The organism is Caulobacter sp. FG121 (genome assembly GCF_057809815.1).
In genome coordinates this window covers 880,237-934,877 of the sequence record NZ_JBMDKR010000001.1, presented here as the reverse complement: position 1 = coordinate 934,877, position 54,641 = coordinate 880,237, and the positions used below count along the sequence as shown (strand labels likewise).

Sequence of the window (54,641 nt, the reverse complement as noted above, 5' to 3'; positions counted from 1 at the left end):
GGCAGTCCTCGCTCTGAGCCGCGACTTCCGAGGCCGTCGGGAAGATGGTCTGAAGCGCCTTGCCGAGTTCGGACGTGGGGTTGGCTGACGAAGGCGAGGGGTTCTGGATCGCCGGCGGGCCGAATTTCGTCCAGTCGTGGCGGCCGGTCGGGGTCGGCAGGCGGACCGGCGGGGCGAAACGCAGGGGCCCGACCGGCGGCCTGGCGTAGGCGACGCCCTTGTAGGCCGTGACGCCCTTGCCGCAGTCGACGCCCTTGAAGCCGGCGGTCAGGGCGGGATTGGCGACCTGGGCCAGGGCGGGACCGGCCATCGCGGCCGCCGACAGACCCAGTCCCACCAGTCCGCGTCTGGAGATGTCGATGGATTTGGTCATGGCCGGACTCCCGTTGTCTCGAAACATCGGTATCCCACCACCCACGATCCGTCGAGATTCTTGCGGGTTTCCGTTCGGGCAGGCCTTTCGCTCACAGGGTGAACGGCGATAACGTCGCGCCAACCAGTCCAAGGGGAGAGACGTCGATGAAGGCCGCAGTGCTGCGTGAAGTGGGCAAGCCGCTTCAGATCGAAAACGTGACGATCAACAAGCCCGGCCCGCATGAGGTGCTGATCCGCACCAAGGCCGCGGGCGTCTGTCACTCTGACCTGCATTTCGTCGAGGGCTCCTATCCCCACCCGCTTCCGGCCGTTCTGGGCCACGAGAGCGCGGGCATCGTCGAGGCGGTCGGCAGCGAAGTGCGCACCGTGAAGCCGGGCGATCATGTGATCACCTGCCTGTCGGCCTTCTGCGGCCATTGCAATCACTGCGTGACCGGCCACATGGCCCGGTGCGTCAGCGGCGACGTGCGTCGCGCCAAGGACGACGAGCCGCGCCTCGGCAACGGCCTGAACCAGTTTCTGAACCTGTCGTCGTTCGCCGAGCAGATGCTGATCCACGAGCACGCCTGCGTCGCCATCCGCAAGGATATGCCGTTCGACCGCGCTGCCCTGATCGGCTGTTCGGTGACCACAGGCGTTGGCGCGGTGGTTCAGACCTCAAGCGTCCGGGCCGGCGAGACCGTTGCGGTCATCGGCTGCGGCGGCGTCGGCCTTGCAGCCGTCAACGGCGCGGCCATCGCCGGCGCCGGCCGGATCATCGCCATCGACATGCACGCCTCCAAGCTGAACCTGGCCAAGCACTTCGGCGCGACCGACGTGATCGACGCCAGCCAGGACGATCCGGTCAAGGCGGTCATGGAGCTGACCAAGGGCGGGGTCGACCACAGCTTCGAGGCCATCGGCCTGAAGAAGACCACCGAACAGGCCTTCAAGATGCTGGCCCGCGGCGGGACCTGCAACGTCATCGGCATGATCCCCGTCGGCACGATGATCGAGCTGCACGGCGCCGATTTCCTGGGTGAGAAGCGCATCCAGGGCTCGCTGATGGGCTCCAACCGCTTCCCGGTCGACATGCCGCGCCTTGTGGACTTCTACATGTCCGGCAAGCTGAAGCTGGACGAGATGATCGGTCAGCGGATCAAGCTGGAGCAGGTCAACGAGGCGTTCGACGAGCTGAAGCGCGGCGAGCTCGCCCGCTCGGTCATCGTCTTCGACTAGACCGGGGAGTAGTTGATGCGCTTGAGGGCCGTCGCCAGCCGATTGATGCTGGCGAAGGTTTCCCTGTAGGCCGCAACCATTTCCGGGGCGCGGAGGGCCTTTTCGGCGATCATCACGCCGCGACGGCCCTCCCGGAGGCAGAGGCCTTCGGCGACCAGCATGTTCACGTACCGGCGAGTGGTTTCGTAGGGCACGCCTATCGAGTGGGCGATCGACATCACGCTGACGGGGCGGGGCTGTCCCCCGCCGCCGACGGGCGTGGACTCGCCGTTGGCGACGGCGATGGCGGTAAAGATGATGCCGCGCAGCAGATCGCCGCCGTGCGCCCGGGCGACGATCTCCACGCCGCGGACAAAGAACTCTCCTGCCAGACGGGCCGCGATGGCGACGTCGTCGGCCGCCGCTGCGTCGCGCATGTCGTCCTCAGTCGTCATGGCGAGGCCTCCGCGGACAGTCTTTATACCCATATTGAGTAATAGAGTGATCGTCGAGCGCGGACGAACCTCTATCTTCCGCTTCAGGCAGGGCGAGACAAGGGGGAAATCTGCCTGACCGCGCACCCGGGTGCGCGAAGCCTCTGCCGAACCCGGCATTGGCTCCGCGCATTTCGTTCGCCATGGCGTGGACAGGCGAGGCGGGTGTCATACGCCACTACATGGATCACGCCCGGCTGAAGGCAAGCGAAGACGCGGGCCCAGCCGAGGTCATGACTTTCGGTGCAACGACAGCGCCGCTCAGATCGCCGGCGGCCGCCTGCCCCCCCGATATGGCCGCCGACGAGCGCCCCCTGGCCTTTTTCGAGGCCGGGGGGCGTTGCTTCGTCAGACCGCGAACTCGACTCCGCCTTCGCGCAGCTCGTTGACCAGCCGACGCAGATTCTCAAAATTGCGGCGAAGGGCCATCGAGATCTGGTCCCGCGCCAGGACCGATGCCGGAACGAGAATGCCGGTCTCGCCGCGCAGACAGAAGCCCTGTGCGATCAGCGCGTTCACATGCCGGCGGGTTGTTTCGTAGGGGATGTCCAGCTCGAGAGCGAGCGCGTGGACGCTGATCGGGCGACGCAGATCATCCGGAACCTGATCGGACGCCTCGGAATAGGTCTGACCCACAACGTCGCCGGGCCGGATATGGCGGACGTTGGCGTCAACGATCGCCGTGAAGATCACGCCCCGCAGAATGTCTCCGCCCACGATCCGGGACATGAGATCCACGGAGTTCAGCATGAAGCCGGTCGTCGCTCGCAGGGCCAGTCGATCGCGTCGCTTTTCCGTCCGGTTCGGCACTTTGAGTTCTCCCGCTTCGACTCGGTGACCAGAGAGTAACCGAAGCGGGGGCATCTTGGTGCAAGTGCTTGTAAATCAAACGACAAACTTACCCATTTTGCGGAATTGAGGGCGCGACGAACCGTCGCGGCGCCTATTCGGCGGCCTGGCAGTCGGCCGCTGTCTGGGCGTCGATCTGGGCGGCGCGGGCTTCAACCAGTTCAACGATGTGGTCGACCATGTGGTCGTTGTCCATCTTGTGGTCCGGTCGGCCCGCCATGTAGACCATGCCAGAACCCTTGCCGCCGCCGGTGAAGCCGAGGTCCGTCATCAGCGCCTCGCCGGGGCCGTTGACCACGCAGCCGATGATCGAGAGCGACAGCGGGGTGGAGATGTGCGCGAGGCGCGCTTCCAGGGCTTCCACCGTCTTGATGACGTTGAAGCCCTGCCGCGCGCACGACGGGCAGGCGATGATGTTGACCCCGCGGTGGCGCAGTCCCAGCGACTTGAGCAGGTCGAAACCGACCTTGATCTCCTCGACCGGATCGGCGGCCAGGCTGACGCGGATGGTGTCGCCGATGCCGGCCCACAGCAGGTTGCCCATGCCGATGGCCGACTTGACCGTGCCCGTGCGCAGGGCGCCGGCTTCGGTGATCCCCAGATGCAGCGGGCAGTCGATGGCTTCCGACAGCTGCTGATAGGCGGCAACGGTCATGAAGATGTCCGAGGCCTTCACGCTGATCTTGAACTCGTGGAAGTCGTGATCCTGCAGGATGCGGGCGTGGCTCAGCGCGCTCTCGACCATCGCGTCCGGGCAGGGCTCGCCGTACTTTTCCAGCAGGTCGCGCTCCAGCGATCCGGCGTTGACGCCGATACGCATGGAACAGCCGTGGTCGCGGGCGGCCTGGATGACGTCCCGGACACGGTCCGGGCTGCCGATGTTGCCGGGATTGATACGCAGGCAGGCGGCGCCCGCCTTCGCGGCCTCGATGCCGCGTTTGTAGTGGAAGTGAATGTCCGCGACGATCGGGACCTTCGAGGCCTTCACGATCGCCGACAGGGCCGCCGTCGATTCCACGTCAGGGCAGGAGACCCGCACGATGTCGGCGCCGGCCTCCTCCAGCTGGCGGACCTGGTCGATGGTCGCCGCCGCGTCGGCGGTCAGCGTGTTGGTCATCGACTGGACGGTGATCGGCGCGTCGCCGCCCACCGGCACCGATCCGACATGGATCTGGCGGGACTTGCGGCGCTCGATGTGGCGCCAGGGGCGGACGTGTGTGTGATCGTCGTGGCTCATGAGACGCCCAAGGTAAGCCCGCGCGCCGCGTTTCCCAAGCCCGTCACGAAATCTTCGTTACCCCGCCAGGGACGAGACCGTCGCGGTCGGGGCCGGCATGACGCCGCGCAGTTTGCCCGCGACGAAGACATCCATCGCCGCCGGGTCGCCCACCTCGACGGCTACGCCCTTGATGTTGGGCGCGCGATAGGCCTCGCCGGCCGACAGCGAGCGGGCGAAATAGACCGACCCGTCCGCGCCGCGCACGATCAGGGTCGTGGCCTTGCGGGCCTGAAGGGTGACCGTCGAGGCGTTCGCGTCGGCGCCGTGAACCGGGCCCTTGGCGACGAACGGCGTCCCGGGCGAAACAACGGGTCCTGCAGTTGCTGCGGCGGCGGCCTCGGCGTCCTTGCGGATCTTCTGGGCGGCGGCGGCGGCGTCAGCAGACCCTTCAGCGGCCGCGGCGGCTTCGAGGCCGGGCGTCTTGTAGACCTCAGGGGTCGAGGCCTCGACCGGCGCGGGCAGGGGCGCGCCGAGCGGCACTGTGCCGGACGGACCGGTCGGCAGCGCGCTGGCGACGCTTTCCGGAGCCGTCGGCGGCGGCGGGGCGTCTTCACTGATGGCGCGCTGGGCGATGTTCCACAGCACGATCGCGGCGACGATCAGGACGCCGCTGGCGATGATCATGCCCATGCGCGGATCGCGCTCGCGACGGACGCCGACGGGCGCGCGAAGGGGCTCATCCGGATCGGGCGAGGACTCCTTGAAGCGGCTCACCGCGTCTTCAGGGTCCAGATCGAGGTGTTTGGCGTAGGCCTTGATGTAGCCCAGCGTGAACGGCCGCGAGGGCAGCTCCTCGAGCCGCATGTCCTCGACGGCGGCCAGATAGGTGCGGCGGATCCGGGTGGCGTCCGACACGTCCTGCAGCGACAGGCCGCGGAATTCGCGGGCCGCCTTCAGCGCCGCGCCGATGTCGGGTCCATAGAACAGCGAAGGCTCCTCGGTCGGACCATAGTGGTCAGCCGAATCCATATCCCCTGAACGAAACAGTTGCGTAACCCCGCCAGAATCGAGCGGCATGGCTACCGACGCCCCCACATACTCGCGCCACGCGGGAGCGCGGCGCACTTTTGTTCCCCTACGGAGGGAACGGTTAATGCAGGGTTGTGAATATCAAAATAACGCTCGAAATTCAATGCGCTAATCCGTCGCTGGTCGTTAACCGTCAGACAGCGACATACAATTTCCGGGCCAGCGTCTCGATCTCGTTGCGCACCGAACCCGAGGTCCCCCGGATCAGTGTCTCCACTCCGCGGCGAGCAGCTTCCCGGTCAAGGGAAAGCACCATCTGCTTGACCGGGCCGATGCCCGCGGGGGGCATGGAGAGACGGTCGAAACCGAGGGCCACGAGTGCGAACGCCTCGAGCGGCCGACCGGCCATTTCGCCGCAGACCGAGACCGGCGTTCCCGTTTCGGCACAGGCGTCCTGGATCTGTTTGAGCGCGCGCAGCGCGGGCGGCGACAGCGGATCATAGCGATCGGCCACGCGCGGGTTCCCCCGATCCGCAGCGAACAGGTACTGCATCAGGTCGTTGGTGCCGACCGAGACGAAGTCGGTCATCGGCAGCAGGGCGTCCAGATGCCAGAGCAGGGACGGCGCCTCGATCATGGCGCCGACGTCCAGCCGCGAAGGGGCGGGGCGGCCGCGGCGCTGGGCCCAGGTCAGCTCGGCGTCGACGAAGGCGCGGGCGGCGCGGAACTCGTCCACGCTGGCCACCAGCGGGAACATGATGCGCAGCGGCCGACCATGGGCGGCCCAGATCAGCGCCCGAAGTTGCAGGCGGAGCAGGGCCGGGCGGTCGAGGCCCATGCGCACCGCGCGCCAGCCCAGGGCGGGGTTCTCTTCCCGCTCCAGTTCCATGTAGGGCAGCAGCTTGTCGCCCCCGAGGTCGAGGGTTCGGAACGTCACCGGCATGCCGCCCGCGGCGTCCAGGACCTTTTCGTAGAGCGTCCGCTGGGCGTCCAGGCGGGGCATGTCCTCGGCGACCATGAACTGGAATTCGGTGCGGAACAGACCGATGCCTTCGGCGCCGGTCTCGCCGAGGATGTCGAGGTCGACGGCCAGGCCCGCGTTCATCAGCAGGGTGACCTTGGAGCCGTCCTTGGTGAAGGCCGGCGTGTCGCGCAGACGGGCGAACTGGGCCTTGCGCTGCGCACGGACCTCGAGCCGGCTGTTGAGCGCCTTCACAACGTCCGGGCGGGGCCGGAGGAAGGCCTCGCCGGTCTCGGCGTCGACGATCACCGCGTCGCCTTGGGAAACCTTGTCGCGGAGGCCGGCCAGACGGCCGACGCAGGGGATGTCCAGCGCCCGGGCGACGATGGCGGCATGGCTGGCGGTCGAGCCTTCCTCCAGCAGCAGGCCCTTGAGCCGCGTGCGGTCGTATTCGAGCAGGTCCGCGGGGCCAAGATTACGCGCCACCAGAATGGCGTCGTCGGGCAGTTCCCGCGAGATGTGACCGTCTCCGGTCAGGTGGCGCAGCAGGCGGTCGTTGAGATCCTCCAGATCGTGCAGCCGTTCGCGCAGATAGGGATCGCGCGCCTGACCAAGCCGGGCGCGGTGTTCGCTGCGCACACGCTCGACGGCGGCCTCGGCGGTCAGACCCGAGCGCACGGCTTCCTGCAGGGACCGGTTCCATCCCCGATCATGGGCGAACATGCGGTAGGTCTCGAGCACCTCGTAGGGCGCTCCGACCAGTCCGTGGTGGCCCTCGAGCATGTCGTCGATCTGCGTCTGCAGGGCGCCGATGGCGGCGGTGAGCCGCGCTTCCTCGGCCGTGGCGTCCTCAGACAGCAGCTGCTCGGGCGCCACCGGGTGATCGTGCAGGACCACGGTGCCGTAGGCCAGGCCGTCGGAGAATTTCGCGCCCTTGAGCCGCTCGGGCTTGTGCGGCGCGATCTCGACGTCCTTGAGGGCCTCATTGCTCAGCAGCTCGCCCGCGCCGACCATCTCTGCCAGCACCATGGCGATGATCTGCAGATCCTCGACCTCTTCCTCGCCGTAACTGCGCTCGGTGCGGTTCTGGACGACCAGAACGCCGATCGGCCGGCCGCCGCGCAACAGGGGCACGCCGAGGAACGAGTGGTAGGGATCTTCGCCGGTTTCCGGGCGGTAGGCGAAGGCGGGATGGTTCGGCGCATCGCTGAGATTCAGCGGGCGACCCAGGCGGACGATTTCGCCGACCAGGCCTTCGCCGGACTTCAGCCGGGTGACGTGCACGGCATCGCTGGAGAGACCTTCCGTGGCGAACAGTTCCAGCTCGCCGCCGGCGCGGCGCAGATAGATCGAGCAGACCTCGGCGACCATCGATGCGGCGATGATCCGCACGACCATGTCGAGCTTGGCCTGAGCGGGGCTGTCGCCAGCCATGGCTTCGCGAATCTGCTTCAGCAGACTGCGTGGTCCCCGAATGGCGAAGCTCGACGCGACCATTGGCCTGATGTGTTCTCCCGTCCTGAGCGGCGCCTATAGCAGATTTCCGCTGGGGAACAGTGACGCCGCCCCCGCAATAGTCGTCAACTGACGACAATCACCGGATGACCGGCGACCGTTGGCCAAATTGCCCCAAAATCAGGCTGATCGATGGCGCGAGCCCGCGCCGACGGGGCTCTAGAGCTGGTCCAGACCGTAGGCCGCGTGCAGGGCGCGCACGGCCAGCTCGGTATAGGCCTCGTCGATCAGCACACTGATCTTGATCTCGCTGGTCGAGATCACCTGGATATTCACACCCTTTTCGGCGAGGGCCGTGAACATCGTCTTGGCCACGCCGGCATGGCTGCGCATGCCCACGCCGATGACCGAGACCTTGGCCACGTCCTCGTTGAGCTGAACGTCCTCGAAGCCGATGTCCTGCTGGCTGGACCGCAGGATATCGACCGTCCGCCCCGCGTCGCGCTTGCCGACGGTGAACTCCATGTTGGCCGCGCCCTCGCTGCGGGCGTGACTCTGGACGATCATGTCGACGTTGACGTTCGCGTCGGCCAGCCGGCCGAAGATCTTCGAGGAGACGCCGGGCGTGTCCGGCAGGCCGAACAGGCTGATCTTGGCCTCGTCGCGGCTGTAGGCCACGCCGCTCACGATGCGCTTTTCCACGATCTCCTCCTCGTCGCAGACGATGGTGCCCTTCCCTTCGGAAGTATGGCCGGACTCTTGGCCCGGCTCGACGAAGCTGGACAGCACGCGCAGCGGGACGTGCTGCGACATGGCCAGTTCGACGGACCGGGTCTGCAATACCTTGGCTCCAAGCGACGCCATTTCGAGCATCTCCTCATAGGAGATACGCGCCAGCTTGCGGGCCTTGCTCTCGATACGCGGGTCGGTCGTGTAGACGCCGTCCACGTCGGTGTAGATGTCGCAGGCGCCGCCCAGCGCCGCGGCGATGGCCACCGCGCTGGTGTCCGAGCCGCCCCGACCCAGCGTGGCGATGCGCCCGTCGCGGGTCACGCCCTGGAAGCCGGCGATCACGGCGATCTCGCCGGCGTCCATCGCGGCGGCCAGCCTTTCCGGCGGGATTTCATCGATCCGCGCGCGGCCATGGGCCTCGTCGGTCAGGATCGGGATCTGCCAGCCCAGCCAGGATCTGGCGTTCAGGCCCATGTTGCGCAGGGTCATGGCCAGCAGGCCGGCCGTCACCTGTTCGCCGCTGGCGACGACCATGTCGTACTCGTCGTCGCTGGCGGGCAGGCCCTGGGCGGCCGCGCCGGCGCCGTCGGTCCAGGCGACCAGCTCATTGGTCTTGCCGGCCATCGCTGAAACGACCACGGCGACCTGCTTGCCGGTGGCGACCTCAGCCGCGACCAGCCGTCCCACGCGACGGATCCGTTCAAGGTCGGCCACCGAGGTGCCGCCGAATTTCATCACCAGCCGTGACACGTCAGGCCGCTCGCCCCCTCGTTTGGCGGTTTTTTCTTGCCGAAGCGGCGTTTGGAACATCGCGTCCGCGCAAGAGGTCGCCTTCTAGCGAGGCTTTCGCGGCGCCGCAATGCGCCAGATCACCCCGGTACGCATCCGGTCGACGGTTGATCGCCGGCGCTCTAGATAGGGGGTATGGCCATCGCCTCCGCAGAACTCCGCACCAGCGTCGACCCCGAAGACGTCGAACGCTTTTCCCGCATCGCCGCCGAATGGTGGGATCCGCGCGGCAAGTTCGCGCCGCTGCACAAGTTCAATCCAATCCGGCTGGGGTTCATCCGTGAACAGGTGCTGGCCCGGTTCGGCCGCGATGGCTGCCTGCGGCGGCCGTTCGAGGGGCTGAGACTGCTCGACATCGGCTGCGGCGGCGGTCTGCTGAGCGAGCCGATGAGCCGGCTGGGCTTCACCGTCACCGGCGTCGATGCCTCGGAGCGAAACATTGGCACGGCGTCGACCCACGCCGCCGAACAGGGCCTCGACATCGCCTACCGCGCCTCGACCGCTGAACAGCTGCTCGCCGAGAAGGCCGGGCCGTTCGATGTGATCTTGAACATGGAAGTGATCGAACACGTCGCCGACCCTGGCGAATTCCTGCGTACGACGGCGAAGCTGCTGGCGCCGGGCGGGATCATGATCGTCGCGACCCTGAACCGCACGTTGAAGGCGCTGGCCCTGGCCAAGATCGGCGCCGAGTATGTTCTGCGCTGGGTGCCGGCGGGCACCCACGACTGGAAGCAGTTCCTGACTCCGGCAGAACTGCGCTCGTTCCTCGAAGGCCACCCGTTCGACATCGAGGGGCCGTTCGGCGTGTCCTACAATCCCTTGCTGGGCAAGTGGGTCCGGTCATCGGACGCCGAGGTCAACTACATGATGACCGTGGCCCGTCCGGCGAAATGACCATCCGCACGACCCGCCTGCGGCTCGAACCGGCGCTCTACAGCGACCTGCTGGCTGTCGGCCTCGGCGACGCGGTGCTGGCGGAGACTCTTGGCGTCGCCGTTGCGCCGGACTGGGCCGGCGCGGACGCGATGGACGCCATCGACCGCACTCGGGACCGGTTGGCGGATGACCCGGCGCTGGCCCAGTGGTGGATGCACTTCATCATCCATGAGGCCGACAACACCCTCATCGGCCTCGGCGGCTTCAAGGGCGCGCCCGAACATGGGCAGGTCGAGATCGGCTACGAGATCGCGCCGGGCTACCGCCTGCGCGGCCTGGCGACCGAGGCGGCGCGAGGGATGGTCGACCATGCGCTGGCAGACCCGCGCGTGGAACACGTGCTGGCCCATACGCTGCCCGTGGACAGCGCCTCGACGACGATCCTGCAGCGGCTGGGGCTGCGGTTCATCCAAGCTCTGGATGACCCGGACGACGGGCCGGTGTGGCGGTGGCGGCTGGATCGGGCGGGATAGTGTGCGTGGTTCGAGCCCCGGATCCAGTCCGGGGTCGCTTGAAGCTCGCTCCTCACCATGACGAAGGAAAGTGCAAGCCACCCTGCCCGTCATCCTGAGGAGCGATCCCTCAGGATCGCGTCTTGAAGGACGCACGCACTCACTGCCTCACCGATAGTCCGCCGCTGACACCATGCGCCGCTCGCTGTTCAGTTGATCGGCGATCTGGTCCGACAGGTCGTAGTCCTCGTCCAGGAACCCGCCCTTGAGCCGCCAGGCGCCCTGTTCGAAACAGCGTACGGCCGTGGCCAGCATCATCGAGACGCTGTCGAAGACGATCTCGTGCTCGTCCTCGCCGGGCAGAAACTCGACGACACAGCCGTAGTCGTCCGACTCCGCGTCGCAGATCACGGCCAGATAGCCGCCGCCACCGTCGGTCAGGATCGGGAACCAGCTGGCGGGCCACAGATCGGCCGAAGCGGCGAAACCTCTGTAGTGGTCGAGCGCCTCGGCGACCGGCATCCAGTAGTGGCCGGGGATCACATGGCCGTCGCCGAGCGTGCGGCCGACCGGCAGGTCCACGCCGTCGTGGCGGCCGTACATCGCGACCAGATCCTCCGGCGCGCGGCCGGCCAGGGCCACGGCGTCCTCAACGTCATAGGGGGCGATGCCGGGCTGAAGCATGTCGACGGCCGGGCGGTTCAGGCGGCGCAGCTGAGCGGTCAGGGCGTCGACCTGCTCGAATACCAGCATCATCTCGCTCATCGCATACGACGCCGCATTTAATTCACGTCCGACTTTTTGGGCGGGGCGGGCGGCAGCGCGGCCACCGGCACGCCGTCCTCGACCAGCGCCTTGACCTCGGTCGGCGTGGCTTCGCCATAGATGCCGCGCTCCTCCGACTTGCCCTCGTGAATGGCGCGCGCTTCACGGGCGAATGTGTCGCCGACGTAGTCGAAGTTTTCTTCGACATGCGCGCGCACCTTGCCGATGGCCTCCATCATCATCTGGCGCGCCTGGGGCAGCAGTTCGGCACCGCTCTTCTGTGCCTTTGTCCCGGCCACGGCGGGGGCCATGATCTGCTTGCGCACAGCCTTGCTTGCGCAGACGGGGCATTCGAGCAGCCCCCGCGCGGCCTGGTCGTCGAAGTCGGCGGAGGCCCCGAACCAGCCTTCGAAGTCGTGGCCGTACTCGCAGGCGAGGGCGTACTTGATCATTGCTGGACCTGGGGCCCGGTGAACGCGCGGGCGTTGGCCAGGGCGGGGATCGCGGCGCGGGCCTTGTCGGCTTCCGACAGGTCCAGATCGGCGATCAGCACGCCGGGCTCGTCGTGATCCAGCTTGCCGATCACCTCGCCCCAGGGCGCGACGATGGTTGAGCGGCCCCAGGTGCCGCGGCCGTCTTCGTGGAAGCCGCCCTGGGCCGCCGCCAGCACGAAGCTGCCGGTCTCGATGGCGCGCGCGCGCAGCAGGACTTCCCAGTGGGCCTCGCCGGTCGGGCGGGTAAAGGCGGCGGGGATGGTCATCACCGTGGCGCCGGCGGTGGCCAGCGCGCGATAAACGGCCGGAAAACGCATGTCGTAGCAGATGGTCAGGCCGAGGCGAGCGCCGTCGATGTCGGCCACGACGGCCCGGTCACCAGGCTCATAGGTGGCCGACTCGCGCGCCGTCTCGCCGGTCGGCAGGTCGACGTCAAACATGTGCAGCTTGTCGTAGGTCGCGGTGATCTCGCCCTTCGGATTGATCAGAACCTGGCGGTTGGCGGCCTTGCCGTCTTCGCGTTTGACCAGGGCCGAGCCGACGTCGATCCAGACGCCAAGTTCGGCGGCCAGGGCGCGAAGTCCGTTCACGACCGGGTCGTCGGCCAGCAGGGTCAGCTGCGGCAGCAGCCTGTCCCGGTTCCGGTCGAGGATGTTGGTCCCCTCGGGTGTCAGGATGAAGGTCGCGCCCTGCGCCGCCGCCTCGCGCACCAGAGGTACGACATGCGTCAACGCGGCCGCGTGGCTGGCCGGGGTGCGGGTCTGGATCAGGCCGACACGCAGGGTCATGCGGTGAGCAGGGCGTCCAGCTTGCCGTCCCGGTCGAGGGCCAGCATGTCGTCGCAGCCGCCGATGTGCTCATCGCCGATGAAGATCTGCGGGAAGGTCGCGCGGCCGCCGGAGCGATCCATCATCTCCTTGCGCAGGGCCGGGTCCATGCCGGCTTCGACCTCGGTGAAATCCGCGCCTTTTTCGCCGAGCACGCTGAGGGCGCGGGCGCAGTAGCCGCAGAAGGGGCGGGTGTAGATGGTGACGTGGGCCATGGTCTCTCAACGCTCACAGGGTTTGGGGTTCATATAGTGGTGTCCGCGCCGGCGCGCACCTTGGCGATGACGGCGAGGTCGACGGCGGCCGCCCCCGCCGCCTTCAGGGCTCGTGCACAGGCGTGGGCCGTGGCGCCGGTGGTCAGCACATCGTCGACCAGCAGAACGCGCCGGCCGTCGATCCGGCTGCGACGCGCGGCCGGGACGGAGAAGGCGCCCGCCATATTGCGTCGGCGTCCACTGGCCGACTTGCCGCCCTGACTTTCCGTGCGGCGGACCCGGACGAGGGCGTCGGGGGCCACCGGCAGGCCGGCCATGGCGCCCAGCGGACGCGCCACCTCGGCCATCTGGTTGTAGCGACGCGACAGCAGTCGCCAGCGATGCAGGGGCACGGGCACGACAACGTCGGCCGTATCGATCAGCGGCCGCGCCGCGCGCAGCAGCCAGCGGGCCAGCACGGGCGCGAGGTCCGAGCGGTCCGCGTGCTTGAGCTTCAGGATCAGATCGCGACTGTGTTCGTCGTACAGGCAGGCGGCCCGCGCCCGGTCGAAGGCGCGCGGCCGCGCCGTGCACGCCGCGCAGCGCACGCCCGGGCCCGGGTCAAACTCCCACGGCGCGCCGCAACCGTCGCAGACCGGATCCTCGAGAAACGCGATGAGACCCCAGCGCTCGGCGGGCAGGCCGCCGGTCATGGCCGGGGCTCCGGTCACATCCAGCGGCGGCAGGAGGAGGTCGAGCAGCGCCCGTCCCGCGCCGATGATGCGCGGTCCCGGTTTCAAAAGCGGTCGCGACAGGCCATCTTCCGCGCGCATGACCGCCAGCCCTCCCATCCTGTTCGATCGCGCCCTGCACCGGCGCCGCCTTGATCGCGCCGCGCCCGGCTACGCCACCGCCGACTTTCTCAAGCAACGGGCGGCGCAGGATGCGGTGGCGCGACTTGAGGTGATCATGCGTCGGTTTCCGCTGGCCGTCGACCTGGGCGCACGGCAGGGAGCCTTCCGGGCGGCGCTGGCCGGGAGCGACGCGGTGGCCAAGATCGACCTGCTGATCGAGACCGACCTGTCCGAAACCATGCTGAAGGACCGCGCCGGGCCGCGGCTGGTGATGGACGAGGAGCTGTCGGCCTTCGCGCCGGAGAGCCTGGACCTGGCCGTCTCGACCCTCGCGCTGCACTGGACCAACGATCTGGTCGGATCCCTGATCCAGATTCGACGGTCTCTGAGACCCGATGGCCTGTTCATCGGCGCCATGCTCGGCGGCGCGACCCTGACCGAGCTCCGGCAATGCCTGCTGGAAGCCGAGGCTGAGATCAGCGGCGGCGTCGGCCTGCGCATCTCGCCCTTCGCGGACGCCTTCGACGCCGCCGCGCTCCTGCAGCGAGCCGGGTTCGCCCTGCCGGTGGCGGACGTCGACAGCGTGACGGTGCGATACGCCAGTCCGCTGGCGTTGCTGCGTGACCTGCGGGCGATGGGCGAGACCAATGTCCTGCGCGACCGGCCGCGGCGCCCGCTGACGCGGCGCATCCTGTTGCGGGCGATGGAGCTCTACGGGCAGCGCTTCAGTGGTCCGGACGGGAAGGTGACCGCGACCTTCGAGATACTGACCCTGACCGGCTGGGCGCCGCACGAAAGCCAGCAGAAGCCGCTGAAGCCGGGCTCGGCGAAGATGCGGCTGGCCGATGCGCTGGGGACGGTGGAGATCAAGACCGGGGACAGGGCGGGGCGACCCTAGACCGCTCGTCCCGGCGAAGGCCGGGATCCAGATGACAGGACTCATTGTCGTCCGGCTGACCGAAGCGCTCTTTGATCTAGGTCCCGGCCTTCGCCGGGATGAGCGGGGGTGTTGCCTTAGTGGATCGCCGCGGCGATCGCGTCGCTGACGTACTGCATCTTGGCGCTGGTCTTGTTGCCGAAGACGGTGACGGAGGTGACGATCACCAGGAACACCAGCGAGGCGATGAGGCCGTATTCAATGGCCGTGGCGCCGGACTCGTCGCGCCAGAAGCGGTTCAGATGAGATCGCGCAGCCAGGCCACCAGCGGCGCGTCCGCGGGCGGCATCGGGTAGTCCGTCAGCTTGTCGGGTTTCACCCACGCCAGCGCCTCATGCTCCAGCGCGGTGACAAACCCGTCCCAGCGCCTGCACAGGTAGAGTGGCATGAGCAGGTGAAATGAATCGTAACCGTGTGATGCAAACACGAACGGGGCCAGGCAGGCCTCCGTCACGTTGATCCCCAGCTCTTCCTTCAGCTCACGGATCAGGCAGACCTCCGGCGTTTCACCGGCCTCGACCTTGCCGCCCGGAAATTCCCACAGCCCCGCCAGCTGCTTGCCCTGCGGCCGCTTGCAGATCAGCACCCGGCCATCGACGTCGATCAGGGCCGCGGCGGCGACCAGCAGGATGGATTTGGCGGGGGCTTCTGCGCTCATCACCACCGCCCTACCAGCCCCACAATCGCCACGCCAGCCGATCAGGGGAGAGACAGGGCGTCATCCTCTGCTATTCAGCCCCGATCCCTCTGACAGGAGCCCCGCGATGGCCACGCTGACCCTCGACCGCTGGAACCTTTCGATCGGCGACGACCAGCCGCTGGTCGTCATCGCCGGCATCAACGTCATAGAGGACCTCGAGCTGGCCCTGACCACGGCGCGGACGCTGAAGGCGATCTGCGCCGGCCTGGGCCTGCCCTATGTGTTCAAGGCGAGCTACGACAAGGCCAACCGCTCCTCTCTGAAGAGCTATCGCGGGCCGGGTCTGGAGAAGGGCCTGGCGATCCTCGCCGAGGTCAAGGCGAAGGTCGATGTGCCGATCGCCACCGACATCCATACCGTCGAGGAGTGCGAGCCGGTCGCCGCGGTGGCCGACCTGGTGCAGATCCCGGCCTTCCTCTGCCGCCAGACCGACCTGGTGGTCGCCGCCGCCCGCGCGACCAAGGCCGCCGGCGGGCTGCTGCACGTCAAGAAGGGCCAGTTCCTCGCGCCCTGGGACTGCAAGAACATCCTCGACAAGGTCAAGGAAGCGACCGGCGGGGCGGAGATGACCGTGCTCTGCGAACGGGGCAACAGCTTCGGATACAACAACCTGATCGTCGACATGCTGGGCATCGGCGAGATGAAGAAGCTGGGCGTTCCGGTGACCATCGACGCGACCCATGCCGTGCAGCTGCCCGGCGCCGACCCGCGCACCGGCGGCGCCTCGACCGGCGGCCGTCGCGACGGCGTGTCGGTGATCGCGAAATCAGCCGTGGCCGCCGGCGCGGACGGCGTGTTCCTCGAGTTCCACCCCGACCCTGACAAGGCGCTCTGCGATCCGCTCAGCTGCCTGCCGCTCGACGGCGCGGCGAGTCTGCTGGCGACCCTCAAGGCCGTGCACGCGGCGGTGCGCTAGAAGGTCGTCGCCATCTCCGGATATTTCGGCGTGCAGGCCCGGTAGAACTTCGCCAGCTCGACCATGTCGGCCTCATAGTCGCCCGTGGGCATGAAGGCGGGGCCCAGGCCGACGACCTTGCGGCGATAATCCATCATCCCGCAGACCAGCGGCACGCCGGCGCCGACCGCGATGTGATAGAAACCGGACTTCCACTGCCGCGCCTTGCCGCGCGTGCCCTCGGGCGCGATCGTCAGCATGAACTCGTCCCGCCTGGCGAACTCGGCGACCATCGTGCCGACCATGTCCTTCGCCTGCGTTCGGTCGACCGGGATGCCGCCCAGATCGGTCATCATTTTCGCGAACGGCCAGCGGAACAGCGACGCCTTGCCCATGAAGCTGAGGTTCAGGTTCAGCCCGTCGGCGGCCCCGAGGAAGTAGACGAAATCCCAGTTGCTGGTGTGGGGCGCCGCGATGATCACGAACTTGCGCGGCATCGGCGCCGTGCCTTCGACCGTCCAGCCCTGCCACCCGAAAAAGGTGACCAGCGCCCATCGCACGACCCGCGCAAGCCAACCCATCGTCTGACGTCCTCCCCAGGATCGATTCGAGCCTAGCGGAAGTGCCGCCTTGTGCGAAACGGGGAATGGCTAACTCCGGTAATCCCCGTTGATCGCCACGTACTGCTTGGTCAGGTCGCAGGTCCACATGCTCGCGGAGCCCCGTCCGACGCCGACGTCGACGCTGACCTCCAGCTCCGGCTTCTTCATGTAGGCGCTCATCTTCGCCTCGGAGTAGGTCGGTGAGACCAGACCGTCCTGGGCGGCGACCAGCTTGCCGAACATGACCTTCATCCGGTCGCGGTTGACCGGCTCGTCGGCGCGGCCGACGGCCATGACGATGCGGCCCCAGTTGGCGTCCTCGCCGGCGAAGGCGGTCTTGACCAGTGGGCTCTCGGCGATGGTGCGGGCGATCTTGCGGGCGCTGGCGGCGCTCTCGGCGCCGGTCACGTTGATCTTGACGAACTTGGTCGCGCCTTCGCCGTCGCGCACCAGCTGCAGGGCCAGGTCGAGCAGGACGGCTTCCAGCTTCTCGCGGAAGTCGGCCAGGCGGTGATCGCCGGCCCGGCTGATGCGCGGGGCGCCCGAGGCGCCAGTGGCGAACAGCAGCAGGGTGTCGTTGGTCGAGCGATCCCCGTCGACCGTCACGGCGTTGAATGTCGAGCGGGTGTACAGGCTGACCAGGGTCTGCAGCGCCTTGGGCGCGATGGCCGCGTCGGTGGCGACGAAGGCCAGCATGGTCGCCATGTCCGGCGCGATCATGCCCGAGCCCTTGGCGATGCCGTTGATCCGCACCGTCCTGCCGTCGATCTTCGCCGTCCGGGTGGAGCCCTTGGCGAAGGTGTCGGTGGTCATGATCGCCCCGGCGGCTTCGGCCCAGGCGTCGTCGGCCATGCGGTGGTCGATATCCGGCAGCTTGCTGGTGATCTTGCCGTCGTCCAGCAGCACGCCGATGACGCCCGTGGAGGCCATCACCACATCGCGCTGGCGGCAGTCGAACCGCTTGGCGATGGCCCCGGCTACCCGGCGGACCGCGTCCGCGCCCGGCTTTCCGGTGAAGCTGTTGGCGCAGCCGGCGTTGACGACCAGCGCCTGGACGCCTTCGCCGCCGGAGCTTTCCAGCTGCTTCTTGCACCAGTCGACCGGAGCCGAGCCGACGCCGTGGCGGGTAAACACGCCGGCGCAGCTGGTGCCCTTGGCGAATCGCATGACCAGCAGGTCGGGCCGTTCGTGCTTGTAGAAGCCGGCCCGGCCGATACCGATCTGGACTCCCCCGACCGGCGGCATCTTCGGAAACGGCACGGCCAGCGGTGAGATCGCCAGACCGGGCTTGCCCGGCGCGGCGGCGGGTTCCGGTTCGGCGGCCTTCTCCGGGCGTTTGGCGGTCGCGCGCTTGATCGCCGAGGTCAGCGGGTCGAGCGCGTGCTGCATGGCGTGGCCGACGACCTCGACGGGCTTGGCGGCGGCTTCGAGGGCGCGAGCCGGAGTCAGTTTCCCGGCGTCCGGTTTCGGCTTCGTGGGAGGCGTCGTCATTTCTTTGCCGGGGTCGCGGGTGTGGCGGGTTTGGCGGCTTTCGGGGCGGGCGTCGTCGCGGGCGGCGGCGCCGCGGGCGTCGTCGCTGTCCCCGCCGTCGACGGCGTCGCGGTTTCGGGCAGCGGCGTGACCGCCGGGGCAGGCGGCGCGGAGGCCGGCTCGCGCGGCGCGCCGGGCACGTCCTGCGCCTTGCCGAGCAGCACCTGGACCTTGGCCGTGGCGCGCAGCTTCTCGAGCAGGTCGCGGACCTTGTCGTAGGTCAGGAAGCGGACGATCTGCGGGCGGGCGGCCTCGAAGGTGATCGGAGCTTCCTGGCGCTTCTCCTCGACCTTGACCAGGGCCCAGCCGCCTTCGACCGCGAACGGGCCGATCAGGTCGCCGGGTTTGGCGTCTTTCAGCGCCGCGACATAGGGCTCGGGCATCACGTCGAGCGTGAAATAGCCGCCGATGTCGCCACCGCTGAACCGGGTGGCGGTGTCGGAGGAGCGCTCCATGGCCAGCGCCTCGAACGAGGCGCCGGCGGCCAGCAGCTTCTTGATCTGCTCGGCCTCGACCTGGCTGGCGACAACGATCTGGCGGGCCTTGATCTCGTCGCTCTCCTTCGAGAGCCGCAGCTGCTCCTGGTAGAGCTCGCGAATGGCTGATGGCGTCACGGCCTTCTCGACCACGCTCTCCACCAGCATGTCGCCGAGGATTCGTTCGCGGGCGGCGGCCAGGCGGCGCTGGGCGACGGGGTCGCGGTCAAGCTTGCGCTTCAGCGCTTCGGCGGCCAGCAGCTTCTGGTCGACGACCTCATCCATCACGCGGCGGAACAGGTCGGACGAGGTGTCGAGGGGCTCGCCCTCGCTGATCAGGCCCTGGGCCACGGCCTCGCGCTTGACGTCGGACGACCAGACCGTCTTGCCGTCGATGCGCGCGACCGCGACGTCTCCGGCTTGCGGGGGCTTCTCGTTGCCCTCCTGCCGCCCGCAGGCGCTCAGCGTCAGCGCTACTGACAGCGCGATGATCACGCCCCAGGCGCCGGTCTTTGCGGTCTTCATGGCGGACAGTTCTCCACGCGAGCCTCAGCCCCCGGTCCTAGCGCGGTTTCAGGCGGAGGGAAATGCAGCTCGCCCGCCTGTGGCTCACAGGCCCCATCACTCACCCGCGAGGGGCCGCCGCGTTGACACTGGGGGACCCGCTGCTTAAGTCTCCCCCGCGCTTAAACGGGCGGAAATCCGTGCGTCCGAAAGGACTTGCACGAACAGCCAACCGCCGCTGCGCACGCCAGTTTCACCGGATCTCCCTACGCATGCTCGGCTTCGCCAAAAACATCTTCGGCTCTTCCAACGACCGTAAGGTCAAGCAGTTCATGGGGCGGGTCGACAAGATCAACGCCCTTGAGCCCGAGTATGCCGCCCTGTCGGAAGACCAGCTGCGCGCCAAGACCGACGAGTTCAAGGCCCGACTGGCCGCCGGCGCCACGCTCGATGACCTGATGAGTGAAGCGTTCGCGGTGGTCCGTGAGGCTTCCAAGCGCACGCTCGGCCAGCGGCACTACGATGTGCAGATGGTCGGCGGCATGGTGCTGCACAAAGGCGGCATCGCCGAAATGCGCACCGGCGAAGGCAAGACCCTGGTCGCGACCCTGCCGACCTACCTGAACGCCCTGGAAGGCAAGGGCGTCCACGTCATCACGGTCAACGACTACCTGGCCCGGCGCGACGCCGAGTGGATGGGTCAGGTCTATCGCTACCTGGGCCTGACCGTCGGCGTGATCGTCAACGGCCTGAGCCAGATGCAGCGTCAGGAAGCCTACCGCAGCGACATCACCTACGGCACGAACAACGAGTTCGGCTTCGACTACCTGCGCGACAACCTGGTCTATGACGCGGGCGAGATGGTCCAGCGCGGCCACAACTTCGTCATCGTCGACGAAGTGGACTCGATCCTGATCGACGAAGCCCGCACGCCGCTGATCATCTCCGGCCCGACCGAAGACCGGTCCGAGTTCTATCGGGCGATGGACATCGTCGTGAAGGCGCTCATCAAGGAAGAGGGCATCTACGAGCACGACGAGAAGCAGAAGCAGGTTCTGCTGACCGAGCACGGCTCGGAACGCGTCGAGGAAATCCTGCAGGAGAGCGGCCAGCTGGCCGAGGATTCCGCTGGCCTCTACGACCCGGTCAACATCTCGGTCGTGCACCACATCAACCAGGCCCTGCGGGCCAACGTGCTCTACACCAAGGACAAGGATTACATCGTCAAGGCCGGCGAAGTGATCCTGATCGACGAATTCACCGGCCGCATGATGACCGGCCGCCGCCTGTCCGAGGGTCTGCACCAGGCCATCGAGGCCAAGGAAGGCGCCGAGATCCAGCCCGAGAACCAGACCCTGGCCTCGGTGACGATCCAGAACTATTTCCGCCTCTACAAGAAGCTGTCGGGCATGACCGGCACGGCCGCGACCGAGGCCCAGGAATTCCTCGACATCTACAAGATGGATGTCACCGAGATCCCGACCAACCGCGCGGTCAAGCGGATCGACGAGGACGACGAGGTCTACCGCACCGCCGACGAGAAGAACCGCGCCATCCTCGCCCAGATCGAGGATTGCCACCGCCGCGGCCAGCCGATCCTGGTCGGCACGGTGTCGATCGAGAAGTCCGAGCAGCTTTCGGAACTGCTGTCGAAGCACACGTTCGAAATGGACGGCAAGACGGTCAAGGGCATCCCGCACAACGTGCTGAACGCCCGCTACCACGAACAGGAAGCCTATATCGTCGCCGACGCGGGCTTCCCGGGCGCCGTGACCATCGCCACCAACATGGCCGGCCGCGGCACGGACATCCAGCTCGGCGGCAACGTCGAGATGCACATGGCCAAGTGGCGCCAGGACCAGCTCGGTCTGGGCCTGGCCGTCGACCACGAAGCCGAGGTCGAAGAGAAGCACCGTTTCGAGGCCGAAATCTCCGAAGCCAAGAACAAGGCGCTGGCCGCCGGCGGCCTCTACGTGCTGGGCACGGAACGCCACGAAAGCCGCCGTATCGACAACCAGCTCCGCGGCCGGACGGGCCGTCAGGGCGACCCCGGCAAGTCGAAGTTCTTCCTCTGCTGCGAGGACGATCTGCTGCGCATCTTCGCCGGCGACCGGCTGGACGCCATCATGCGCTCGTTCGGCGTCCAGGACGGCGAGGCGATCACCCACAAGTGGCTGAACAAGGCCATCGCCACCGCCCAGAAGCGGGTCGAGCAGCGCAACTACGAAATCCGCAAGAACCTGCTGAAGTACGACGACGTCGTGAACGACCAGCGCAAGGCCGTGTTCGAGCAGCGCCAGGAGTTCATGGAAGCGACCGACCTGTCGGAAATCGTCGCCCAGATGCGCCAGGACGTCATCGACGACATGGTCGCCCGCGATCTGCCGCCGAAGGCCTACGCCGAGCAATGGGACCTGGACGATCTGGACGAGCGCGTCCGCACCACGCTGGGCCTTGAGCTGCCGCTGCGCGAGTGGGCGGCCGAGGAAGGCATCGCCAACGAGGAAATCCGCGATCGCCTCGACGAAGCCGCCAATGCCCGTGCGAAGGAGCGCGAGGAGCTGGTCTCCGCCGGCCAGATGCGCGGGTTCGAGAAGAACTTCCTGCTGCAGATGATCGACATGCAGTGGCGCGAGCACCTGGTCCACCTGGACCACCTGCGCAACGTCATCGGCCTGCGCGGCTACGGCCAGCGCGACCCGCTGAACGAGTACAAGACCGAGGCCTTCTCGCTGTTCGAGAAGCTGCTGATTGACCTGCGCACGAACGTGACGCGCTGGCTGATGACGGTCGAATTCCAGTTCGCCGAGCCGGAACCCGAGCATGAGCCCCTGCGCTTCCAGGAGGTCCATATGGACCCGCTGACCGGCCAGAACGAACGGGCCCAGTCACTGGCCGGCGCCGGCGCGGACCTGACGGGCGACGAGCGCGCGGCGCTGCCGTTCTCGGCCCTGCCGGCCGGCTGGGAACGCACCAGCCGCAACGCGGACTGCCCCTGCGGCTCGGGCCGCAAGTTCAAGCATTGCCACGGCAAGCTGATCTGACGATCAGTCGAGGTCGACCTGCACGGTGTAGGTCAGCACCGTCCGCTCGCCCGGCGCCAGCCGGACGGTCCAGACCTCGTCGCCGCGATCGCTGTGGTGGCGGAGCGATTCCCGGACGACCCTGAATCCCGGCCCGTAGCTGCGCGCCTCGCGCACCTCGAGGGTGACCGGAACGGACTTGTCGTTGACGATGGCCGTCTCGACCTCGACGCGACGCTTTCTGCCGACGCGCCGGTCGCTCAGGTTGGTCGACCGGACGCTGATGTCCATCGCCCCGCCCAGTTCGATCTCGACCGGCAGGCCCACGGCGATGTCCTTCATCCGCTTCTCGCCGGCCAGGATCAGACCGTCGCGCGGCCCCGGTTCCATGACGGAGACTGCCCCGCCGGGTAACGGTTTGCCGAGCCCACGCGCCAGGGTGTTGGTCAGTCGCAGCACCGCCTTTGGCGCATAGACTTCGCCGTCCTGATGACCATCCTGGACGTCGAACACATAGACCCGCTCAAACGGCACAGCCGCCTGTTCGAGCATCAGCACCTGCTTGGTCTGGTGCGCGGCGACGGTGGTCGGATCGGGCAGGGTGTAGAGCTTGTAGTCGCCCAACTCGGTCTGCACGGCGATCCGCGAACCGGTGACGACGATCTCGTCCATCGCCGGCGCCGCCATCATCATCGGCGCGGGCGGCGGTGGGGGAGGCGGCGCCATGTCGGCGACGATACCGCCCCGCAGCGCTCCGCGGTTCCAGTAGCTCGGCAACGGCCAGCAGCGGGCCGCGAGATTGATCGCCTCGATCAGGGTCGGCGCGGTGTCGTTTTCACGTTGCAGCGTACCGGCGACCACTTCGGTCGGGGCGTTGGCGAAGCTGGTGGCGCTGCTGTTGGCCAGGGTGATCCAGCCGGTCAGGTCCAGCGTCTTCCCGTCCGGCCGGATGCGGGCGACGTAGTCCGCCGACCAGTTCAGCCCGACCGCCAGGTAGGTCAGCCGCACCTTGTAGCGGCCGGCCGTCGGCGACCTGACAAGCACCGACAGGGTCGGACGATCGCTGAGACCGCCCGGAATCTCATCGAACACCAGCCGTTCGGGCAGTCCGCTGCAGCGCAGCGCCTCCAGCCGGCCGCCGAAGTCGAGCATCACGCCATCCGGGCCAGAGCGGATCACGGCCGTCTCCTCGGTCGTCACCCCCGTGCCCGGATTTGTGCGCACCAGCCGAACCGTCTTGCCGATCGACTTGGCGATCAGCGATCCGGGGCTGAGCAGGTCGTAGTCCTGGTTCCGCTCCAGCATGACGCCGGGCAGGCCCTCGATGGCCGCCGTCTGGGGCACGATGCCCTCGGCCACGCCGCGGAAGCTGATCCGGCTGGTTCCTGCGGGGACGTCGACCACGCGGGTCTCGGTGATCAGGGCGAGGCCGTTCAGATCGTCGCCGCTGGTGTCGAAGTCAGCCGTGTTGACCGGGCCGTCGCGATAGATGGTCACCGCCACCGTGTTGGGGCGTTCGGACACGGTCTGGGCGTAGCCGGAACCCGCCAGTCCGAGCGCCAGCACCAGCGCCGCAGCCCATGTCCGCGCGGGGAGGAGCATGGCCCTACCAGCCGGTCTCGACGGTGAAGGTCAGGGTGGTCTCGCCACCCGCCGGCACGACCACGTCCCAGGCCAGGGTCGAGGCGTTCAGACGCTTGCTGGGCGCGCTCTCGGTGACGACCTTGCCGTCGCGCCAGAGGCCCGGCTGGACCACCTGCACCGTGGCCGGCTCGGACCGGGCGTTGCGGACGACGTAGCTCATCGCGTAGCGCGACCGCCAGGTGGAGACCTTTTCCATCTTCACCAGCGTCGGCTGGACGGTGACGTCGAAGGCCTCGCCGGTCTTGACCGACAGCTCCGAGCCACGCGGCGTGTGATCGATGTGGTTCTCGCCGATGAATTTCGGATCGCCGTTGGCGTCGCGCATATAGACGCGGATGATCCCGGCCGGCAGCTGGGCGCCCAGCCCGCCGCCGCTGGAGTTGGCGAACTGCAGCACCACATCGGCGCTTTCAGGCTCGTCCAGACTCTGGAAGCCGCCGGCGCGGTACTGGTACTTCTTGACCGCCGCCACGCCCGCGACATCGAGGAAGCCGACCTGCTTGGTCTGGTTCTGGGCGACGGTGGTCCGCTCGGCCAGCGGGTAAAGGTAGTAGTCGGCGACGCCGCCCTGGGCGCCGGCCTCGACGCCGGCCTGCCGCTGGCCGCGGGACTGGCGCGCCCATTGCTGTTGCTGCCAGAACTCCTGCTCGCTGCGGACCAGGTTGATGTTGCCGGCGACCAGCTGGACATCGGCGTTCTCGAAGGCGGCCCCGGAGGTGTTGGTCAGGGTGATCCAGCCCTGCAGGTCCAGCTTGCCGGCCTTTTCGTCGAACAGCGCGACATAGTCGGCTTTCCAGCTGAGGCCGGTGGTCAGGTAGCTGAGCCGCGTCACGCGCGGGCCGGCGCCGGCGGCGTCGACGGTCACCGACAGGGTCGGCCGTGCGCGCAGGTTCGGCGGCACCCGGTCGAAGATCACCCGGGTCGGAATGCCGTCGTCGCGCAATACCTCGATGCGGTCGCCGATCTGCAGCACCACGCCGTTGTTGACCGCCAACACCGTGGCCAGTTCGTTGGTCTGCGCGCCCGTCGCCGGATTCGTCCGCACGATGTGGATCTGCTGACCAACGGCCTTTTCCATCAGCGTGTCGGGCGACAGCAGATCGTAGTCGAAGTTCTGCTCGACAATGCCGATGCCCGCGCCTGACAGGGCGACGGTCTCGGGCCGGATCTGCGGCGAGACGTCCTTGAACTCGATGGTCTGACGGCCGGCCGTCAGGGTCTCGGTCCGCGTGTCCTCCACCAGGGCGAGGTTGGAGTTGTAGACGGTGATCGAGAGCTTGCGCTCCTGCGCCGCCGCCGTGCCCGCGATCGCCAGCGCCGCCGCGCCCGCCAACAGCCAGTACCGCATGACGTCTCTCCCGGTGGTATTCTGCCGGAGCCTGTCATGCGGGGCGCAGGCCGTCGATACGGTTTCGGGGCAAATATCACGCCGGATTGATCAGGTCCGTGACCCGCGTTCTCCGGTTGTTGTTGCAGCGCAGCATCGCCGGGCGTAGACCGCCGCTCCGCCCAACTGCGGGCGGAGAAAGCAGGTCCATCGTGGCCATTTTCATCAGCCTGATCGTGCTGGTCGGGCTTCTCGCCATCCTTTCCATTCGTATCAACCAGGAATACCAGCGGGCCGTCGTGTACCGGCTCGGACGGCTGACCGGCGCGCGCGGGCCGGGGCTGTTCTTCCTCATTCCGCTGGTCGAGCGGGCCGTCGTTGTCGACCTTCGCACCGTGACCTTCTCGCTCGACACCCAGGAGACCGTGACCAAGGACGGCGTCGCCGTGCGGGTCAACGCGGTGCTCTGGTACAAGATCGCCGACCCGACCCTGGCGGTGAACGCCGTGCTTCAGCGGGACCACGCGGTGCGTCAGGCGGCCGAAACGGCGCTGCGCGACAGCATCGGCCAGCACCTGCTGGACGATCTTCTGCGCAACCGCATGGACGTCAACGCCAAGCTGATGGAACTGGTCCGCCGGGCCGCCGTGAAGTGGGGCGTCGAGGTCGAGGCCGCCGAGATGCGCGACCTCGACATCCCCGAACAGATGCAGCGCGCCATCGCCCGCGAGGCGGAGGCCTCTCGCGAGGCCAAGGCCCGGCTGATCAAGGCCGAGGGCGAGGAGGCGGCGGCCATGAGCCTGCTCAACGCCGCCAACATCATCGCCGGCTCGCCGGCGGCGCTGGAAATCCGCCGCCTGCAGACGCTCACCGAGATCGGCGTGGAGCACAACTCGACGATCGTCGTGGCGCTGCCGGTGGAACTGCTGAGCGCGGCCAGCGCGATCGGCCGGAAGGGGTAGGCAGCGTGGATGCTCCCCCTCTGGGGGAGCTGTCAGCCCGCAGGACTGACTGAGGGGGTCACCCGCGATCCGGGCGGACCCCCTCCACCACGCTTCGCGTGGTCCCCCTCCCCTAATGGGGAGGATTTTAGCGCCCGTCGACCCAGTTGCCGTGGAAGCCCAGCGGCACGCGGCGCGAGACGTTGGCGCGGGCGATCGGGCCCTTGTCCATCGCCTGGGCGTCGAACACCACGAAGTCGCTGCGGGCCTCGCTGGCCAGGAACTGCACCGCGACAATCCAGCCGTCGCCTTCCGGCGCGTCGGGTGAGCGGGGCACGAAGACCGGCTCGGAAATGGCATCGCCCGCGCCGCTGACCCAGTCGGTCCGCTTGCGGGTGGTCAGGTCGATGTGGCTCAGGCCATTGGTGCGGATGTCGCCGGGCTTGGCTGTCTGGCTGGAGAACCAGCCGTGACGGTTGGCCTTGAAGGTGAACCGCTCGTCGTAGCGCGGGAACTCGCCGGCCAGGTCGTCGAGCTGCTCTTCCTTGATGGCGTCCGAGTCACTGTTCAGGTCGAAGGTCCAGCGCACGAGATAGGCCCCGGCCTGCTGGCCGCGGCTGCCGTCGGCCAGCGGGAACAGCGGCGCGACCGCGTACTTCATGACGTCGGCGACGATTTTCCCGTCCTCGTCCCAAGCGTTCATGACGTGGAACACGTAGCAGGCGTCGGTCTGGAACCAGCGGATGCTGTCGACCGCCGCGTCACGGGCCATGACGCCGACCAGGGCAGGCTTTTCAGGCTCCCAGGCGAACGGCGGCAGGCCCTTCATCGCCCGCTCCATGCTGCCGCTGAGCGGCAGGATCGGGAACAGGACGTGGCTGCCCGTGACCATGAAGTCATGGATCATTGAGCAGTAGGGCGCCTGGAACGTGTCGCGGCGCTTGAGCACGCCGTCAGCGCCCATGACGCCGTAGCTGACGTTCGGCGAGAAGGGCATCGGGGCGTCGGCGTAGCCGAAGAACACCAGGTCCTTCGTCACCGGGTCTTCCTTCGGGTGGGCCGTCACCTTGCCGCCGAAGGCCTGGTAGCCGCGCGGCTCCAGCGAGTCCGGATCGAGGCCGAACGGCTGGTGCCCTTCCTCGAGCGCCATCAGGCGGCCGCCATGCCAGATGATGTTGGTGTTGGCGACGCCGGAGTCGACCTTGCCGAACACCTCGGGGTCGGTGGTCATCGGGTTGCCGAAGGTGCCGAACAGCGACTTGCCGGCCTTGTTCTCGGCTTCCCACTTGGGCGTGCGGACATAGCGGTTGCGGTAATGGACCTTGCCATCCGCGACCCAGAAGCCGTGCACCATGCCGTCGCCGGCGAACCAGTGGTGGTTGGGGTCGCGCGGTTCGAACTGCGGGTTGGGGCCGATGCGATAGAGGGCGCCGCGCAGGCCGGCGGGAATCTCGCCCTCGACGGTCAGCTCGAAATCATCCTCCGATCGCAGGGGGGCGAAAGCCCCCGCCAGATACGGGTTCACGCGCACGTCACGGTCCATTTCGGCCTCCCGGCGTCTCATTGTTATTTACGTCGTAAATTTATGCGACCGATCTCCGGACTTGGCAAGCGCCGTTTCTCAGGGCCCGATGGCGGCTATCAGCGGGGAGACGGAATGGGCACGGATCTGGGCGTCATCGAGGGCTACTACGGTCGACCCTGGTCGTGGACGGAACGGGCCGAGCAGGTCTCTTTCCTCGCCCCGCACGGCTATCGCTTCTACATGTACGCGCCCAAGGCCGACGCCTTCCTGCGAAAGCGCTGGCGCGAGGAGCACCCGGCGGCGGAAACCGCAGCGCTGACCGCCTTCGCCGCCCATTGCCGGTCGCAAGGCGTGCGATTCGGGGTGGGGCTGAGCCCATACGAGCTCTATCGCGACTTCGGAGACGTCGCGAAGGCGGACCTGGCCCGCAAACTGGCCTGGCTGGACCAGATCGGCGTCGATGACCTGGGCATCCTGTTCGATGACATGCGCGGCGATCTGCCGGATCTGGCCAAGACCCAGGTCGAGATCCTGCACTGGATCGCGGCGCGCACCCGGGCCAGCCGGGTCATCGTCTGCCCCACCTACTACACCGACGATCCGGTGCTGGACCGGTTCTTCGGCGAACGGCCTGCGGGTTATCTGGAAGATTTCGGTGCGGCGCTCGATCCGGCCATCGGCGTGTTCTGGACCGGCGAGGAGGTCTGCTCGGCCGAGTACAGCCCGGGGCATCTGGCGCGGGTTGAAGGGCAACTGGGGCGCAAGCCGATCCTGTGGGACAACTACCCGGTCAACGACGGCCCGCGGATGTCCAACTTCCTGCACCTGCGCGCCATGACGGGCCGCCCGGGCGCGATCGGCGCGCACCTCTCCGGCCATGCGGTCAATCCCGCCCTGCAGCCTGTGCTGTCGCGCATCCCGCTGCTCAGCCTGTCGGACAGCTATCGGCTGGGCGAGGCCTATCAGTACGGCGCGGCCACGGCGCAGGCCGCCGCCGCCGTACTGGGCGACGCACTCGGCGCCATGGTTCAGGGCCGCCTGCTGGTGCTCCAGCAGACCGGCCTCGACAGGATGGAGCCGGATACGATCGCCTCGTTGCGCGCCCGGTTTGCCGCCTTCGACCACCCGGGCGCGCGGGAGATCGTCAGATTCCTCGACGGCGAATACCGCATCACCCGCGAGATGATGGCCGAAGAGGGGACCGGCTGATCAGGGCGTGCAGATGAAGCCCTGGTCCGGCGAAGCGGTGGCGTCGAGCACCTCGATGTAGGTCTTCGTCACCGGGTCCGGCCCGGTGCGGCGCTCGACATGCATCCAGCTTGCGGCGTGCTCGACGAACAGGGGCCAGGCCTGGCCGAAGCGCTTCTCCAGACCGCCCGGACCCCAGTCCTGGCGGCGCTTGGTGATCTGGTCGGGGGCGAAGAAGAAGGCCGGCTTCGCGCCGGGCAGGTCGGCGAAGGTGGCCGGATCGGCGTCCCAGTGTGTGCTGCCCACGACACAATCGTAGACCAGGTCCTCGCCGAACCGGTGGTGGACCGCCGCGCGGACACCGGCGTTGCCCGCGAAGTCGACATAGACGACCGGCCCCTCGACCGCGGCTCCGCCGAGGCCGGCGTACGGGATCACCTGATCGTAGCAGCCCAGGCTCTCGGTGAAGGCGACGTTGCCAGGCGAGGTCAGGCCGATGACCTGAACCGTGCCCCGCTTGTGCAGCAGGTAAGCCAGGCCGATGGCCGTCTTGCTCGACGCGCTCGACAGAACCACCGACCTCGCGCCGAACATGGCGTTGTCGTCGAGCATGTCGTCGATGACGAACGAGGTCATGAACAGCGGGAAAAGCAGGGACTGCTGGTCTTCATGCGCCTCGATCCCGTCTACGGCGCGATACGAATTGTAGGGTGGAGCCAGTTCCGACCGCCAGGGCGCGGTCTCGAAGAAGCCGCCGGCCGTCTTGCGCGGCGTCGCGGTCATGTGGGTCGACATCGGCACATAGCCGAAGAATCGCTGGCCGACGGCGAACTCCGGGTGGCGGCTCTCCTCGACCACGGCATAGCCCCAGACCGGCACCCGGCCCCAGCCTTCCGGCGCCGGGTAGAACTTCCAGTAGCCCATGCGCTCGCCGAACACGGCGTAGGTGATGTTGTTGGCCGTCAGGGCGAAGGACTCGACCTTCAGCCGGATGTCACCATCGGCCAGCGGGCCAAGCGGGGCGGCGTCCACGCGGGTCTGGTGCAGATCAGTCTTGCCGACGAGAAAGTCCCAGGCTTGCGCGGTCATGTCCCGTGTCCTTGCATGATGTTGAGCGTACACTGTAAATCTGCCTGACCGTCTGAGTCCAACCCTCCATGCCCCGACTGCTGTCAGATACTGACGTCGCCGACTTCCGCGAGCGCCTGATCGCCGCGGCGGAGCGGCTGTTCGGCGAGCGGGGGCCGGACGGGGTGACGATGCGCCAGCTGGCGGCCGAGCTGGGCGTCAGTCCCATGACCCCCTATCGCTATTTCAAGGACAAGGACGCGATTCTGGCGGCCGTGCGCGCCAGCGGCTTTGACCGATTCGCTACCGCGCTTGAGGACGCGACCGCAGGCCTGTCCGATCCGCGCCAGCAGTCGGAGGCCACGGGGCGCGCCTATGTTCGGTTCGCGCTCGGCAATCCGGACGCCTACCGGCTGATGTTCGATTTCGCGCAGCCGAACGAGTCCGAATACCCCGAGCTGGTCGAGGCCTCGGCCCGGGCGCGGACCATGATGGCGCGGCACGCAGAAGCGCTGGTGGCGTCCGGCGAGGCACGCGGCGATCCGATGATGATCGCCCATATGCTCTGGGCGGCGCTGCACGGCGGGCTGGTGCTGCAGATGGCGGGAAAGCTGTCGCCGGAGATCGACCCCTCGGCCCTGCGCCGCCAGGCCTTCGAGGCGATCCTGCGGGGATTGCGGCCGGACGCTTGACGGTCGCTGCGTAACGCGTGCGTGGTTCGAGACGCTCGGCCGGGGCCTCGCTCCTCACCATGACGAGCACCTTTGAAGCTCACCCCTGCACGTCATCCTGAGGAGCGATCCCTCAGGATCGCGTCTCGAAGGACGCACGGAGACCATCATGACCCAGCCCAAACCCTTCACCGTCGACTGGTCCGAAACCGACGTCCGCCGGGTGTTGGATCAGGTGCGGCACTATCCCTGGCCGCCGGCGCCGGCGGTTGACGACGGCTGGCTGTACGGGTGTGAGGCGGCCTTCCTCGAAGAGACCTGTGCGTACTGGGCCGACCACTACGACTGGAAGGCGGCGGTCTCCGAGCTGAACCGGTTTCCGCAGTTCACCGCGCGGGTCGAGGATTTCGACCTGCACTTCGTCCATGTGGTCGGCGAGGCGGGCGGCAAGCGGCCGCTGCTGCTGACCCACGGCTGGCCGGGCAGCCACTACGAATTCTGGGCGAGCATTGACAAGCTGGCCTTCCCGAGCCGGCACGGCGGCAAGGCCGAGGACGCGTTCGACGTCGTGGTTCCGAGCCTTCCCGGCTTCGGCTTCTCGTCCAAACCGACCCGGCCCATTGGCCAGCGGGCCACGGCGCGGATGTTCAACACCCTGATGACCCAGGTGCTCGGCTACGACCAGTATCTGGCCCAGGGCGGCGACTGGGGCGGTCTGGTGACGTCCTGGATCGGCTTTGATCACGGCGCCCATGCGAAGGCGATCCATCTCAACATGATCGGCTTCCGGCCCAAGGGCGGGCCGCAGTCGCCGGAGGAGATCGCCTGGCTGCAGCACAGCCAGATGATGATGCAGATGCTCGGCGCCTATTTCGGCCTGCAGGCGTCAAAGCCCCAGTCGCTGGCCTGGCTCGGCGCCGGCAATCCGGTCGGGCAGGCGGCCTGGATCCTCGAGCGGTTCCATGACTGGTCGGACCTGCGGACCAAGCCGCTGATCGGCGCCTACACGCGCGACCAGCTGCTGACCAACGTCATGATCTATGTGATGACCGGCAGCTTCACGACCGGCACATGGTACTACCGTGGCCTGATGGAAGAGGGCGGCATCGCGGCCATGGAGGGCCAGCGCTGCGAGACCCCGACCGCCTTCGCCAACTTCCCCGGCGAGCCGCTGTACAAGGCCCCGCCGCGCAGCTGGGCTGACCGCGCCTACAACATCACCCGCTGGACCGACATGGCCAGCGGCGGCCACTTCGCCGCGATGGAAGAGCCGGATTTGTTCGTGACGGATGTGCGGGAATGGGCGCGGGAGGTCTGATGGGGACATGTACCGAAGGTACGTGTCCCCTCGCTATTCCGCCTTCGGCTTCAGCAGCACCAGCGCCACCAGGCTCAGCGCGCAGGCGGCGCTGAGGTAGAGACCCACGGGCGCGAGGCCGCCCTTGTTGGCCAGGTCCTGGGCGATCAGCGGGGTCATGCCGCCGCCGATGATGCCGCCGACATTGAAGGCCACGCTGGCCCCCGTGTAGCGCACCCGGGCCGGGAACAGGCCGGGCAGCCAGGCGCCGAGCGGGCCGTAGACCAGGCCCATCAGGATCATCGCCAGCGACAGGAACACGCCAACCAGCAGCAGCGATCCTGATCCCAGCATGGGCGCGAGGCCGAAGCCGGCCAGCACCGCCAGCACGCAGCCGATCATCAGCACCCGGCGCGGGTTGGCGGCGTCCGACCAGTAGCCGGCCCAGATGATGCCGCCGGCCATGAACAGGATCGCCACCAGCTGCACCCCGAGGAAGGCCTCGCGGCTGTAGCCCAGCGTCTTGGTGCCGTAGCCGAGCGCGAAGGCGGTCGAGATGTAGTAGATGCAGAAGCAGGCCACGACGCCGAAGGTGCCGCCGAGCACCTCGCGCCAGTTGGTCCGCATCACTTCGCCCAGCGGTACGGACGGCGGCGGGGCCTCCTCCAGCGCGGCCTTGAAGGCGGGCGTCTCGGTCAGGCTCAGCCGCACCCACAGGCCGATGGCCACCAGCACCGCGCTGAGCAGGAACGGGATGCGCCAGCCCCAGCCGAGGAACTGGTCGGGCGACAGGATCAGCCCGAGGATCAGGAACAGACCGTTGGCGCAGAGGAAGCCGACCGGGGCGCCGAGCTGCGGGAACATGCCGAAGCGGGCCTTCCAGCCCGGCGGGGCGTTCTCCACCGCCAGAAGGGCCGCGCCGCCCCATTCGCCGCCGAGGCCGAAGCCCTGACCGAAGCGCAGGATGCAGAGCAGCAGCGGCGCGATCCACCCGGCGAGGGCATAGCCCGGCAGGAAGGCGATCGCCGTGGTCGAGCCGCCCATCAGCAGCAGCGAGGCGACCAGGGTCGACTTGCGCCCGATGCGGTCGCCGAAGTGGCCGAAGAAGACCGCCCCGACCGGCCGGGCGATGAAGGCGATGGCGAAGGTTGCGTACGAGCTCATCAGCTGCGCCGTCGGCGAACTGGTCGGGAAGAACAGCGCCGGGAACACCAAGGAGGCGGCCGTCGCGTAGATGTAGAAGTCGTAGAACTCCACCGCCGTACCGACGAGGCTGGCGGTGAGCACGCGCCGCGTGGCGGCTTTGTCGGTCATTATGGATCCCCCGGCTTGCCTCTGGTTGCGGCCGGACTCTCGCCCGGTCAAGGCCGTCCTTCCGCCGCAATGGGGCGATTGTCTCCGGCGTCAGGATCCGGGGAGGACGAAAATGCGACTGGCCCTGCTGACACTGCTGTTCATGCTGGCCGTAGGACAGCCCGCAGCGGCCGACACCGCGTCCGATCTCGACCGCTACATGACCGCCCGCGCGGCGCTGGGTCAGTTCAGCGGCACGGTGATGGTGGTGAAGGGCGACGCGGTACTGTTGGAGGAGGGCTACGGCTACGCCGATGTCGGCGCGCGTATTCCGGCGACGGCAGCCACCCGCTATCCCGTCGCGTCCCTGACCAAGGCCGTCACGGCGCTGGCCATCCTGCGTCTCCGCGACGCCGGCAAGCTCTCCCTCGACGACTCCGTCTGCCGGTTCGTCAACCCCTGTCCGGACGCCTGGAAGCCGGTGACTCTCGCCATGCTGGTCCACCACACGTCCGGTGTGCCGGACTATGAAGCGCGGCTGGCGCTGGGCTCGACCGCTTATCTGGCCTTCATGAGCGCGCCGGACAGCGCCGCCAGGATCATCGCCGACGCTCGCGACCGGCCACTCGACTTTCCGGCCGGCAGCGACTTCGCCTACAGCAACACCGGCTACATTCTTCTCGCGGCGGTGATCAGCCGGGCGTCCGGGCGACCCTACGCCGACTACATCCGCGACGCGGTGCTGCGGCCGGCAGGCATGGCGCGGGCGGGATTGGGCGGCGCGAAGGACCTCGCCCTGCCGATCGCTGACGGACCGGGGCACAGCAGCGCCGATATCGCCGCCGGCCTGTCTTTGGACGCGATGATGCGCGCGGATATCCCGGCGCTCGATCTTGGCGGCGACCATGGCGATGCAGCGCTGTTCGCCACCGCCCGCGACCTCCAGGCGATGCTGACGACCATCCGGACCACGGCAGGTGACGAAGCGTTCCGGCCGGAAGGTCCCGGCCGCTACGGCTTCGGCTGGCAGATCGGCCAGGGCTTTGGTCAACCGCAGGTCAGCCACAACGGTATCCTGCCGGGCTACGTTTCGCGCGTGGCCTGGTATCCGGACTCGGGTGTGACCGTCATCGTGCTGAGCAACCTGGATTTCGCGCGGTTCACGGCGATCGAGCGCGATCTGACCGCGATCACTCTTGGCCAGCCGTGGGACTTGCCAATGCGCCATCGGGTCTCGGCGATTCCGGCCGAACGTCTGACCGGGCTGGTCGGAGACTACCGGCTGGCCAGCGGCGTGGTGCTGACGGTCAGCCAGGGCGAGACCGGACTGATCCTGTCCATGGCCGGTCGATTCACTGCCGGTCTGCTTCCCGAGGACGACAACCGTTTCTATACGCCGTTCTTCGAAGGCGTCGCGACCTTCGAGCGGGACGCGGCAGACAGGGGCGTTCGCCTGCGGGTGCATTATCAGGGCGAGGACCGGATAGTCGCCGAGGCGGTCGCCAAGGGCTGAGGGGCGCGTGGCGTGGTCTGTGCTATAGCCACCCTCATGACCGAAGCCCCCCAGACCCCCGCCGAGAAGATGAAGGCCATTCTGGCCGCCAAGCAGGGCGGCGCCGCCCGCGCCGGGCAGGGGCCAGGTGCGACCGGCGGCAAGGCGGGCGAGGCGCTGGCCGCCGCGCGGTCTTTCTCGCAATCCAGGCCGGCCCCGCGGAAGTAATCGCCATGGCCCGTTATGACTTCGCCTCCGACAACGTCGCCGGGGCCATGCCCGAGGTGATCGACGCCCTGGTCGTGGCCAACGCCGGCGTCGCCTCCGGCTATGGGACCGACCACGTCAGCGCTCGCGCGGCCGACCTGATCCGGGCCGCCCTCGACGCTGACGCCGACATCCGGTTCGTCGCTTCGGGCACGGCCGCCAATGCCCTGTCCTGCGCCGCGCTGGCGCAGCCGCACGAGGCGGTGCTGGCCCATGAACATGCCCACATCCTGACCGACGAGACCGGCGCGCCGGGCTACTTCGGCGCTGGCGTGGGGCTGATCGGCCTGCCGGGCGCCAGCGGTCGCATCGATCCGGCGGCGCTGGCCGAGGCGCTCGCGCAGCCGGAGGTGTCCTACCGCCAGCCGGCGGCGGCGCTGTCGCTGACCAACACCACCGAATACGGCACGGTCTGTTCGGTCGAGAGCTTCAAGGCTCTGATCGATCCGGTGAAGGCCAGGGGCTATGGCGTGCACCTCGACGGCGCGCGGCTGGCCAACGCCGTGGCGGCCGGGTTCGACCTGAAAGCCATCCCGAAGCTGGGCGTCGATATCCTGATCATGGGCGGCACCAAGGCCGGCTCGACCCCGACAGAGGCCATCGTCCTGCTCAACAAGGGCCTCGCCCGCCGGTTCGACGCGCGGCTGAAACATGCGGGTCAACTGGTGTCCAAGGGCCGGTTCCTCGCGGCGCCGTGGACCGGCCTGCTGGAGACCGGCGCCTGGCAGACCCGCGCCGCTCACGCCAACGCCATGGCGCAGCGGCTGGCGGCGCTGATGCCGTTCCCGATCGTCCACCCGGTCGAGGCCAACGGCATCTTTGTCGAGATGGACCAGCCGACGCTGGACCGGCTCGCGGCGACCGGCTGGTTCGTCTACCGCTTCATCGACGGCACGGTGCGCTTCATGTGCAGCTGGGCGACGACGCCCGAGATGGTGGATGAGCTGGGCGAGGCGCTGAAGGCGGTGGCATAAATCCTCCCCATCGGGGGAGGTGGCTCGGCAAAGCCGAGACGGAGGGGGTCACCCGGAACGACGGCCGAAATCTGAGTGGACCCCCTCAGTCAGGCTACGCCTGACAGCTCCCCCGCTGGGGAGCATCCTTTCCGCTCTTGCCTCCCGCTACGTCCGCCCGTTAGCTCGCGGCCATGAGCGAGCCATCCCATCCCGAAATCCGAGACGCCGTCCGCAAGCTCTGCGCGGGCTTTCCTGGCGAGTACTGGCGCGCGCTGGATCGCGAGCGGACCTATCCGACCGAATTCGTGAAGACCCTGACCGAAGCCGGCTTCCTGTCGGTCCTGATCCCGGAAGAATACGGCGGCTCGGGCCTCGGACTGTCGGCGGCGACGGCGGTGCTGGAGGAGATCCATCGGTCCGGCTGCAACGGCGGCGCCTGTCACGCCCAGATGTACACCATGGGCACGGTGCTCAAGCACGGCAGCGCCGCGCAGAAGGCCGAGTATCTGCCGAAGATCGCCAGCGGCGAGATCCGGCTGCAGGCCTTCGGTGTCACCGAGCCCACCGCCGGCACCGACACCACCCGTATCTCGACCTTCGCCCGTCGCGAGGGCGACAAATACATCGTCAACGGCCAGAAGATCTGGATCTCCCGGGCCGAGCATAGCGACCTGATGGTCCTGCTCTGCCGCACCACGGCCCGCGAGGACGCCGCCCGGCCCGCCGACGGCATGAGCGTGCTGCTGGTCGATATGCGCAAGGCCGTGGGCAACGGCCTGACCATCCGGCCGATCCGCACCATGCTCAACCACGCCACCACCGAGCTGTTCTTCGACAACCTCGAGGTGCCGGTCGAGAATCTCGTCGGCGAGGAGGGCAAGGGCTTCCGCTACATCCTCGACGGCATGAACGCCGAGCGCATCCTGATCGCCGCCGAGTGTATCGGTGACGGCCGGTTCTTCATCGACCGGTCAAGCGCCTATGCGAAGGAGCGCTCCGTGTTTGGTCGGGCCATCGGCGAGAACCAGGGGGTGCAGTTCCCGATCGCGCGCAACTACGTTCAGCTGTCGGCCGCCGCCCTCGCCGTGGATCACGCCGCGGCCCTGTTCGATGCCGGCCAGCCTTGTGGCACCGAGGCCAACATGGCGAAGATGCTGGCCAGCGAGGCCAGCTGGGCCGCCGCCGACACCTGCATTCAGACCCACGGCGGCTTCGGGTTCGCCGAGGAGTACGACATCGAGCGCAAGTTCCGCGAGACGCGGCTCTACCAGGTGGCCCCGATCAGCACGAACCTGATCCTCAGCCATGTGGGGACGCATGTACTGGGGATGCCCAAGAGCTTCTGACGGCACATGCCTGTCTACATCCCCATCGACGATCCCGCCGACACCCGGCTCGAGGCCTATCGCGACATCCGCGAGCGGGATCTGGTCGGGCGGCAGGGGCGGTTCATCGCCGAGGGCGAGACGGTGCTGCGGGTCCTCGCTGGGCAGGACCGCCACCGGCCGTTGTCCGTGCTGATCGCGGCCAAGCGACTGGAGAAGTTGCGTCCGATCCTCGAGACCATGGCCGACGACGTGCCGGTCTATCTGGCCAGCCAGCCCGTGCTGGACGGGATCGTCGGGTTCGAACTGCACCGGGGCATCCTGGCGCTGGCCGAGCGCGCCGCGCCGGTCGCGGCCGACGCGCTGCTGGCCGGCCTGCCGGACAAGGCGCTGGTGCTGGTTCTGGTCGGCATCTCCAACCACGACAACATGGGCGGGTTGTTCCGCAACGCCGCCGGGTTCGGGGTCGACGCAGTGCTGCTCGATCCGACCTGCTGTGACCCGCTTTATCGCAAGGCCATCCGTGTGTCGGTCGGCGGCGTACTGCGGGTTCCCTATGCGCGGCTGGGCGAGGGCGAGGACCTGATCGGTTTGCTGGAGCAGCGCGGCTTCACACCGGTGGCGCTCAGTCCCGCTGGACAGACAGCCCTGTCAGACCTGCCGCCGCTGGCACGCCCCGCCCTGCTGCTGGGCGCGGAAGGGCCAGGGCTGCCTGACGCCACCCTGGCCCGCTGCCGGACGGTCTCGATCCCGATGGCGCCCGGCTTCGACTCGCTGAATGTCGCGGTCGCCGCCGGGATCGCCCTGCATCAGCTGCGGATCAGTTAGCCCACATCACATATTCGGCGCCCTTGGGCATCGGCTTGCCGTCGACCGGCTTGTCGATCCAGATCGGGCCCTCGATCAGGGCCGGCCAGATCGGCCTGGCGGCGCGGCGGTCCTGGGCGTCGAGCAGCGCCGTCAGCTGGGCCACCACGGCCGGGTTGGCCGCCGCGACGTTGTTCTGTTCGGTCGGGTCGGTCTTGATGTTGAACAGCCAGATCTTCTTGGGCCGTTCGGACCACTGCATCTTCCAGTCGCCGTTGATCACCGAGCGATAGTGGCCCGAGCGGAAGAACAGCGGCCGGTCCGGGACCTGCCCGCGCGACAGGGCCACGAGGTCGACGCCGTCGAGCACGCCCGGCTTGGCCGGAGGGGCATGAGCGGCGGCAGCCGCCGTGGCGAAGATGTCGAAGTGCATCGCCCGCGCCGGCGTCGTCGAGCCCGCCGGAATCTGGCCCGGCCAGCGCATGAACATCGGCACCCGGACGCCGCCCTCGAAGAAGGTCGCCTTGAAGCCGCGGTAGGGTTTGTTGATGTCCGGCAGGCCGATGTAGTTGGCCCCGCCGTTGTCGCTGGTGAAGATGATGATGGTGTTGTCGCGCAGGCCCTGAGCGTCGACCTCAGCGAGCACCTTGCCGACGTTCCGGTCCAGTGCGCGGATCATCGCCGCATAGACGCGCAGGCGGTGGTCCTTGATCTGCGGCAGGGCGTCATAGTCTGACTTGAGCGCCTGCAGCGGCGTGTGCGGCGCATTGAAGGCCAGGTACATGAAGAACGGCCGGTCCTTGTTGGCGTCGATGGCGCGGACCGCCTGGTCGCCGAAATAGTCGGTAATGTAGCGGTCGGGATGGAACGGCTTGCTGCCGTCGAAGCGCACCGAGAACGGCAGGTTGGCCCACAGGAACTTGTCGATCGGATCGAAGTCCTGCTTCGAGTTCACGACGTTCGGGTCGTTGGCTTCCATGTACATGCCGCCGCCGGCGTAGAATCCGAGCGTGTCGTCAAAGCCCTGGTCCTCGGGCCGCAGGCCCTTGGCTTCGCCCAGGTGCCACTTGCCGATATGCAGCGTGCGGTAGCCGGCCGATTTCATCGTCTCGGCGAGGGTCACTTCGCTGGCGGGGACGCCCAGGTCTTCGACCGGCGGCATCGCGGCGACGCGGTCCTCGTAGAAGATCGGCTTGACCGGCCCATGGCCGCCCAGGCGCTGGATGTTGCGGGCGAAGGCCACGGGCACGGAGGTGAACTCGAAGCCGAAGCGGATCGGGTAGCGACCGGTCATCATCGCAGCGCGTGAGGGCGAGCAGGTGGCGTTGCCGGCGTAGCCGTTGGTGAACTTCACGCCGTCGCGGGCGATCGAGTCGATGTTCGGGGTCGGCACCGCGCCGCCCGCGACACCCTGGCCCGTCGAGTCGAGATCGTTGATGCCGAGATCGTCGGCGACGATGACGATGACATTGGGGGGCCGTGTCGCGCCGGGCGCGAGCGCCGGCGCCGAACCTGCGCCCCAGATGACCTCATGGTAGGGCTGGATCGGGTTCTTGATCCGTCCGACCACGCCGGGGATGTAGATCCAGAAGTGCTGGAACGCGACGACGGCCGCCACGAGAACGACGGCGACGGACCCGAGGGTCCAGATGAGCTTGCGGTTCATGGTCGTTCCCCCAGTCTAGTGAAGCAGGCTTGTGCGGGTGATGGTCTTGTCGCCGGCGGGCAGGTCGATCAGGTCGCCGTCGCGGGCGATCCACAGCGGGCCGGTAAAGACCTTGCGGGCGTCGCCGAGGAACGGGACCTCAAGCGCCTTCAGCGGCAGCGGCGGCACGATGTGATTGAGCAGCAGGGCGCCGACCTTGTCGTCGCGGGCGATGGCCGCCGCCGCCTGCGGCGTCGTGTGGTAGTTCTGGATGTCCTGCATGATCTGCGCGCGGTTTGTGGCGCCGGCCTTGAGCGAGGCTTCGCGGATCAGGTTGACCATGGCCGGCGACAGGGCTTCGTGGACCAGCAGGTCGACGCCCTTCGCGTATTTCGCCAGCACCGGCGAGGGGGCGGTGTCGCCACTGATGACGACGCTGCGGCCCTTGTAGTCGAAGCGATAGCCGACGGCTGGCTCGACCGGGCCGTGGTTGACCCGGAAGGCGGTGATCTTCACGCCGTCCGCCTCAAGCACGACGACCGAGTCCTGGCCTTCCGGGATTGTGAAGGCGTGGGGCTGGATGCCGGCGCCCGACGGCGGCATCACAACCGGGCCGTGGTGGGCCGTGCGGTAGCTTGCGTCGAGGGCGTAAGCCTCGTTGAAGCCGGCGGCGACGCGCTCGACGCCCGGAGGACCATAGAGTTGCAGGGGCGTGGTCAGATTGCCGCCGCCCCAGCGCTGCAGCGCCACGTTGCCCAGACCGTCGATATGGTCGGAATGGAAGTGGGTCAGCAGGACCACCGAGTCCGTGCCGAACAGACCCATGCGGCCGAGCGTGCGGCCGGCCGCCTCGCCGGTGTCGACGATGAACAGGCGCTTGCCGGCGATCACAGCCGTGCAGGGGCCGCCCCGATCATGGTCGGGGAAGGGGCCGCCGGCGCCGCAGATGGCGACGTGCAGGCCGTCCGCCAAGGACGGAATGACGGGATTGGCCATGGCCGACGCCAGGCGCCGCTCCATGATCCGGACGGCGATCTTGCCGCGCACGGCATAAGCGCCCGCCGCCAGCAGAACCAGCACCACCAGCAGTCCGGTGAATACGCGTTTCATGTCGCCCCCCTAATTCCGGCTTGCCTGCCCGAATTATATTGGCATAGTTTGTGCCATTAGTTTCCCGGCCGGTCAACCGGCTTCAAATCCCGCGAAGAGATCGACGATGCAGGTTCTGCGAACCCCTGACGACCGTTTCAGCAACCTGCCGGACTTTCCCTACGCGCCGCACTACGAGACGATCCGGGACGCCTCGGGCGTCGACCTGCGCATCGCCTGTGTCGACGAGGGCCCTCGCGACGCGTCGCCGGTTCTGCTGATGCACGGCGAGCCGTCCTGGTCCTATCTGTACCGGGGCATCATCGCGCCGCTGAAGGGCAAGCATCGGGTGGTCGCGCCGGACCTGGCCGGCTTCGGTCGCTCCGACAAGCCGGCCGAGAAGACCGACTACAGCTACGAGAAGCATGTCGCGTGGATGAGCGCCTGGCTGCTGGCGATGGACCTCAAGGACATCACCCTGTTCTGCCAGGACTGGGGCGGCCTCATCGGCCTGCGTCTGGTCGCCGCCTTCCCGGAACGGTTCGCGCGGGTGATCGTGGCCAATACCGGGATGCCGACCGGCTCGGGCATGAGCGACGGCTTCAAGGCCTGGCTGACCATGAGCCAGACCATGCCGGTCTTCCCCGCGGGCATGATCGTCAACATGGGTTCCCTGCGCGACCTGAGCCCCGAGGAGGTCGCGGCCTATGACGCGCCCTATCCCGACGAGACCTACAAGTCCGGTGCGCGGATCTTCCCCACCTTCGTGCCCGTGACGCCCGAACATCCCTCGGTGGCCGAGAACAAGGCCGCCTGGCTGGTGCTGGAAGCCTTCGACAAGCCGTTCCTGACAGCGTTCAGCGACGGCGACCCCGTCTCCAAAGGCGGTGACATCCCGTTCCAGCAGCGGGTCCCCGGCGCCAAGGGCCAGAAACACACCATCATCGAAGGCGGCGGCCACTTCCTGCAGGAAGACCGGCCCGCGGAGATCGCCGCCCTGATCGACAGCTTCATTTCGGAGACACGCTGATGAACGTGGAAAACGCCGTTCTGCCGAAGGGCGAACAACTTCAGGCCCTGCTCGGACTCGGTGGTGACCGTCCGATCGTGATGCTCAACCTGCTCAAGTTCCGCGACAAGGCGCAGTACGACGAGCCGGGCGAGCCGGAGATGACCGGGCGCGAAGCCTACGACCGCTACGGCCGGGTGATGGCGCCGCTGGTGCTGTCGAAGGGCGGCAAGCTGCGCTTCTCCAGCAAGGTCGACGCGCTGGTCATCGGCGAGGTCGGCGAGCTGTGGGACGCCGTGGCGATCATGGAATATCCGAGCCGCGCGGCCTTCGTGGAGATCGCCACCTCGCCGGAGGTCCAGGAGATCGGCCGCCACCGCAAGGCCGGTCTGGCCGGCCAGCTGCTGATTCAATGTTCCGAGGCCGGTGCGTGATGGGAGACGCCCGGGCTCCGTCGCGGATCACCCTTGGACTGCTGACCGTCCTGGGTCTGATCAATCTGGGGCGCGGAGCGATACACGCCTTCCTGCCGGACAGCGGGGCGGGCGTGATCGCCCATTTCGACCTGGCTCAGGGCGGGAAGATCATCGTCTTCCTGCTGGCGATGGTCGGCTCCGGCCAGATCGGGAGCGGGCTCATCGACCTGCTGGTGGTGGCGCGCTATCGCACCTTCGCCCGCCCGTTGCTGGCGATCGAACTCCTGCGGGCGCTGATCGCGCTCTATATCGCCTTCGTGTCCAAGTCGGTCGGGGCCGGCTATCCGGGCGCCAAGGGCATCGTCGGCGCGGCGATCGTGCTGACCGTTGCCGTGCTCTGGGAGTTCGGACGACGCGGCCGCAAGGCCTGATCCCTTGCAGGATGCGCCGGTGATGATAGGCCTGATCGCATGACCGCCCCGACCAAACCCCCGCCCGTCGCCGAACCTGTGGTCGACGGTCGCCGGCTTCGGTCCGAGGCCAGCCGACTGCGGATCGTCGAGGCGATGATCGCCCTGATTTCGGAAGGACTGACCATGCCGCCGGCCGAGGCCGTGGCGGCGCGGGCCGGCGTCGGCCTGCGCACGGTGTTCCGCCTGTTCGAGGATATGGACGGCCTCTATCGCGGCATCCAGGCGGTGATGATCGGGCGGCTGGGCGGTCTGCTGGAAGGCCCGATCGAGGCCGCCGACTGGCGCGAGGCGATCAACATCCTGATCGATCGGCGCGCGGAAGCCTTCGAGATGATCCTCCCGCTGCAGATCGCCGCCGACAGTCCGCGCACCCGGTCGGCGGCGCTTCGCGACGGCCGGCTTCGACTGGTTCGGGGTCAGCGCGACACCCTGCTGGCCGTCCTGCCCGCCGCGATCCAGGCTGATGCCGAACTGGTCCAGGCGCTGGACCTGGCGCTGAGCTTTGAAGCCTGGCGGCGGCTGCGCACCGACCAGGGCGCCGATATCGCCGGGGCCCGGGCCGTGATGCGCCGGACGGCCGGCGCCCTGACCCGCGACCGCGCATGAGACGGCTCGCGCTGGTCCTGGCGCTGGGCCTGACGGCCTGCGGACCGAAGGTCCCGCAACTGGCGACGCCGACGCGCGCCTGCCCGGTTCCCGTGCCGGCCGGCGAGGTGGCGCTGAAGGGCGGGACGTTCACGATGGGCGCGATGCCGGAACACAATGATGAGGGACCGCCGGTCCAGGTGACGGTCGCACCGTTCTCGATCGACCGCACAGAGGTGACCAACGCGCAGTTCGCGGCGTTCGTGAAGGCCACCGGCTACGTCACCCTGGCCGAACGGCAGCCGGATCCGAAACTCTATCCGGGGGTGCCGGCGAGCAAGCTGAAGCCCTCCTCGCTGGTGTTCGTCGGCGCCAAGGGTCTGGGCACGGGCGATCCCTCCGGCTGGTGGCGGATCATCGACGGGGCCAACTGGAAGCACCCGGAGGGGCCGGGCAACGACCTGACGGGCCGCGAGCGGCATCCCGTGGTCCAGATCGCGTACGACGACGCCCTGGCCTATGCCCGCTGGGCAGGCCGCGACCTGCCGACCGAGGCCGAATGGGAGTTCGCCGCCCGCGCCGGGCTCGATGGCGCGCGCTACGAGTGGGGCAATGACAGGCCGGTCGCCGGACAGCCGCGCGCCAACAGCTGGCAGGGCGTGTTCCCGGCGGTCGACACCGGCGACGACGGCTACAAGGCCCGCACGGCGCCGGTCGGCTGCTATCCGGCCAGCGCCTACGGCCTCTACGACATGACCGGCAACGTCTGGGAATGGACGAAGGACTTCTACGAGGCCCCGACGCCGAACGGCCGCACGCACCTGATCAAGGGCGGCTCGTTCCTCTGCGCCGACAACTTCTGCTACCGCTACCGCCCGTCGGCGCGACAGCCAGGGCCGCCGGATACGGGGACGAGCCATGTCGGGTTCCGGACGGTGAAGCGGGGCTAGTTCGCGCCTACTATCGCCGCGAGCGGAGAGCATGAGCGCGTTGATTGTCTGGCCCTAGGCGGCGATCATACGGGCGACAAACAAGGGAGCCTCTCCATGGGCGGGATCACGGTTCAGAAGGTCGCCGGGGCGCTCGGCGCGGAAATCGGCGAGGTCGACCTGTCCGCCGCGCTGGATGACGCGACCATCGCCGCCATCCGCCAGGCGCTGGTCGAGCACCAGGTGATCTTCTTCCGCGACCAGTCGCTGACGCCGGAGCAGCAGCTGGCCTTCGGCCGCCGGTTCGGGCCGCTCAATATCCATCCCTACGTGTCCGGCATGGCTGACCATCCCGAGGTGATGGAAATCATCAAGGAGCCGACCGACCGGATAAATTTCGGCGGCGGCTGGCACTCGGACATGAGCTTCCTCGAGACCCCGGCAATCGGCTCGATCCTCTACGCCGTGGCGTTGCCGGACTGGGGCGGCGACACCCTGTTCGCCAGCCAGGCGGCCGCGTTCGAGGCCCTGTCGCCGGGGCTGCAGGCGACGCTGGAAGGGCTGAACGCGATCCATTCGGCCGAGCGCGAATACGCCCCGACCGGCCCTTCGGCCCAGAAGCGGGAATCGATGAAGATCTCTGACGCCGAGGGCATGGCCGGCCGCTTCAGCCATCCGATGGTCAAGGTCCATCCCGAGACGGGCCGCAAGGCGCTGTACGTCAATCCGGCCTTCACGATGAACATCGAGGGCTGGAGCCGACGGGAGTCGAAGCCTCTGCTCGACTATCTGTTCGAGCACAGCCGCAAGGAGGCCTTCACCTGCCGCCTGCGCTGGCGTCCGGGCACGGTGGCTTTCTGGGACAACCGCTCTGTCTGGCACTACGCGCTCAACGACTACCCCGGCCAGCGCCGGCACATGCGCCGGGTGACGGTGGATCCGGCGGCTTAGGCGGGGGCATCATGCAAGACGACCAGGTTTGGCTTTGGTCCGAAGTGCGACGAATTGCCGAGGCGTTCATGCGTGGCGAAGCGCTTCCGGTGGAAACCGCTGTTGCGTTGGATGCTTTCCGCCACGACCTGCCCGAGTCATTCCATGAAACGTTTGATACGTTCCTTGTCGTTTCCAGTGAGACAGACGCAATACCTACGGGTGACCGCAGAACTTTTTGGCACCCGGACGTTCGGGAAGCCGAAGATCGAAAGCATGATCAGGCTCAGGCTTGGGCTCGTCCCTTGGTGGAGCGGGCATGTTCCCGACTTCTGGCAGACCTCCCCGATGTACTGCCAGATTCATCGATGAACTAACGGCAGCCCTATCGGTATTCGCTACACCACCTGCGTCGCCGTCCCGGCCACGACGTACCAGGTCACGAACAACCCGCAGATCAGCGCGCCGGGGACATGGCTCCCCGTCCGGCGCCAGGTGAAGGTCGAGATCAGGGCGACCACGGCCATCAGCGGCAGGAACTGGATCGCCACGACGGTGCTCAGTGGGTCGAAATCGGTCGGCAGGCGGCCGGTGAGGAAGAACAGGCCGTAGTCGACCGCCAGCAGCAGCAGGAAGCCGGACGCCATGGCGGCGATGGCGGCCGCATACTGTTTGGCCGCGCTGTCGCCGGCCACCGACAGGCGGCCGTGCAGGGCCCGGGTGGCGACGAGGAAGAAGACGCTGAAGGGCAGGACGTAGATGAGGGCGATCACGGCCTGGGCCGGGCTGAACGGCTTCAGCGCCACGACCCAGAAGCGGAAGTCGACCTTGAACAGGGCGTCGGCGGCGACCAGCGACAGGTAGCCGACAGCTGACGTGGACAGGGCGATCAGCACCGCCGGAGCCCAGCGATCGACGCTGCTCGCCATCGGACGCTTGCGGCCGAACCAGCCGATGACCAGAGTCAGCGCGGCGTTGACCAGCGCCCATACGACCACCTGGTTGGTGATGCTCTGCGGCAGCAGGTGCGAGGGCTTGAGCAGCACCGTCACGGCGATGAAAGCCGGGAAGAAGGTCAGGATCGGCAGCAGCGCCGTGGTCGCGAGGCCGCCCCACCAGCGGCCGTTCCGCTGCTCGACGGCGGCGGTCGGCGCGCCGCGCAGGCCTGCGAAGACCGGCAGGCTGAGGAGGCCATTGAACGTCCCCAGCAGCAGCACGACGAAGCCGATGAAGGCCGCGCCCGTGCCGATCTCCTTCCAGATCCAGATATGGTCGCCTGCCGGCCTTGGCGTGCCGCCGACCAGGGTCTTGCTGAACCAGTCGAGCGCGTCGCCGACGGCGGCAGGCGAGATGTGGTCGCCGGGATGCGTGGTCACCGGTGTCGACAGCCGACGCGCCGTACCCGCGGCGATCGAGCCGTAGACCCGATCAGGGACGACGTCGGCCGTCGTGCCGAAGACGGTCTTGAGCTTGGCGCTGCCGGTCACGTCCTGCGCCCGGGAGACGCCCCACATGATCTTCGAGAATTCGTCGTAGCGGCTGTAGACCAGCCCCAGATTGCGCGGCCAGGCCGGCGTGCCCTCGGCGGCGAACGGGGCGCCGGTGGACGAGCCCTCGAGCACCACGGCCTTGTAGGCGTCCGGCATGGCGGCGGCGGCGGCCAGCACCGTCCAGCCGCCCATGCTGTGGCCTTCCAGGCCGATGTTGGCCTTGTCGACGTTGGGCAGGCCGCGCAGGTATTTCAGCCCGTCGGGACCGCCGAAGCCGTTGGAGAAGGCCGCCCCGCCGCTGTAGCCGTGACCGGTCTGGTCCATGGCCAGCACGACGTAGCCGCGGCGGGCGAACTCGATGGCGAAGGCGCTCTGGGTTTCGCGGCTGTTGATGTAGCCGTGCACGGCGAGGACGCCGGGCGCAGGGTGTTCGGCCGTGGCGTTTTTCGGCGTGTAGAGCAGGCCGCTCATGGTCACGCCGCCGGCCCCCGGGAACCGCACGTCGGTGACGGTCACGCCACCCGACGTCTGCACCGCGCTCGCCAGCCACGACCCGGCCAGGATCAGCAGCACCCCCGCCGCGAACAGCCCCCACTTGCGCATCGTCGTCTCCCCCGACCTGTTTCGCCGGAGCATTGCCCGGAGTGGTCGCCGGCACAATGCGTGGTTCGACACGCGCCTTCGGCGCTGCTCACCATGACGTGGAGCAATGCACGTCATCCTGAGCAGGCCCGAAGGGCCGTGTCGAAGGACGCAGGATGTCCTACGCTTCAGCGTCAGAATCGGGACCCCGCCCCATGATCACCCTCTACCACTGCGCCGATGCGCGCTCGTTCCGGCCGCTGTGGGCGCTGGAGGAGCTGGGACTCGCCTATGACCTGCGCATGCTGCCGTTCCCGCCCCGGTTCCTGAAGTAGGAATACCTGCAGGAGAACCCGCTGGGCACCATCCCGCTGCTGGTCGACGGCGAGACGCGGATGACCGAGTCGGCGGCGATCGTGGAGTACCTGAGCCGCAGATACGGCGCGGGCAGCGGGTTGGCGGTCGAGCCCGACGAGCCGGGCTTCGGCGCCTGGCTCAACGCGCTGCATTTCGGCGAGGCGACCCTGACGTTCCCGCAGACTCTGGTGCTGCGCTACACGCGGCTCGAGCCGAAGGAGCGCCGCCAGCCCCAGGTGGCGGAGGACTACGCCAAGTGGTTCCTCGCCCGGCTAAGGGGGCTGGAGGCCATCGTCAGCCAGAACGAATTCGTCGCGGCGGGCCGGTTCACGGGCGGCGACATCTCGGTCAGTTACGCCCTGTTGCTGGCCCAATCGCTGGGACTGGAAGACAAATTCCCGCCGGCCGTGGCGGCCTACTGGATGCGGATGCAGGCGCGGCCGGGCTTCATCAGCGCCAAGGCGGCCCAGGCGAAGGCCTCGGCCGAGCAGGGGCTGACAGCCGTGCCGCTGGATCAGCTCTAACTGGGGACACGTACCTTCGGTACATGTCCCCGCCCTTGCCACCCACTCGCGCACCGCCGAAAAAGACCCGTGACCAAGACACCCCTGATCATCGACTGCGACCCCGGCGTGGACGACGCAGTCGCCCTGCTGCTCGCGTTCGCCGCGCCCGAAGCGCTGGAGCTGCTGGCCATCACCACGGTGGCCGGCAACGTCGCCGCCGAGCTGACGGCCCGCAACGCGCGGATCATCCGCCAGATCGCCGGGCGGGAGAACGTGCCTGTCTACGTCGGAGCCAGCGCTCCGCTGGTCCGGCCGCCGATCATCGCCAGCCACTTCCATGGCGAGTCCGGTCTGGGGACCCTGCCGGTGTTCGAGCCTGACGCGCCGGTGGCGCCGGGCGACGCGGCCGGAGCGATCATCGACATCGTCATGAGCCGACCGGCGGGCAGCGTCTCCATGGCCGTCACCGGGCCGATGACCAATCTGGCGCTGGCCCTGCAGCGCGAACCGGCGCTGGCCGCGCGGCTGGGGCCGGTGGTGGTGATGGGCGGCGCGCGGCGTGAAGGCGGCAACATCACCGCCTCGGCCGAGTACAACATCTATGCCGACCCGCACGCCGCCGACGTCGTGTTCCGCTCGGGCGTGAAGACCGTGGTTCTGGGTCTCGACGCCACCCATCAGGTGCGGGCGACCCCGGCACGGGTGGCGGCGGTCAAGGGCATCGATACGCCCGCCGCGAAGGCGGTGGCGCAGCTGTTCGACTTCGCCGTCTGGACCGAACAGACCCACGTCGGCGGCGACAGCCCGCCGCAGCATGACCCCTGCACCATCTTCTATCTGTTGGCCCCGCAACACTTCACGGCCGTGCCGGTCGATCTGCAGGTCGAAACGCAGTCCGAGCTGACCATGGGCCACACGGCCGTCGAGTTCCGCCTCGCCGATCCGGCCGCCGCGACCTGCCGGTGGGTGACCGAGGTCGACCATGAGGCGGTGTTCGCCGTGATCCTGGAGTTGCTGGCCCGATGAGCGCGCCGCTGATCACCGTCGTCGGCTCGATCAACCTCGACTTCGTGGCGAGCGCCGCGACCCTGCCGGCGCCCGGCGAGACGGTCACCGGCGCAACCCTGGCGACCCATCCGGGTGGCAAGGGCGCCAACCAGGCGCTGGCCGCCCGGCGATTGGGGGCCGAGGTGCGGATGGTCGGCCGCGTCGGCGCCGACGCCATGGCCGACCAGGCGCTGGCGCTGTTGAAGGCCGGCGGCGTGGACCTGTCGGGCGTCGCGGTCGATCCGGCGGCGCCCACCGGCGTGGCCCTGATCGGCGTGGACGCCGAGGGCGAGAACCAGATCATCGTCGCGCCCGGGGCCAACGCGGCCTTCACGCCCGACCTGTTGCCGGCGGTCATCGACGGCGCGCTGATCTGCCAGATGGAGCTGCCGGCGGAGACCGTCGCGGCGGCCGTGGCGCGGACCACCGGCTTTGTTTGCGTCAACCTCGCCCCGGCGCTCGATGTGCCCGACAGCGTGTTGCAGCGGGCCGATCTGATCGTCGTCAACCAGGGCGAGTCCGAGGTCTACGGCAAGCGGCTGCATGGCCTGCCGGGCGTGGTCGCGGTGACCTGGGGCTCTCGCGGCGCCGGCCTGTTCCGCGACGGGTCGCGGCTGGCCACGGCCGAGCCACCGGAGGTCTCGGTGGTCGACACGACCGGGGCGGGGGATACCTTCGTCGGCGCGTTGACGGTCGCGCTGCTCGAAGGCATGGGCCAGCGCGAGGCGCTCGCCTTCGCCTGCGCGGCGGGGGCGCTCACGGCCACGCGGGCGGGCGCGCAGTCGTCCCTGCCGACGCGGGTGGAGGTGGAGGGGATGCTGGCGGGCTGACGCCCGGTGCGTCCTTCGAGACGCTCGCTTGAGCCTCGCTCCTCAGGATGACGCAGAGGGTTGGCCTTCAAAGGCGCTCGTCATGGTGAGGAGTGAGGCATCAGCCGAGCGTCTCGAACCACGCACACTTTGCCCGCTCTCATGATGGGTCTAATCATTCGCCCATGACCCGATCCGTTCCCGAACTCAGCCTGAAAGCCTTCACCGAGGGCGACGCCGCCCAGCGACAGGCTTTCTCCGACGCGATGATGCGCGGCCTGCAGGACTACGGCTTCTTCGTGCTCAAGGATCACGGCGTGCCGGTCGAGTTGCTGCAGCGCGCTTACGCCGAGGCGGAGGGGCTGTTCGCCCTCGATGAGGCGACCAAGACGCAGTACGCCAAGGGCATGCGCGGCTACACGCCGTTCGGCGTCGAGCACGCCAAGGACAGCGGCCATCCGGACCTGAAGGAGTTCTGGCAGGTCGGCCACGATCCCTCGCCGGAAGCCGGGTCCGATCTCGAACCCAACGTCTGGCCGGCCGAAGCGCCGGGCGTGCAGCCCGCATTCCAGAGCCTGTTCAGCGCGCTCAACGAGACGGGCGTGATCCTGCTGCGGGCGCTGGCGCCGAAGCTGGGGCTGAAGGGCGACTTCTTCGACGACAAGGTCCGCTACGGCACCTCGTTGCTGCGGGTGCTGCACTATCCGCCGCTGGCTGCCGACGCCAATCCGAACGCGGTCCGCTCGGCGGCCCATGAGGACATCAACTTCATGACCATCATGGTCGCCGCCAAGGGCGCGGGGCTGGAGCTGCTCGACCGCGACGGGACCTGGCTGCCGGTGGTCACCGAACCGACCAACCTGATCGTCGACAGCGGCGACATGCTGGCGCGCATGACCAACGGCGTGATCCCGGCGACGACCCACCGGGTGGTCAACCCGACCGGGCCGAACGTGAGCCGCTATTCGATGCCGTTCTTCATGCACCCGACGCTGGAGACGTCTCTGGCCGTGCTGGAGAGCTGTGTCGGCGACGGCGCCAGGTTCGAGCCGGTGTCGGCGGGGGAGTTCCTCGACGAGCGGCTCAGGGCGATCGGGCTGAAGAAATGATCCTCCCCATCGGGGGAGGTGGCCCGGAGGGCCGGAGGGGGTCACTCGAAATCTGAGCCGACCCCCTCAGTCAGGCCTGCGGCCTGACAGCTCCCCCGATGGGGAGCATCAGGCCACCACCACCCCCGCCCGGCATTTCATCAGCGGCTGGATCTTCGTGCCGAAGTTCTCCACCCCCTGGACGAAGTCGTCGAAGGTCAGCAGCACGCCGGCCGTGTCGGGCACGGTCGCCACCTCGTCCAGCATCCGGGCAATGGACTCATACGACCCCACCAGCGTGCCCATGTTGAGGTTCACCGCCGCCTTCTCGGCCGCCAGTTGTTTGGTGTTGGTGTCCTCGGAAGTGTTGCCCGCCGCCTGGCCGACCAGCCAGGCCACGGCCTCCTTGTCGACGCCGTCGCGGTAGAGCTCCCACTTGGCCATGGCGGCCTCGTCGGTCTCGTCGGCGATGATCATGAACAGGATGTAGGCGCTGACGTCCCGGCCGGTCTTCTCCTTCGCCGCCCGAAGGCGCTCGTTCACGTCGGCGAAGGCAGTCGGCGTGTTGGTGCCCTTGCCGAGCGCGAAGCTGTAGTCGGCGTACTGGGCCGTGAAGGCCAGGCCCTCGGTCGAGGAGCCGGCGCAGATGATCTTCGTGTCCGTCGCCTTGGGACTGACCCGGCAGTCGGTCATCTGGAAATAGTCGCCCTTGAAGTTCGACACCCCTGTGTCGAACAGGTCGCGCAGGATCCGGGCGTATTCGGCCAGGTAGTCGTATCGCTTGGTGTAGTGGCTGTCGCCCGGCCACAGGCCCATCTGGCTGTACTCGGCCTCGGCCCAGCCGGTGACCAGGTTGATGCCGAAGCGGCCCGGCGCGATCGAGTCGATGGTCGCCGCCATCCGGGCGACAATCGCCGGCGGCAGGGTCAGGGTCGCGGCGGTGGCGAAGATCTTGATCCGCTCGGTGACGGCGGCGAGGCCCGCCATCAGGGTGAAGCTCTCGAGGTTGTGCTCCCAGAACTGCGTCTTCCCCCCAAAACCGCGCAGCTTGATCATCGACAGGGCGAAGTCGAAGCCGTAGCGGTCCGCCGCCTGGGTGATCGTCTTGTTGAGCTCGAAGGACGGCATGTACTGCGGCGAGGTCTCGGAGATGAGCCAGCCGTTGTTGCCGATCGGGATGAAGACGCCGATTTCCATGGGTATTCCTTGGGCTAGTGCGTTTCGCCGCCGAGGAAGGCGACGAGCGAGGCGTTGAACGCGTCCGGCGCGGTCACGGTGAAGCCGTGTCCGCCCCAGGGGACGATGTCGAGCGTGGCGTTGGGCAGGCGGGCGGCCAGGCGCTCCGAACAGCTGACCGGCACCAGCATGTCGTCAGCGCTGGCGCTGACCAGCACCGGATGGGGGATCTCCGGCAACCGGGCGTCGATGTCGAAGTCGAGCAGCGCCTGGATGCGGGCCAGCATGACCTCATGGTTCGGGAAACCGGCGACGTGGTGCGGCTCTTCAAGCGTCAGCCGGTCGTGGTTCGCGCTGATCCAGTTGGCCGGATAGAGGAACAGCGGCTGAGCGTGGACATAGGCCTCGGGGCCGCTGTCGTTGAGCAGGCTGATCCGTGTGCGGAAGCAGCGGGCCACATGCGCGTCCGGCGCGGCCCAGCCGTTGACCACGACCAGCCGGTCGAGCCGGTCCGGATGGTTCAGCGCCAGCGCCAGGCCCGCGTTGCCGCCGGCCGCGTGGCCGACGACATGCGCCTTCGCCAGCCCGGCCTCGTCCAGCACAGCGACGATATCACCGGCCATACGAGCGACGCTGTGGTCGTCGTGCAGGGTGCGGACGCTGCGGGCCGTGCCGCGATGGTCGTAGAGCAAAACCCTGAACCGCTCGCTCAGGGCCGCCATCTGCGGCGCCCAGAAGGCCGCCGAGCCGCCGAGGCCCGCCGACAGGACCACCACCTCGCGCATGTCGTCCGGCCCCGCATCGTGGAGCTCGTAGTACAGGCCGTCGGCGGTCCCGGACCGGGGCAAGGCTCTACGCCTTGCCGATGTGGGCGATCGAGGCGATTTCAACCAGGAAGTCGGGCCGCACCAGGCCGCAGACGATGCAGAACCGGGCCGGTTTGTCGCCGGGGAAGTACTCCGCATAGACCTTGTTGAGCGCGGCGTAGTCGGCCCAGTCCTTGAGGAAGATGTGGTTCATGGTCACGTCGTCCATGGTCCCGCCGGCGGTCTCGATGACCGACTTGATGGTCTCCAGAACGATGCGCGTCTGGCCCTCGGCGTCACCGACGCAGGCGACGTTGTTGTCCTTGTCGAAGGCGAGCGTGCCGGAGACGTAGACCACGCCGTCGGCGAGCGTACCGGGCGAGAAGGGCGCGATAGGCGTCTGGGTCCCCGGCGGGGTGATGACGGTCTTGGGCATGGTGGAACTCCTGATCAGTCTTTCGGCGCGACCTGGCCGAACGCGCCCTTGAAGTCGGCGACGCTGGACACCCAGCCGAAGAATTTCTCGATGTTGTAGATGGCCGCCTGCTGCACGAACTCGGGCCCGGCCTGATGGGTGGCGTCCTCCAGCACGATGCCGAAGTATTCGAGGAAGAAGCCGTCCCGGAGGGTCGACTCGACGCAGACATTGGTGGCGATGCCGACCACGACGATGTTGCGGATGCCGCGCGAGCGAAGGGTGCTGTCGAGCTGCGAATTGAAGAAGCCGCTGTAGCGGGTCTTGTGCAGGACGATGTCGCCCGGCTGGGGCTTCAACGCATCGACCAGTTCATAGTCCCAGGTCCCCTTGGCCAGCAGGGTGCCCTGCAGCTCCGGCCGCTGGCGCATGGTCTTCAGGGCGTTGGACTTGTGGAAGTTGGGCGAGCCCGGCCCGCCGGCCTCGACATAGTCGGCGTCCCAGCCGTTCTGGAAATAGATCACCGGCATGCCGGCGGCGCGGGCTACCTCGAGCACGCCCTTCGTGTTCCGGATCACGCGATCCGCGCCCGAGATGTCGAATCCGGCCAGATCCAGATAGCCCCCCGGCGAGGCGTAGGCGTTTTGCATGTCGATGACGATCACCGCCGTCTGCGACACCGAAACCGGGATCGGTTCGGGCCGGGCCGGGAGCATGATGATGTCGTCGGGCGTTGGCATGCCGAAGCGGGCCCTTGCGTTGTCGGGGCGGTAACATGGCATACGCTGGCGTGGCGCCAACCCATCCCGAGCCGGAGTTTCCGTTCCATGTCCGATCGCCTGCCAGACGCCAGCCTTGACCAGATTTTCCGCACGGCCCGGACGCGCAACGGCTGGACGCCGGAGACGATCAGCGAGGCGCTGATCCGCGAGATCTACGACACCGCCAAATGGGGTCCGACCTCGTCGAACTGCTGTCCCGGACGGTTCGTGTTCCTGACCAGTGATGCGGCCAAGGCGCGGCTGGCCCCGCACATGTCGTCCGGCAACCGGGCCAAGACCCTTGCCGCGCCGGTCAATGTGATCCTGGCCTACGACATGGCCTTCCATGAGCGGCTGCCCTACCTCGCGCCGCACAGTCCGAACGCGAAGGACTGGTTCACCTCCAACGAGGCGCTGGTCAAGGAGACCGCCTTC

Annotated in this window: 56 protein-coding genes (2 of these 56 only partly in view); 27 read left to right on the top strand and 29 right to left on the bottom strand. The window is 68.1% G+C overall.

Features of this window, described 5'->3' with window-relative positions:
• Positions 1 to 373 carry the 5' end (the start) of a carboxylesterase/lipase family protein gene (locus ACODSL_RS04810; RefSeq protein ID WP_488899496.1) on the bottom strand. It extends 1,238 nt beyond the left edge of the window, so the window shows 373 of its 1,611 coding nt (coding positions 1–373); it begins with the start codon at positions 371 to 373; its stop codon lies off the left edge, out of view.
• A 146-nt stretch (positions 374 to 519) separates the two neighbouring features.
• Here ACODSL_RS04810 and ACODSL_RS04805 point away from each other — a divergent pair, with 146 nt between their 5' ends.
• Positions 520 to 1,593, top strand: coding sequence for a Zn-dependent alcohol dehydrogenase (locus tag ACODSL_RS04805; protein ID WP_488899495.1), 1,074 nt, complete (start codon positions 520 to 522; stop codon positions 1,591 to 1,593).
• On the opposite strand, the gene ACODSL_RS04800 is transcribed toward ACODSL_RS04805, so the two are convergent.
• The 6 genes from ACODSL_RS04800 to ACODSL_RS04775 all read right to left on the bottom strand — a co-directional run bounded on the left by ACODSL_RS04800 (position 1,590) and on the right by ACODSL_RS04775 (position 9,061).
• The gene (locus ACODSL_RS04800) at positions 1,590 to 2,027 is read right to left on the bottom strand and encodes a hypothetical protein (RefSeq protein WP_488899494.1); all 438 of its coding nucleotides are present in this window, start codon (positions 2,025 to 2,027) and stop codon (positions 1,590 to 1,592) included. The two genes, ACODSL_RS04805 and ACODSL_RS04800, sit on opposite strands and share 4 nt — an antisense overlap.
• Before the next feature lie 387 nt (positions 2,028 to 2,414).
• Positions 2,415 to 2,876 (bottom strand): hypothetical protein, encoded by a 462-nt coding sequence (locus ACODSL_RS04795; RefSeq protein ID WP_488899493.1) that lies wholly within the window; start codon positions 2,874 to 2,876, stop codon positions 2,415 to 2,417.
• 133 nt (positions 2,877 to 3,009) lie between these two features.
• On the bottom strand, positions 3,010 to 4,152 hold the full coding sequence (gene ispG / locus ACODSL_RS04790) for a flavodoxin-dependent (E)-4-hydroxy-3-methylbut-2-enyl-diphosphate synthase (RefSeq protein ID WP_488899492.1): 1,143 nt from the start codon (positions 4,150 to 4,152) through the stop codon (positions 3,010 to 3,012).
• A gap of 57 nt (positions 4,153 to 4,209) precedes the next feature.
• Positions 4,210 to 5,163: a helix-turn-helix domain-containing protein gene (locus ACODSL_RS04785; protein ID WP_488899491.1), complete on the bottom strand. Its 954-nt coding sequence runs from the start codon at positions 5,161 to 5,163 to the stop codon at positions 4,210 to 4,212.
• A 193-nt stretch (positions 5,164 to 5,356) separates the two neighbouring features.
• On the bottom strand, positions 5,357 to 7,621 hold the full coding sequence (gene ptsP, locus ACODSL_RS04780; RefSeq protein ID WP_488899490.1) for a phosphoenolpyruvate--protein phosphotransferase: 2,265 nt from the start codon (positions 7,619 to 7,621) through the stop codon (positions 5,357 to 5,359).
• 177 nt (positions 7,622 to 7,798) lie between these two features.
• Positions 7,799 to 9,061, bottom strand: a complete 1,263-nt coding sequence (locus ACODSL_RS04775) for an aspartate kinase (protein ID WP_488899489.1) — start codon at positions 9,059 to 9,061, stop codon at positions 7,799 to 7,801.
• Between the two features lie 174 nt (positions 9,062 to 9,235).
• Here ACODSL_RS04775 and ubiG point away from each other — a divergent pair, with 174 nt between their 5' ends.
• Together ubiG and ACODSL_RS04765 are read left to right on the top strand one after the other, a co-directional pair.
• Positions 9,236 to 9,997: a bifunctional 2-polyprenyl-6-hydroxyphenol methylase/3-demethylubiquinol 3-O-methyltransferase UbiG gene (gene ubiG / locus ACODSL_RS04770; RefSeq protein ID WP_488899488.1), complete on the top strand. Its 762-nt coding sequence runs from the start codon at positions 9,236 to 9,238 to the stop codon at positions 9,995 to 9,997.
• Positions 9,994 to 10,512 (top strand): GNAT family N-acetyltransferase, encoded by a 519-nt coding sequence (locus tag ACODSL_RS04765; RefSeq protein ID WP_488899487.1) that lies wholly within the window; start codon positions 9,994 to 9,996, stop codon positions 10,510 to 10,512. The genes ubiG and ACODSL_RS04765 overlap by 4 nt, the downstream gene beginning before the upstream one ends.
• Positions 10,513 to 10,659: 147 nt before the next feature.
• Here the strand turns inward: ACODSL_RS04765 and ACODSL_RS04760 are convergent, their stop codons facing one another.
• From ACODSL_RS04760 to ACODSL_RS04740, 5 genes are read right to left on the bottom strand one after another with little or no spacing between them, the layout of a single operon-like run.
• A complete protein-coding gene (locus ACODSL_RS04760; protein ID WP_488899486.1) occupies positions 10,660 to 11,256 on the bottom strand; it encodes an SMI1/KNR4 family protein in 597 nt (198 codons plus the stop codon).
• Between the two features lie 17 nt (positions 11,257 to 11,273).
• Positions 11,274 to 11,708, bottom strand: coding sequence for a DUF1178 family protein (locus tag ACODSL_RS04755; protein ID WP_488899485.1), 435 nt, complete (start codon positions 11,706 to 11,708; stop codon positions 11,274 to 11,276).
• Positions 11,705 to 12,538, bottom strand: coding sequence for a carbon-nitrogen hydrolase family protein (locus ACODSL_RS04750; RefSeq protein ID WP_488899484.1), 834 nt, complete (start codon positions 12,536 to 12,538; stop codon positions 11,705 to 11,707). The genes ACODSL_RS04755 and ACODSL_RS04750 overlap by 4 nt, the downstream gene beginning before the upstream one ends.
• Entirely contained in the window at positions 12,535 to 12,792 is a 258-nt protein-coding gene (gene grxC / locus ACODSL_RS04745; RefSeq protein ID WP_488899483.1) for a glutaredoxin 3, read from the bottom strand. The genes ACODSL_RS04750 and grxC overlap by 4 nt, the downstream gene beginning before the upstream one ends.
• A 29-nt stretch (positions 12,793 to 12,821) precedes the next feature.
• Positions 12,822 to 13,604, bottom strand: a complete 783-nt coding sequence (locus ACODSL_RS04740; protein ID WP_488899482.1) for a ComF family protein — start codon at positions 13,602 to 13,604, stop codon at positions 12,822 to 12,824.
• On the opposite strand from ACODSL_RS04740, the gene ACODSL_RS04735 reads away from it, so the two are divergent.
• On the top strand, positions 13,603 to 14,523 hold the full coding sequence (locus ACODSL_RS04735) for a methyltransferase domain-containing protein (protein ID WP_488899481.1): 921 nt from the start codon (positions 13,603 to 13,605) through the stop codon (positions 14,521 to 14,523). The two genes, ACODSL_RS04740 and ACODSL_RS04735, sit on opposite strands and share 2 nt — an antisense overlap.
• Positions 14,524 to 14,639: 116 nt before the next feature.
• Here ACODSL_RS04735 and ACODSL_RS04730 read toward each other — a convergent pair whose 3' ends face one another.
• Entirely contained in the window at positions 14,640 to 14,885 is a 246-nt protein-coding gene (locus tag ACODSL_RS04730) for a Flp family type IVb pilin (RefSeq protein WP_488899480.1), read from the bottom strand.
• Complete coding sequence (locus ACODSL_RS04725; RefSeq protein ID WP_488899479.1) at positions 14,801 to 15,220, bottom strand: (deoxy)nucleoside triphosphate pyrophosphohydrolase; 420 nt, start codon at positions 15,218 to 15,220, stop codon at positions 14,801 to 14,803. Before ACODSL_RS04725 ends, ACODSL_RS04730 begins: the two co-directional genes overlap by 85 nt.
• Before the next feature lie 106 nt (positions 15,221 to 15,326).
• Here ACODSL_RS04725 and kdsA point away from each other — a divergent pair, with 106 nt between their 5' ends.
• Positions 15,327 to 16,178, top strand: coding sequence for a 3-deoxy-8-phosphooctulonate synthase (kdsA, locus tag ACODSL_RS04720; RefSeq protein ID WP_488899478.1), 852 nt, complete (start codon positions 15,327 to 15,329; stop codon positions 16,176 to 16,178).
• On the opposite strand, the gene ACODSL_RS04715 is transcribed toward kdsA, so the two are convergent.
• The 3 genes from ACODSL_RS04715 to ACODSL_RS04705 form a co-directional block, all read right to left on the bottom strand.
• Complete coding sequence (locus ACODSL_RS04715) at positions 16,175 to 16,738, bottom strand: lysophospholipid acyltransferase family protein (RefSeq protein WP_488899477.1); 564 nt, start codon at positions 16,736 to 16,738, stop codon at positions 16,175 to 16,177. The genes kdsA and ACODSL_RS04715 overlap by 4 nt on opposite strands.
• Positions 16,739 to 16,807: 69 nt before the next feature.
• On the bottom strand, positions 16,808 to 18,250 hold the full coding sequence (gene argJ, locus ACODSL_RS04710; protein WP_488899476.1) for a bifunctional glutamate N-acetyltransferase/amino-acid acetyltransferase ArgJ: 1,443 nt from the start codon (positions 18,248 to 18,250) through the stop codon (positions 16,808 to 16,810).
• Positions 18,247 to 19,290 carry a peptidylprolyl isomerase gene (locus tag ACODSL_RS04705; RefSeq protein WP_488899475.1) on the bottom strand — a complete coding sequence of 348 codons (1,044 nt, stop codon included), beginning with the start codon at positions 19,288 to 19,290 and terminating at the stop codon, positions 18,247 to 18,249. The genes argJ and ACODSL_RS04705 overlap by 4 nt, the downstream gene beginning before the upstream one ends.
• 251 nt (positions 19,291 to 19,541) lie before the next feature.
• Here ACODSL_RS04705 and secA point away from each other — a divergent pair, with 251 nt between their 5' ends.
• Positions 19,542 to 22,313, top strand: coding sequence for a preprotein translocase subunit SecA (gene secA / locus ACODSL_RS04700; RefSeq protein ID WP_488899474.1), 2,772 nt, complete (start codon positions 19,542 to 19,544; stop codon positions 22,311 to 22,313).
• Between the two features lie 3 nt (positions 22,314 to 22,316).
• Here secA and ACODSL_RS04695 read toward each other — a convergent pair whose 3' ends face one another.
• Positions 22,317 to 23,894, bottom strand: a complete 1,578-nt coding sequence (locus ACODSL_RS04695; RefSeq protein ID WP_488899473.1) for a DUF4139 domain-containing protein — start codon at positions 23,892 to 23,894, stop codon at positions 22,317 to 22,319.
• 4 nt (positions 23,895 to 23,898) lie between these two features.
• The gene (locus ACODSL_RS04690; RefSeq protein ID WP_488899472.1) at positions 23,899 to 25,284 is read right to left on the bottom strand and encodes a DUF4139 domain-containing protein; all 1,386 of its coding nucleotides are present in this window, start codon (positions 25,282 to 25,284) and stop codon (positions 23,899 to 23,901) included.
• Between the two features lie 191 nt (positions 25,285 to 25,475).
• Here ACODSL_RS04690 and ACODSL_RS04685 point away from each other — a divergent pair, with 191 nt between their 5' ends.
• On the top strand, positions 25,476 to 26,225 hold the full coding sequence (locus tag ACODSL_RS04685) for an SPFH domain-containing protein (RefSeq protein WP_488899471.1): 750 nt from the start codon (positions 25,476 to 25,478) through the stop codon (positions 26,223 to 26,225).
• A gap of 127 nt (positions 26,226 to 26,352) precedes the next feature.
• On the opposite strand, the gene ACODSL_RS04680 is transcribed toward ACODSL_RS04685, so the two are convergent.
• Positions 26,353 to 27,747 carry a carotenoid oxygenase family protein gene (locus ACODSL_RS04680; RefSeq protein WP_488899470.1) on the bottom strand — a complete coding sequence of 465 codons (1,395 nt, stop codon included), beginning with the start codon at positions 27,745 to 27,747 and terminating at the stop codon, positions 26,353 to 26,355.
• Between the two features lie 114 nt (positions 27,748 to 27,861).
• Between ACODSL_RS04680 and ACODSL_RS04675 the strand changes: the two genes are divergently transcribed.
• Positions 27,862 to 28,938, top strand: a complete 1,077-nt coding sequence (locus ACODSL_RS04675; protein WP_488899469.1) for a beta-N-acetylglucosaminidase domain-containing protein — start codon at positions 27,862 to 27,864, stop codon at positions 28,936 to 28,938.
• On the opposite strand, the gene ACODSL_RS04670 is transcribed toward ACODSL_RS04675, so the two are convergent.
• Complete coding sequence (locus ACODSL_RS04670; RefSeq protein ID WP_488899468.1) at positions 28,939 to 30,006, bottom strand: DUF2855 family protein; 1,068 nt, start codon at positions 30,004 to 30,006, stop codon at positions 28,939 to 28,941. It abuts the gene before it with no gap.
• Positions 30,007 to 30,074: 68 nt separating this feature from the next.
• On the opposite strand from ACODSL_RS04670, the gene ACODSL_RS04665 reads away from it, so the two are divergent.
• The gene (locus ACODSL_RS04665) at positions 30,075 to 30,677 is read left to right on the top strand and encodes a TetR/AcrR family transcriptional regulator (protein ID WP_488899467.1); all 603 of its coding nucleotides are present in this window, start codon (positions 30,075 to 30,077) and stop codon (positions 30,675 to 30,677) included.
• A 148-nt stretch (positions 30,678 to 30,825) separates the two neighbouring features.
• Positions 30,826 to 31,974, top strand: a complete 1,149-nt coding sequence (locus ACODSL_RS04660; RefSeq protein ID WP_488899466.1) for an epoxide hydrolase family protein — start codon at positions 30,826 to 30,828, stop codon at positions 31,972 to 31,974.
• Between the two features lie 33 nt (positions 31,975 to 32,007).
• Here ACODSL_RS04660 and ACODSL_RS04655 read toward each other — a convergent pair whose 3' ends face one another.
• On the bottom strand, positions 32,008 to 33,267 hold the full coding sequence (locus ACODSL_RS04655; protein ID WP_488899465.1) for an MFS transporter: 1,260 nt from the start codon (positions 33,265 to 33,267) through the stop codon (positions 32,008 to 32,010).
• 112 nt (positions 33,268 to 33,379) lie between these two features.
• Between ACODSL_RS04655 and ACODSL_RS04650 the strand changes: the two genes are divergently transcribed.
• The 5 genes from ACODSL_RS04650 to ACODSL_RS04630 all read left to right on the top strand — a co-directional run bounded on the left by ACODSL_RS04650 (position 33,380) and on the right by ACODSL_RS04630 (position 38,114).
• Positions 33,380 to 34,759 (top strand): serine hydrolase domain-containing protein, encoded by a 1,380-nt coding sequence (locus tag ACODSL_RS04650; protein WP_488899464.1) that lies wholly within the window; start codon positions 33,380 to 33,382, stop codon positions 34,757 to 34,759.
• 36 nt (positions 34,760 to 34,795) lie between these two features.
• Positions 34,796 to 34,966, top strand: a complete 171-nt coding sequence (locus tag ACODSL_RS04645) for a hypothetical protein (protein WP_488899463.1) — start codon at positions 34,796 to 34,798, stop codon at positions 34,964 to 34,966.
• Between the two features lie 5 nt (positions 34,967 to 34,971).
• On the top strand, positions 34,972 to 35,979 hold the full coding sequence (locus ACODSL_RS04640; RefSeq protein WP_488899462.1) for a threonine aldolase family protein: 1,008 nt from the start codon (positions 34,972 to 34,974) through the stop codon (positions 35,977 to 35,979).
• 173 nt (positions 35,980 to 36,152) lie between these two features.
• The gene (locus tag ACODSL_RS04635) at positions 36,153 to 37,307 is read left to right on the top strand and encodes an acyl-CoA dehydrogenase family protein (protein ID WP_488899461.1); all 1,155 of its coding nucleotides are present in this window, start codon (positions 36,153 to 36,155) and stop codon (positions 37,305 to 37,307) included.
• A gap of 6 nt (positions 37,308 to 37,313) precedes the next feature.
• Entirely contained in the window at positions 37,314 to 38,114 is an 801-nt protein-coding gene (locus ACODSL_RS04630) for a TrmH family RNA methyltransferase (protein ID WP_488899460.1), read from the top strand.
• Here the strand turns inward: ACODSL_RS04630 and ACODSL_RS04625 are convergent.
• Both ACODSL_RS04625 and ACODSL_RS04620 read right to left on the bottom strand, forming a co-directional pair.
• Positions 38,107 to 39,759, bottom strand: a complete 1,653-nt coding sequence (locus ACODSL_RS04625) for a sulfatase-like hydrolase/transferase (protein ID WP_488899459.1) — start codon at positions 39,757 to 39,759, stop codon at positions 38,107 to 38,109. The two genes, ACODSL_RS04630 and ACODSL_RS04625, sit on opposite strands and share 8 nt — an antisense overlap.
• A 15-nt stretch (positions 39,760 to 39,774) precedes the next feature.
• Positions 39,775 to 40,848, bottom strand: a complete 1,074-nt coding sequence (locus tag ACODSL_RS04620) for an MBL fold metallo-hydrolase (protein WP_488899458.1) — start codon at positions 40,846 to 40,848, stop codon at positions 39,775 to 39,777.
• A gap of 106 nt (positions 40,849 to 40,954) precedes the next feature.
• Here ACODSL_RS04620 and ACODSL_RS04615 point away from each other — a divergent pair, with 106 nt between their 5' ends.
• The 6 genes from ACODSL_RS04615 (at position 40,955) to ACODSL_RS04590 (ending at position 45,190) form a co-directional block, all read left to right on the top strand.
• A complete protein-coding gene (locus tag ACODSL_RS04615) occupies positions 40,955 to 41,857 on the top strand; it encodes a haloalkane dehalogenase (protein ID WP_488899457.1) in 903 nt (300 codons plus the stop codon).
• Positions 41,857 to 42,270: a DUF1330 domain-containing protein gene (locus tag ACODSL_RS04610; RefSeq protein WP_488899456.1), complete on the top strand. Its 414-nt coding sequence runs from the start codon at positions 41,857 to 41,859 to the stop codon at positions 42,268 to 42,270. Before ACODSL_RS04615 ends, ACODSL_RS04610 begins: the two co-directional genes overlap by 1 nt.
• A complete protein-coding gene (locus tag ACODSL_RS04605) occupies positions 42,270 to 42,683 on the top strand; it encodes a hypothetical protein (protein WP_488899455.1) in 414 nt (137 codons plus the stop codon). Before ACODSL_RS04610 ends, ACODSL_RS04605 begins: the two co-directional genes overlap by 1 nt.
• A gap of 39 nt (positions 42,684 to 42,722) precedes the next feature.
• Positions 42,723 to 43,331, top strand: a complete 609-nt coding sequence (locus tag ACODSL_RS04600; RefSeq protein ID WP_488899454.1) for a TetR/AcrR family transcriptional regulator — start codon at positions 42,723 to 42,725, stop codon at positions 43,329 to 43,331.
• Positions 43,328 to 44,260, top strand: coding sequence for a formylglycine-generating enzyme family protein (locus ACODSL_RS04595; protein ID WP_488899453.1), 933 nt, complete (start codon positions 43,328 to 43,330; stop codon positions 44,258 to 44,260). Before ACODSL_RS04600 ends, ACODSL_RS04595 begins: the two co-directional genes overlap by 4 nt.
• Before the next feature lie 96 nt (positions 44,261 to 44,356).
• Positions 44,357 to 45,190, top strand: a complete 834-nt coding sequence (locus ACODSL_RS04590; RefSeq protein WP_488899452.1) for a TauD/TfdA dioxygenase family protein — start codon at positions 44,357 to 44,359, stop codon at positions 45,188 to 45,190.
• A 377-nt stretch (positions 45,191 to 45,567) separates the two neighbouring features.
• Here ACODSL_RS04590 and ACODSL_RS04585 read toward each other — a convergent pair whose 3' ends face one another.
• Positions 45,568 to 47,262, bottom strand: coding sequence for an alpha/beta hydrolase family protein (locus ACODSL_RS04585; RefSeq protein WP_488899451.1), 1,695 nt, complete (start codon positions 47,260 to 47,262; stop codon positions 45,568 to 45,570).
• Positions 47,263 to 47,456: 194 nt separating this feature from the next.
• Between ACODSL_RS04585 and ACODSL_RS04580 the strand changes: the two genes are divergently transcribed.
• From ACODSL_RS04580 to ACODSL_RS04560, 5 genes are all read left to right on the top strand, one after another.
• On the top strand, positions 47,457 to 47,576 hold the full coding sequence (locus ACODSL_RS04580; protein WP_488899450.1) for a thioredoxin domain-containing protein: 120 nt from the start codon (positions 47,457 to 47,459) through the stop codon (positions 47,574 to 47,576).
• A gap of 6 nt (positions 47,577 to 47,582) precedes the next feature.
• Complete coding sequence (locus tag ACODSL_RS04575; protein WP_488899731.1) at positions 47,583 to 48,122, top strand: glutathione S-transferase family protein; 540 nt, start codon at positions 47,583 to 47,585, stop codon at positions 48,120 to 48,122.
• A gap of 69 nt (positions 48,123 to 48,191) precedes the next feature.
• Positions 48,192 to 49,130: a nucleoside hydrolase gene (locus tag ACODSL_RS04570; RefSeq protein WP_488899449.1), complete on the top strand. Its 939-nt coding sequence runs from the start codon at positions 48,192 to 48,194 to the stop codon at positions 49,128 to 49,130.
• Complete coding sequence (locus tag ACODSL_RS04565) at positions 49,127 to 49,981, top strand: ribokinase (protein WP_488899448.1); 855 nt, start codon at positions 49,127 to 49,129, stop codon at positions 49,979 to 49,981. Before ACODSL_RS04570 ends, ACODSL_RS04565 begins: the two co-directional genes overlap by 4 nt.
• 164 nt (positions 49,982 to 50,145) lie before the next feature.
• Positions 50,146 to 51,069, top strand: coding sequence for an isopenicillin N synthase family dioxygenase (locus tag ACODSL_RS04560; RefSeq protein WP_488899447.1), 924 nt, complete (start codon positions 50,146 to 50,148; stop codon positions 51,067 to 51,069).
• A 108-nt stretch (positions 51,070 to 51,177) separates the two neighbouring features.
• Here ACODSL_RS04560 and rutA read toward each other — a convergent pair whose 3' ends face one another.
• From rutA to rutB, 4 genes are read right to left on the bottom strand one after another with little or no spacing between them, the layout of a single operon-like run.
• On the bottom strand, positions 51,178 to 52,245 hold the full coding sequence (gene rutA, locus ACODSL_RS04555; RefSeq protein WP_488899446.1) for a pyrimidine utilization protein A: 1,068 nt from the start codon (positions 52,243 to 52,245) through the stop codon (positions 51,178 to 51,180).
• A gap of 14 nt (positions 52,246 to 52,259) precedes the next feature.
• A complete protein-coding gene (gene rutD / locus ACODSL_RS04550; protein ID WP_488899445.1) occupies positions 52,260 to 53,072 on the bottom strand; it encodes a pyrimidine utilization protein D in 813 nt (270 codons plus the stop codon).
• Positions 53,073 to 53,076: 4 nt separating this feature from the next.
• Complete coding sequence (gene rutC / locus ACODSL_RS04545; protein ID WP_488899444.1) at positions 53,077 to 53,466, bottom strand: pyrimidine utilization protein C; 390 nt, start codon at positions 53,464 to 53,466, stop codon at positions 53,077 to 53,079.
• Between the two features lie 14 nt (positions 53,467 to 53,480).
• A complete protein-coding gene (rutB, locus tag ACODSL_RS04540) occupies positions 53,481 to 54,185 on the bottom strand; it encodes a pyrimidine utilization protein B (RefSeq protein WP_488899443.1) in 705 nt (234 codons plus the stop codon).
• An 87-nt stretch (positions 54,186 to 54,272) separates the two neighbouring features.
• On the opposite strand from rutB, the gene ACODSL_RS04535 reads away from it, so the two are divergent.
• Positions 54,273 to 54,641, top strand: the 5' portion of a protein-coding gene (locus tag ACODSL_RS04535; protein ID WP_488899442.1) for a malonic semialdehyde reductase. 225 nt of this gene lie beyond the right edge of the window; the window shows 369 of its 594 coding nt (coding positions 1–369); its start codon is at positions 54,273 to 54,275; its stop codon lies beyond the right edge, outside the window.

Excerpts from the sequence above, each read along its gene's own strand:
- ACODSL_RS04805 (WP_488899495.1), top strand. The coding sequence starts at position 520 with ATGAAGGCCGCAGTGCTGCGTGAAGTGGGCAAGCCGCTTCAGATCGAA.
- ACODSL_RS04800 (WP_488899494.1), bottom strand. The coding sequence starts at position 2,027 with ATGACGACTGAGGACGACATGCGCGACGCAGCGGCGGCCGACGACGTC.
- ispG (WP_488899492.1), bottom strand. The coding sequence starts at position 4,152 with ATGAGCCACGACGATCACACACACGTCCGCCCCTGGCGCCACATCGAG.
- ACODSL_RS04785 (WP_488899491.1), bottom strand. The coding sequence starts at position 5,163 with ATGGATTCGGCTGACCACTATGGTCCGACCGAGGAGCCTTCGCTGTTC.
- ptsP (WP_488899490.1), bottom strand. The coding sequence starts at position 7,621 with ATGGTCGCGTCGAGCTTCGCCATTCGGGGACCACGCAGTCTGCTGAAG.
- ubiG (WP_488899488.1), top strand. The coding sequence starts at position 9,236 with ATGGCCATCGCCTCCGCAGAACTCCGCACCAGCGTCGACCCCGAAGAC.
- ACODSL_RS04765 (WP_488899487.1), top strand. The coding sequence starts at position 9,994 with ATGACCATCCGCACGACCCGCCTGCGGCTCGAACCGGCGCTCTACAGC.
- ACODSL_RS04760 (WP_488899486.1), bottom strand. The coding sequence starts at position 11,256 with ATGAGCGAGATGATGCTGGTATTCGAGCAGGTCGACGCCCTGACCGCT.
- ACODSL_RS04755 (WP_488899485.1), bottom strand. The coding sequence starts at position 11,708 with ATGATCAAGTACGCCCTCGCCTGCGAGTACGGCCACGACTTCGAAGGC.
- ACODSL_RS04750 (WP_488899484.1), bottom strand. The coding sequence starts at position 12,538 with ATGACCCTGCGTGTCGGCCTGATCCAGACCCGCACCCCGGCCAGCCAC.
- grxC (WP_488899483.1), bottom strand. The coding sequence starts at position 12,792 with ATGGCCCACGTCACCATCTACACCCGCCCCTTCTGCGGCTACTGCGCC.
- ACODSL_RS04735 (WP_488899481.1), top strand. The coding sequence starts at position 13,603 with ATGACCGCCAGCCCTCCCATCCTGTTCGATCGCGCCCTGCACCGGCGC.
- ACODSL_RS04740 (WP_488899482.1), bottom strand. The coding sequence starts at position 13,604 with ATGCGCGCGGAAGATGGCCTGTCGCGACCGCTTTTGAAACCGGGACCG.
- ACODSL_RS04725 (WP_488899479.1), bottom strand. The coding sequence starts at position 15,220 with ATGAGCGCAGAAGCCCCCGCCAAATCCATCCTGCTGGTCGCCGCCGCG.
- kdsA (WP_488899478.1), top strand. The coding sequence starts at position 15,327 with ATGGCCACGCTGACCCTCGACCGCTGGAACCTTTCGATCGGCGACGAC.
- ACODSL_RS04715 (WP_488899477.1), bottom strand. The coding sequence starts at position 16,738 with ATGGGTTGGCTTGCGCGGGTCGTGCGATGGGCGCTGGTCACCTTTTTC.
- argJ (WP_488899476.1), bottom strand. The coding sequence starts at position 18,250 with ATGACGACGCCTCCCACGAAGCCGAAACCGGACGCCGGGAAACTGACT.
- ACODSL_RS04705 (WP_488899475.1), bottom strand. The coding sequence starts at position 19,290 with ATGAAGACCGCAAAGACCGGCGCCTGGGGCGTGATCATCGCGCTGTCA.
- secA (WP_488899474.1), top strand. The coding sequence starts at position 19,542 with ATGCTCGGCTTCGCCAAAAACATCTTCGGCTCTTCCAACGACCGTAAG.
- ACODSL_RS04695 (WP_488899473.1), bottom strand. The coding sequence starts at position 23,894 with ATGCTCCTCCCCGCGCGGACATGGGCTGCGGCGCTGGTGCTGGCGCTC.
- ACODSL_RS04690 (WP_488899472.1), bottom strand. The coding sequence starts at position 25,284 with ATGCGGTACTGGCTGTTGGCGGGCGCGGCGGCGCTGGCGATCGCGGGC.
- ACODSL_RS04680 (WP_488899470.1), bottom strand. The coding sequence starts at position 27,747 with ATGGACCGTGACGTGCGCGTGAACCCGTATCTGGCGGGGGCTTTCGCC.
- ACODSL_RS04675 (WP_488899469.1), top strand. The coding sequence starts at position 27,862 with ATGGGCACGGATCTGGGCGTCATCGAGGGCTACTACGGTCGACCCTGG.
- ACODSL_RS04670 (WP_488899468.1), bottom strand. The coding sequence starts at position 30,006 with ATGACCGCGCAAGCCTGGGACTTTCTCGTCGGCAAGACTGATCTGCAC.
- ACODSL_RS04665 (WP_488899467.1), top strand. The coding sequence starts at position 30,075 with ATGCCCCGACTGCTGTCAGATACTGACGTCGCCGACTTCCGCGAGCGC.
- ACODSL_RS04660 (WP_488899466.1), top strand. The coding sequence starts at position 30,826 with ATGACCCAGCCCAAACCCTTCACCGTCGACTGGTCCGAAACCGACGTC.
- ACODSL_RS04655 (WP_488899465.1), bottom strand. The coding sequence starts at position 33,267 with ATGACCGACAAAGCCGCCACGCGGCGCGTGCTCACCGCCAGCCTCGTC.
- ACODSL_RS04650 (WP_488899464.1), top strand. The coding sequence starts at position 33,380 with ATGCGACTGGCCCTGCTGACACTGCTGTTCATGCTGGCCGTAGGACAG.
- ACODSL_RS04645 (WP_488899463.1), top strand. The coding sequence starts at position 34,796 with ATGACCGAAGCCCCCCAGACCCCCGCCGAGAAGATGAAGGCCATTCTG.
- ACODSL_RS04640 (WP_488899462.1), top strand. The coding sequence starts at position 34,972 with ATGGCCCGTTATGACTTCGCCTCCGACAACGTCGCCGGGGCCATGCCC.
- ACODSL_RS04635 (WP_488899461.1), top strand. The coding sequence starts at position 36,153 with ATGAGCGAGCCATCCCATCCCGAAATCCGAGACGCCGTCCGCAAGCTC.
- ACODSL_RS04630 (WP_488899460.1), top strand. The coding sequence starts at position 37,314 with ATGCCTGTCTACATCCCCATCGACGATCCCGCCGACACCCGGCTCGAG.
- ACODSL_RS04625 (WP_488899459.1), bottom strand. The coding sequence starts at position 39,759 with ATGAACCGCAAGCTCATCTGGACCCTCGGGTCCGTCGCCGTCGTTCTC.
- ACODSL_RS04620 (WP_488899458.1), bottom strand. The coding sequence starts at position 40,848 with ATGAAACGCGTATTCACCGGACTGCTGGTGGTGCTGGTTCTGCTGGCG.
- ACODSL_RS04615 (WP_488899457.1), top strand. The coding sequence starts at position 40,955 with ATGCAGGTTCTGCGAACCCCTGACGACCGTTTCAGCAACCTGCCGGAC.
- ACODSL_RS04610 (WP_488899456.1), top strand. The coding sequence starts at position 41,857 with ATGAACGTGGAAAACGCCGTTCTGCCGAAGGGCGAACAACTTCAGGCC.
- ACODSL_RS04605 (WP_488899455.1), top strand. The coding sequence starts at position 42,270 with ATGGGAGACGCCCGGGCTCCGTCGCGGATCACCCTTGGACTGCTGACC.
- ACODSL_RS04600 (WP_488899454.1), top strand. The coding sequence starts at position 42,723 with ATGACCGCCCCGACCAAACCCCCGCCCGTCGCCGAACCTGTGGTCGAC.
- ACODSL_RS04595 (WP_488899453.1), top strand. The coding sequence starts at position 43,328 with ATGAGACGGCTCGCGCTGGTCCTGGCGCTGGGCCTGACGGCCTGCGGA.
- ACODSL_RS04590 (WP_488899452.1), top strand. The coding sequence starts at position 44,357 with ATGGGCGGGATCACGGTTCAGAAGGTCGCCGGGGCGCTCGGCGCGGAA.
- ACODSL_RS04585 (WP_488899451.1), bottom strand. The coding sequence starts at position 47,262 with ATGCGCAAGTGGGGGCTGTTCGCGGCGGGGGTGCTGCTGATCCTGGCC.
- ACODSL_RS04580 (WP_488899450.1), top strand. The coding sequence starts at position 47,457 with ATGATCACCCTCTACCACTGCGCCGATGCGCGCTCGTTCCGGCCGCTG.
- ACODSL_RS04565 (WP_488899448.1), top strand. The coding sequence starts at position 49,127 with ATGAGCGCGCCGCTGATCACCGTCGTCGGCTCGATCAACCTCGACTTC.
- ACODSL_RS04560 (WP_488899447.1), top strand. The coding sequence starts at position 50,146 with ATGACCCGATCCGTTCCCGAACTCAGCCTGAAAGCCTTCACCGAGGGC.
- rutA (WP_488899446.1), bottom strand. The coding sequence starts at position 52,245 with ATGGAAATCGGCGTCTTCATCCCGATCGGCAACAACGGCTGGCTCATC.
- rutC (WP_488899444.1), bottom strand. The coding sequence starts at position 53,466 with ATGCCCAAGACCGTCATCACCCCGCCGGGGACCCAGACGCCTATCGCG.
- rutB (WP_488899443.1), bottom strand. The coding sequence starts at position 54,185 with ATGCCAACGCCCGACGACATCATCATGCTCCCGGCCCGGCCCGAACCG.